The sequence below is a fragment of the Allomuricauda sp. F6463D genome, from assembly GCF_023015965.1.
GTDB lineage: Bacteria > Bacteroidota > Bacteroidia > Flavobacteriales > Flavobacteriaceae > Flagellimonas.
Window position 1 is genome coordinate 57,672 of sequence record NZ_JALKAN010000002.1, and the last position, 57,671, is coordinate 115,342.

Consider the following 57,671-nt stretch of genomic DNA (forward strand, 5'->3'; position numbering starts at 1 on the left):
CGCCCTTGGCTCTAAATCTTCAGGAACATCCTCTACCTCTTCAATGGTCTCCTCTATCTCCGCAGTTACGAATTCAACTTCGTAACCAAATTCATCAGCTACAATCGAAAGTGTCTCAGCATCTAAACGCTGATTGAGCGTAACCATGATACCCAAGGACATACATGCCGATATAATTTGGGTTGTGGAAACGTTCATCATGGTAGCAAGCTCATTGACAGTAACAAACTCTGTTACTTTGAGGATCTTGCTCTCCATTTCCTGTTTTTCAAGATCTTTTTCCGTTTGCTGACGGTGCTGATCTCGTTTTTCCCTACGGTATTTAGCTCCTTTTCCTTTACTGGATTTCCCTTGAAGTTTTTCAAGAGTCTCCCTTACTTGTTTTTGTACTTCTTCTTCGGTAGGCTCAACCTTTGGTGCTGTTGAACGCTGTCCTTTTCTTCCTGCTGCACCTCTATTATTACGCGCACCACCTGATTGTGGGCCACTCTTAACAATCCTTCTTCTACGTTTTTTACGCTCCGCTCCATCGGATGCTCCTCCTTTGGATTTCTGAGCATCTTCCTTCTTCTTCTTAACGGGCTTCTTAAACTGGGAAAGGTCTATTTTATCTCCAGTAATCTTAGGTCCGGAAAGTTTTTGATACTTCGTTTTTATAGTGCCTGTTTCAGGATCTTCTGAAGCCTCCTTTCTTTGTTCTTTCGCCTCAACATCTTTCGCCTCTACCTCCTTAACCTCTTCTGGCTTTTCCTTAACCGCTTCTACTGGTTCCGGAGCCTGGGGCTTTTCTTGCTCTTGCGGCTCCTCTTGGACTTCTTTTGGCTCTCCCTCTTTTTTGGGGCTTTCTATCTTAGGAGTTTCTTTCTTAGGAGATTCTTTTTTTGGTTGATCAGGTTTTTTGTCCAAATCTATTTTACCAACAGTCTTGGGCCCTGTAAGCTCAGCTTTAGCTTTCACTACGTGCTGTTCTGCCTCTTTCTTTTCTTTGGCTAACCTACGTTCTTCCTGTTCTTTCTCCATTCGGATTCGGATAGCTTCCTTTTCTTTCCGCTTTTCCTCACCAACTTCCTTGGAAGCAACCTTTTTGCTCTTATCCGTTTGGAATTCATCCAACAGAACTTGATACACCTCATTGGAAATCTTTGTTGTAGGCCGAGCCTCTACCTCATGCCCTTCCGAGTTAAGGTAGTCGACCGCTCTATCCAGTGAAATATTCAATTCTCTAAGAACTTTGTTCAGTCGTATTGTTGGATTTTCTGCCATAAATAATTTTACTTGCCCTAAATTTTCGCTGCTAATATAAGCCTAATCTTCAAATTCTTCCTTGAGGATGCGAACGACCTCTTGAATTGTTTCTTCTTCCAAATCTGTCCGCTTCACCAAATCTTTAACATCTTGTTCCAAAACGCTGCGTGCAGTATCCAACCCAATCTTCTTGAGTTCTTCGATAACCCAGCTTTCAATTTCATCGGAAAACTCGGTCAACTCAACATCTTCCTCAACACCTTCACGGAACACATCTATCTCATAGCCAGTTAATTGACCAGCTAATCGTATGTTATGCCCACCTCTACCAATTGCCTTGGACACTTCCTCTGGCTTTAGGTAAACTTGAGCTGTTTTTTTCTCGTCGTTCAGTTTTACTGATGACACCCTAGCAGGACTAAGTGCACGGGTTACCATTAATTGCGGGTTATTGGTCCAATTGATAACATCTATGTTCTCATTCCCCAATTCACGAACAATGCCATGGATTCTGGATCCTTTCATACCTACACAGGCACCTACTGGATCAATTCTATCATCATAAGAGTCCACTGCGACCTTAGCTTTTTCGCCAGGTATTCGGACTGCTTTTTTAATGGTGATCAAACCATCGAACACTTCCGGAATCTCTTGGAAGAACAATTGCTCCAAGAAAATAGGCGATGTTCTGGACATGATAATGGCAGGCTTGTTTCCTTTAAGCTCCACACTTTCGATAATTCCACGAACATTGTCTCCTTTGCGAAAAAAATCTGATGGAATTTGTTTTTCCTTTGGAAGAATGATTTCATTCCCTTCATCATCCAATAAAATTACGGCGCGATGTCTTATATGATGTACTTCGGCCGTATAAATTTCACCTTCTAAATCCTTGAACTGTTTGTAAATGGTAGTATTATCATGCTCATGAATCTTAGAAATCAAATTTTGACGTAATGCCAAAATTGCCCTTCTTCCCAGGTCAATTAGTTTAACTTCTTCCGAAACATCTTCCCCTACCTCAAAATCTGGCTCGATTTTTCTAGCCTCAGATAAGGATATTTCCTCATTTGGCTCTTCCACTTCGCCATCTTCCACAACAATTCGGTTTCTCCATATTTCTAAATCTCCTTTGTCGGGATTGATAATAATATCAAAATTGTCGTCAGAACCAAATTTCTTCTTAAGTGCACCTCGGAAAACTTCCTCCAAAATTGCCATAAGGGTCACCCTGTCAATAAACTTATCGTCCTTAAACTCCGAAAAGGATTCGATGAGCGCTAGGTTTTCCATTTTCTACTACAATTAAAATTTTAATTTAACTTTTGCCTCTTGAATGTCAGAAAATGCGATTTCTTGCTTTTTCTGCACTGTAATTTTTCCTTTACCTATAGGCTTCGGCTCACGCGCCTTCCACTCCAAGGTAATACTATTTATCGAACTGTCCACCAGTGTTCCTTCCAATTCCCCGGAACTGGTCTTCACCTTTAATTTTCTTCCGATATTTTTTTTATACTGTCGCGGTAACCTCAATGGAGATGCAGCGCCAGCAGATGTAACCTCTAGGGAAAAATCCTCTTCTTCACGGTCTAGATTATGTTCTATCGCCCTACTAACATTCATACAGTCCTGAAGACTCACACCCTCATCACCATCCAATACAACTTTGATGCTATTGTCGCCGCCAACTGTAAAATCGACCAAGAACAAGGAAGAATTTTCTTCCAAGGCTTTATTGAGCAACAACTGCACTTTATTCTTCAACATATAATTGAGCAATAAGTAATAAAAGAGGGGACTCGAAGTCCCCTCATGAATACTTTTATATCCGTTCAGTGGTGCAAATATACAAATAATAATATCGCATGTGCAACCCCTACCAACACAAAAATAACGCTTCCCATTCTATTGTTCAGCAGATTAACTATAGCCAAAAAGATTTAAAAGTACCATTAATGCTTTTTGTGATCAGTATTTTAAATAAACAAAAACATTGAATAAAAAATAACAATCCATCAATTCCAGAGCCTTAACACCCATTTTATGTGCTTTCACAACAAATATTTTGAACTGAGAACCTACCCCATATTTTTGTAGTTTAATCAATACTGTACATGTATATAACCTCGTTCTACAAGAAGAAAATGAACCATTTTCCAAATAAATGGATGTTTATATTGGCATTTTTTCTGTTGGGAACATTTCTTTCCTTTGCCCAAACAACTATTTGGAGTGAAAATTTCGATAGTTATAACAACAATACCCAAAGTGGAACAGCAACCGGATCTTCATCCACAAGTTGGACAACTAATCAAGGTAACAAATTATCCGTGCGGAACAACGCATTAAGAGGTAGAAATTTGGGCTCGGAAGGCACATGGGAGATTAACTCCATTGATATTACTGGATATGACTTTATCAGCTTCAGTATGGACACAAGGGTCAATAATCAAAACCAAATGGACAATGGTAGTGATTACTTTATTGGTGAATACCGTTTAGATGGAGGATCATGGCAGGAGTTCGTGGATGTTTCAGGATCAAGTTCAGATCCATTGGATTCCTCGTATAAAGTAAATTTACCCACTTCTGGAAGTTCTTCCCTGGAAATTAGGGTTCGAATGGACAATAACAATAATAACGAACAATATTTTATAGATAACGTAGTAGTTGAAGGTGTTTCTGGAATATGTAATGGAGAAGTTGACTTTGAATTTTATGACAGCATCCCAAGTGGCTACACAACCGACAATATACCGACCTCTGGCTTTCAAGGTTCTGGAGTATTTACCAGTTTTGATGTGGACGCCTTGCAAGCACAAGAAGACCCAGGGGACACCAATAGCTTTAGTATAAGATATAGCGGATATATTCAAATAGACACCCCGGGCACTTATACCTTTTACACCACCTCAGATGATGGTTCCAAATTATTCATTGATGGTACAGAAGTAGTAGATAATGATGGAAACCATGGCACCGAAGAAGAGTCTGGCAATATTTCCCTTACATCGGGATTACATACTATTACCGTCTTATATTTTGAAAATAGTGGTGGAGAAATATTGACCGTTCAATATCGGGGCCCTTCCATTTCAAAACAAAATATTCCTTTTTCAAAATTATATTCCACCTGTAGTCAACCCATTGCGGATCTCGATAATGATGGAATAGATGACGAAACCGATATCGATGATGACAATGATGGCATCTTGGATGTTGATGAATGTGGTGATGCTGGCGGAAATTATGTTCAGACTGCAACTAGCATACAATATTTTAATAACGCATCCAATGCGGAAGGAAACCCCGGCACCACCTACGCTGCCAACTCGGTTTCAACCTACGAAGGTCAGTCCATACTATTGTTCCAATTCGCTGAAGACATACCAGTCGGAACTACCGTAAGTGTATTCCTTGGAGCTGACCCATCTGTTTCAAATACTAACATGCAGATTCAAAATACCAGTGGCAACTGGATTGCCAATGCCAACAATATTCCATCTGGATCAATTACGGAAATTACGTTTACTGTTTCATCCAGCAATTTCCAATCCTTCAGGGTTATGGCTTATCAAGTAGGAGCCCGCGTGTACGGAGCAAGTTATGGAGCCACTGTTGATTGCAGCACCTTGGACACGGATGGCGACGGTATACCCAACTATCAAGACTTGGATAGTGATGGAGATGGCATCCCAGATAATGTGGAAGCACAATCATCAACAAGCTACATCTCACCATCCGGAATAGATGCAAACAACAACGGTTTGGACGACGCATATGAAAGCGGTGGAGTTTCATCTATAGATACTGACGGTGATGGAACCCCTGATTTTATGGATACGGACAGTGACAACGATGGCACCAACGACACCAACGAAGCCGCATTGACTCTTTCTGGGTCCGATAGCGATGGCGATGGACTAGATGACACCATTGACACAACTACAGGGTATGGAGACCCCGGAGGCACCATTGACAACCCAACAAATACAAATGGAAGCACGCTAATGCTACCCGATTCAGATGGAGATCTTGGCTCTGGCGGAGATTTAGATTTTAGGGACGATACCGTGGATGCGAACGACCCACCTACCATTTCGGCAACAGGGGACCAACAATTTTGTCCTAGCGATACTATTTCAGTAGTAGAAAGCGTAAGCATTACAGATTCCGATAGCAGTACTTTGGATGCTGTTTACGTACAAATTACTTCCAACTATGATGTTTCTGGCGATCTATTAAGCCTAACGGGCACACACCCAAACATAACCGCAAGTTGGGATACTTCGGAAGGAAGACTGTTATTGAACGGTCCAGCTACGTTGGCCGAATTTGAGGCTGCAGTTGATGCAGTCGTGTTCCAAACCACGGCAACCGTAGCTTCAGGGGATACCAGAACGTTTTCGATAGTATTGAACGAAGCCAATTACCTAGAATCAACAGGGCATTATTACGAATACGTACCCTCGCTGGGAATTACGTGGACAGCTGCAAGGAATGCTGCTGCACTAAGAACATTTTATGGACTTCAGGGATATTTGGCCACCATAACGGTACAAGACGAATCAGACCTATTGGGAGCACAAGCTCCTGGCGCTGGATGGATTGGCGCAAGTGACGCAACCACGGAAGGAGATTGGTACTGGGTCACTGGCCCAGAAGCAGGAACGCTCTTTTGGAGAGGGACTGCTGGAGGCACTGCATTTGCCTATGAATTCTGGAACTCTGGCGAACCTAACCAATCTGGAAATGAGGACTATGCACATATTACTGCCCCAGGGGTAGGGCTCGATGGCTCTTGGAACGACCTTTCCAACACTGGAGCCTCAAGTGGGGTCTATCAGCCTCAAGGGTATTTGGTGGAATATGGAGGTATGCCCGGAGACCCTCCTTACCCTGATTTAGCAGCCACCACGACCATTACTGTTGAAAACACTGCCCCTACAGCCAGTACACCAGAACCTATATCTGTGTACTGCACTAGCGATATACCTGCAGCAGACATCACAATCATAACAGACGAAGCAGATAATTGTGACCCAAATCCAACCGTAAGCTTTGTTAGCGATGTAAGTGATGGTGGGAGCGATCCTGAAATTATTACTCGCACCTATAGGGTAACGGATGCAGCTGGAAACAGCTTGGATGTTGAACAGACAATTACCGTTACACCACTTGCAATATCGACCCAACCCAGCAACCAAACCGTAGTTGTTGGCAACAATGGGAGTTTTTCGGTAGTAACAGCCAACGTAGACACCTATCAATGGGAAGTGAGCACGGATGGAGGTAGTAATTTTACCCCCATTTCCGATGGTTCGGAGTACACGGGAACTCAAACTGCAGATTTAACCTTAAACACACCGGACACCAACTATAACGGATTCATTTATCGAGTACTCGTTTCCAATAGCAATGGATCGTGCAGCCCACTCACTTCCGCTGAAGCAACCTTAACCATGAAAGCCGGTAGAGTTATCACCAACAGAGGTATCACATTTAGAGTGAACAAAAACTAAAGCCCTCCAATTTAAAGGGGAGGTTTACCAATATGTTGGAGATGAAATCGTGATTACATGGGAACAAAAAAATGGACTCATGAACGAAAATTGTATTCGTTGTTTTTACTCCATGAAAAAAAGTTTACAGAAAAAATCGGAGTATTTCGAGAAAACCTACGGAATGATACCGTCTTTTAGGGCCGGTTTGCACATGGGCATAGTGACGACTGGAGAAATTGGAGCTTTAAAAAAAGAAATCTTCTTTACAGGTGACGTCTTAAATGTTACTGCCCGAATTCAAAAACTTTGCAAACAGTTTCATCAAGAATTGATTGTATCCGAGCAACTGGCAAAGCCACTGGGCAAAAAAGGAGTTGACTTCGCTACTTTGGGCACAATGGAACTGGAAGGCAGAAAAAAACCGGTAAAACTTTTTGTTCCTAAATAAAAAAACCTCCCTTTCGAAAGGGAGGTTTTTGTTGACCCACTAGGACTCGAACCTAGAACGACTGGACCAAAACCAGCTGTGTTGCCAATTACACCATGGGTCAGTACCTTATTTGAGCGTGCAAATTTATAACAAACTTTTGTTTCAACAAATATTTTTGATAAGAATACTCGCTATTTTTCTTTATTAAGGGTGTTAAAGGTTTTGCAAAATTGACTAATCTTCTATTCTAGATTTACTAAATTCGCCACAATTCGGTTAATAACCAACTCTATGTTTTCAAAAGACTTTAAAAAATGGGACACCATCTTTGGATGGATTTCCTTCTCCATCGCCTTTATAGTATATGCTCTAACCGTTGAACCCACAGGGAGTTTTTGGGATGCAGGTGAATATATATCAACTTCTGCAAAATTACAGGTCGGACACCCTCCTGGAGCGCCCTTATTGCAGATGATAGGTGCATTCTTTGCCATGTTCGCTTTTGGCGACGAGACCAAAATTGCCCTTATGGTAAATGCCGTTTCAATAGTTTCCAGTGCTTTCGCTGTACTTTTCACTTTTTGGACCATCACCAATTTGGTGGGCAAATTGATATCCACAAAAAGTGACATAAACAATAGCAAAGCTATCGCCATTCTTGGCAGTGGTCTTGTTGGAGCACTCGCTTTTACTTTCTCGGATAGTTTTTGGTTCAATGCCGTTGAAACCGAAGTATATGCCATGGCAAGCTTCATTATGGCATTGCTACTTTGGTTAGGATTAAAATGGACAGACAATTTGGACGACCCAAGGGGTCACCGCTGGCTAATGCTAATCTGTTTTGTGATAGGTCTTACCTTCGGTATACAATTTATGGGCTTTTTGGCCATTCCATCTATAGGTTTGCTCTATTACTTTAAAAAGTATAAAACCACAACCGTAAAAAACTTCTTATTGGCAAATATTGCCGTAGTCACGGCCCTCATTTTGGTATACAAATTTTCTTTGACCTATGTATTAAAATTGTTTGGTTGGAGCGAAGTGTTCTTTATCAACGAAATTGGGCTTCCTTTTAATTCAGGTTCCATTATCATGGGGCTTCTATTTGTTATTGTATTTTATTTTGGATTGAGTTACACCCGCAAGCACAATTACTATAGCGCCAATATTATTGTTCTCTGCCTAATGTTCCTTATTCTAGGGTTTTCATCTTGGTTGATGCTCCCTATTAGAGCAAATGCCAAAACAGTAGTTAACGAAAATAACCCCGCCGATGCCCGGGCATTGTTGGCCTACTACAATAGGGAACAATACCCTGGTGTGGACAGTCCTGTTTATGGCGCCTATTATTCGGATACTTTTGCCCAATCAGGTGAAGATAGGGACGATAGTCCCAAGTATGAAAAAGACTTGGAATTGGGTAAATATGTAATTGTTAATCATTACGAAGGTGCTATCCCGGGACCCAATGAAAACCATGTTGGCATTTTGCCCAGAATGTGGAGCGATCAGCATGCAGAAAATTATATGCGTTACTTTGGAGCCTTGGATTTCCGAATTAAATCGGAATTTATCTCCAATAATGAGCTTAGAGAAGCTGTCAATCAATTTAAAACGGCACATTCCCAAGGAGAGCTGGACACCGAACAATATATTCGATTTTTACGTGAGTTCGGAGAGTACATCGAAGTAGAACCCCCAACCGTGGGACAAAACCTTCAATATCTATTCGATTTCCAATTCAGCTATATGTTCATGCGCTACTTCATGTGGAATTTTGTTGGTAAGCAAAATGATCTACAAGGCAGATACGATGATAACGGAAATTGGCTGAGCGGTATCAACTTTATAGACAGCATACGTCTGGGAAGCCAAGAAAATCTACCCAGCGACTGGGAAAACAACAAAGGACGAAACACCTATTTCTTCCTACCATTATTACTGGGAGTTCTAGGCATTGTGTTCCAGATTTCCAAAAACCCAAAACAATTCTGGGTTCTGCTCGTCTTCTTTTTATTTACAGGGCTGGCCATACAGTTTTATACCAACCCCTACATCTTCCAACCCAGAGAACGGGATTATTCTTTGGTAGGCTCCTTTTATATTTTTTGCATTTGGATCGGCCTTGGGGTCTATGGCCTCTTTGAAGAATTTAAAAAGCTGATCTCTGCAAAAATAGCAGCGCCTGCCATTACAACCCTGTGTCTTTTGGCTGTACCCTTGTTAATGGCCTTTCAAAATTGGGACGACCATGACCGATCTGGTCGATACACCGCCCCAGCCACAGCAAAATCCTATCTGGATTCGTGTCAAGAAGATGCAGGAGCGATATTATTTACCATTGGGGACAACGATACCTTCCCGATTTGGTATGCACAGGAAATCGAAAATTATAGAACCGATGTCCGCGTAGTCAACACCAGTCTTTTTGCTACAGATTGGTATATAGATCAAATGAAACGCAAAGCGTACGAAAGTGACCCGATACCTTCACAATTAACACACGACAAGTACAGTTATGGGACAAGGGATGCCGTATACTATCAAGGTATTACAGAAAATCGTTGGGATATTAAAGATTTTATGAATTGGATTGGCAGTGATAGGCCTCAAACCAAATTCAGGCATATTTTAACCAATCAAGGAGCCGATTTGAGCAATTATTCAGAGAGCACCTTGGATATTGTGTACTACCCTACCAACAAAATCAGGATTCCTGTTAATAAGAAAAATGTATTGGAAAGTGGATTGGTAAAAGAAAAGGATTCCGCTCTTATTGTGGATTATATTGATATAGATTTACCACAAAATGCACTTCCTAAAAACAGGATCCTTATGCTGGATATAATCGCCAACAATGACTGGAAACGCCCAATATACTTTTCTGGAGGAAGTTTTGACAACGCAGAATATATTTGGATGAAAGATTATCTACAACTGGATGGTCTCGTATACAAATTAGTGCCTATTAAAACTCCAAACAGAAACTCTTTTGAAATGGGCCGTATCGATACTGATTTGATGTACGACATTGTTAAAGATTGGGATTGGGGCAACTCAGGCAGTGATGATATTTACCACGATCCACAAACGCGCTCACAAGGGCTTTCGTTCCGAAGTAATTTGGCCCGTTTAACAGAAACACTTATAGCAGAAAATAAAATAGATAAAGCGAAGGATGTAATCAATATTGCCATGGAAAATATGCCCGTGGAACATTATTATTTCTATGCTTTTGTGGAACCGTTCGTTGATGGCTATTACAAAGTAGGTGAAACCGAAAAAGCCCGTGAATTGTTCGGTAAACTCAAAAAGGTGTATCAAGAACATTTGGAGTATTATGCCAACATCCCTTTGGATGAGCAATATGAAAAAATAGATGACATCCTATCCGACATGCAGGCGTATCGTAGAAACATTGACATCCTTATAGAAAATAGCGACAAAGAATTGGCTGAGTCCGAAACAATCATTTTCAATGAGTACATAGATATGTTCTCACAGTTTGTCGATGAAGAAGAAGATGTATTGGATGAGCCTTTGCCGATGGACCCCGACATGGAAGATTCCATTCCATTGGACACTATAGAAAGTGTATCGGACACTGCGGTTCCAAAAGAATAAATGCAAAAAGCGAGGCTGACGCCTCGCTTTTTAAACTAAATATATTCGTTTAAAATTCCAATAAGCGTATTTGCATCTTGCTCCCCACTCTGGCGCCACACCATCTCACCTTTTTTGTAGATCATTAAAGTAGGTAACCCTTTAATACGAAGTGCTTGTGAAAGTTCTTTGTTCTTGTCCACATCAATTTTGATCACTTTGCCCTTATCACCAAGAGCAGCAGCGACATCACTCAATACTGGGTGCATAGAGGTGGACTGCTCGTTCCATTCTGCATAAAAATCTAATAGCACAGGGACTTGTAAATCTATAAGTTCTCCGAATTTGGACATGTATTCTCAGGTTTACAGTCAAAAGTAATAAAAAATGTGAATGTTTTTACAGCATGTCAACACATTGCACAAACTTGAAACCCAATTTAGACCTGGCCTTTCTTTTTCAAAGTAATCACTGAAATCTCCGGCCAAATACCAAAACGACCAGGATAGCCTATAAATCCAAAGCCACGGTTCACATTAATGAATTGCCCAAGTTCCTTGTATATGCCCGCCCAATATTTGTAGCGCCATTTTACAGGACTCCATTTTACCCAACCGGGAATCTCCACTCCAAACTGCATGCCGTGGGTGTGCCCGCTCAAGGTCAAATGAAAGTGGTAATCGTCTTGGAGCACCACATCTTCCCAATGGGATGGATCGTGACTCAATAATATTTTAAAATCTTCCTTGGAAACACCTTCCTTGGCTTTTTGTAGATCACCTGCTTTTTTAAATCCTCCGCGACCCCAATTTTCCACACCAAGCAAGGCAATTTTTTCACCATCCCTTTCCAAAAAACGATTGGAGTTCAGTAAAAGATCAAAGCCCATTTCTTTTTGCATGGTTTTTAGATCCTCCAGGTTCTGTGCCTTTTCTTCTTCGGTATCCCAAACCGCATAATCTCCATAATCGTGGTTTCCCAAAATGGAGAACACACCGTCTTTGGCATCCAAATGGGAGAACACCTCTTTCCAAGGTTCCAGTTCTTTCGAACGGTTGTTTACAATGTCACCGGTAAAGAAGATGGCATCACTTTTTTGCTCATTGATCAAACCTACCCCGTATTCCACCTTTTTATAATCATCAAAACTACCACTGTGCACATCAGAGATCTGGGTAATTTGATAGTTATGAAAAGCATCTGGAAGGTCATCAAACTCTAACTCGTACTTCAACACCTGATAATTATATTTACCACGGTACATTCCATACAACAAAGCACCAAAAGGCAAAGCTGCCAACCCAAGGGCTATAGCGCTGACAAACCTTCTGCGCGAGGGAAAATAACCTGCCTCAACATCCGACACCCCGACAATCTTATTGTATCCAAAACCCAATAAACGTACTATATCCTCCAATAAAAGAAAGAAGCCCAAGACCAAGGCCAACAAAAAGAATGCGGCAAAAATGGTTCCAGCAATGGCAGCAGTACCTTTGAATCCGTCGCTTGGATCGTAGGTCATTACTTTTATGGTCAAAAATATCAAGGCAGCCAAAAACACTACAATATAGGTCCAATGAAGCAACGGACTTTTAAACAAGGTTTTGAATGCTTGAAAACCATAAATGGCCAACACCACATAAAGGATGGCGAAGACAATAAATCGGGACATACAATTTTTTTACAAAATTAGAGCTAATATCCTATTCAGCAGTACTTTTTAATTTTATTTAACGGCCGCAACAATAGTTTCAAGGATATTTAAACCAGAAACTGCGACTTCGCCTTCCACTAAATGTTTTGTGGAATTCATACTAATTTTCCCGTTCAACTCGATTGAATTTCCAAAGGAAGTTCCAGAACAATGAATGGCCTTTAGGCCGATTGTTTTAAATTTTGATGCATTGCTCGGCGAAATACCACCTCCTGCCATAATGGTCATGGAACTATTTTGCTGCCAAAGTTCCAAATGCTGTATTCCCAGTTCCGCTGATGGTTCTCCACCTGAGGATAAAATGGTTTGCACCCCCATATCTTCAAGCTTATTGATGGATTCCAACGGATGAGCAACCCAATCAAAGGCACGGTGAAATGTAAAATGCATCGAATGGGCCAGTTCCACTAATATTTTGGTTCTTTCAATATCAATGGAAAAATCGTCCATCAACACACCCGAAACAATGCCATCCACACCAAGTGCTTTACAAACCAGAACATCTGCTTTCATCACTTCAAACTCCATATCGGAATAGGTAAAATGACCGCTTCTAGGTCGAATCAGCACATGTATTGGAATATCTAACTCTTTTTTAACTAACTCAATAAGTCCCGCAGATGGGGTGATGCCGCCCACTCCAAGTTCCGAGCAAAGTTCAATCCTATCAGCTCCAGCCTTTTGAGCATTTAAGGCCGACTCTAAAGAGTTGGCGCAAACTTCTACCAGCATATTGTATATTTATAATACTTAAAATTAAACATACCAACCCATGGAACGACGCAAATTCCTTAAAAATTCTAGTTTGTCCGCTGCCGGGCTGGTTTCCGCTTCCACTTTGGCCGCCTGTAAAACGGAACCAAAGTCCGAAACAGCCCCTGCGGCAATAATTCCAACTCCAAATCCCGTAAAACCAATCGTAGTCTGCACTTGGAACTTTTTCAATGCTTCGGAAAAGGCATGGGATGTCTTACGATCGGGCGGAAATGCCTTGGATGCCGTCGAGCTAGGGGTAATGGTCGAAGAAGCTGACGAAACCAACGAAACCGTAGGCAAGGGCGGTCGCCCCGACCGTGATGGCAGGGTCACTTTGGATGCCTGTATCATGAACAAGGACGGTAATTGTGGTTCCGTAGTTTGCATGGAAAACATTGTACACCCCGTTTCGGTGGCCAGAAAGGTAATGGAAGAAACCCCACATATTATTTTGGCGGGCAAAGGGGCTGAAAAATTCGCTTATGAACAAGGGTTCAAAAAAGTGGATTTGTATACAGAAAGTACCCGAAAACAATATGAAGAATGGCTGAAAACCTCCAAATACGAGACCACCATAAACATAGAAAACCATGATACCATAGGCATGTTGGCCATTGATGAAAATGGTGATATTGCCGGTGCCTGTACAACTAGTGGCATGGCCTACAAAATAGCGGGTCGCGTTGGGGATTCGCCTATAATCGGAGCCGGACTTTTTGTTGACAATGAAGTGGGCGGAGCAACGGCCACCGGAGTTGGCGAAGAGGTGATCCGTACCGTGGGCAGTTTTTTGATCGTGGAACTCATGCGACAAGGCAAAAGCCCACAAGAAGCCTGCGAAGAGGGGGTAAAGCGCATCATGAAGAAAAACGAGGGCAGAAAGGATTTCCAAATCGGGTTTTTGGCCATCAACAAAAATGGGGAAACAGGCGGCTACTGTGTACATCCCGGTTTTACCTATCGGGAGTATTCCGATAATGGTCACGAGAACCGAGAAGTTATAAGTTTCTACGAATAGATATTAGAACCAAAACCGTTTCGCTCTCAGATTCAAGAAGCAAGACTTTTTTTTGTAAAAAACTATATGTCTCGTCTCTTAGCTCCAGTTTCTTGCAACTGATAACAATAGCTCTAAAATCTAATATCTCACATCTTATATCTTTTTAAACAGCAATTCGTACTTTTAAACCTGCCTTTTATTATTGTTTATTGAACATTGCTAACTGACAATTAAAAAATACATGTCCGAACAAAAACGTCTTTTTTTACTCGATGCCTACGCACTTATATTTCGTGGTTATTACGCCTTGATCAAAAACCCACGAATCAACTCCAAGGGAATGGATACCTCAGCAATTATGGGATTTGTAAACTCCCTTTTTGATGTGATCAAACGTGAAAACCCCGATCATTTGGCCGTTGCTTTTGACAAAGGTGGCAGTGTGGAACGTACCGAAATGTTCGAAGCATACAAAGCCAACCGGGATGAAACCCCTGATGCCATCCGTATTGCCGTACCATATATTCAGCAAATTTTGCAAGCCATGAAAATTCCCGTAGTGGAATTGGCAGGCTATGAGGCCGATGACCTGATAGGCACTTTGGCAAAACAAGCTGAAAAGGAAAACTACAAGGTATTCATGGTTACGCCCGATAAGGATTTTGGACAATTGGTGAGCGAGAACATTTTTATGTACCGCCCTGCCAGAATGGGCAACGGTATCGAAATATGGGGTATTCCCGAAATACAGAAACGCTTTGGCGTAAAACGTCCGGAACAAGTAATCGATTATTTGGGAATGATGGGCGATGCAAGTGATAATATCCCAGGATTGCCCGGTGTGGGAGATAAAACTGCGAAAAAGTTTTTAGAGCAATTCGACTCCATGGAAGGTTTGTTGAGCAATACCGATCAGCTCAAAGGCAAAATGAAGGAAAAAGTAGAGGAGAATGCAGAGTTGGGCCGTTTATCGCGGAAGTTGGCGGAAATCAAAATTGATTGTGATGTGCAATTCCAAGCGGAGGATTATGAAATGTGTCCGCCCGATGCAGAAAAAGTGCAGGAGATTTTTGAAGAACTGGAATTCCGAAGACTCAAGGACCAATTCATCAAAATATTTTCGGGCGAGGCGGAAACCACCACCCAAGTGACCAGTACCAAAACAGCCAAAGCAGAGGCCAAAGTGGCGGGAAGCGGTCAGTTTACCCTATTTGGGGCAGACCCTTCGGACGCTGCTGCCACCATCAAAGATGTAAACAGCCGAAAAACCATTGCCGATGTATCCCATTTTTATCAAACCGTAGAGAGTGGACGAGGCATGGAACTCTTTTTGGAACTATTGATGAAACAACCTTCGGTTTGTTTTGATACCGAGACCACCTCCCTCAATCCTTTGGAAGCGGAACTGGTGGGCATCGCCTTTAGTTGGTCGCCCGGCAAGGGCTTTTACGTGCCCTTTCCAGATAACGAGAACGACGCCAAACCTTTGATTGAAAAATTGCGTCCGTTTTTTGAATCGGAAACCATTGAAAAGGTGGGGCAAAACTTAAAGTACGACATCAAGGTGATGAAAAACTACGGAGTGGAGGTGAAAGGCAAGTTGTTTGACACCATGTTGGCCCACTACCTCATCAACCCTGATATGCGCCACAATATGGACGTACTAGCAGAAACCTACCTCAACTACACACCCGTTTCCATTACGGAACTTATCGGCAAAAAGGGCAAGAATCAACTCAGTATGCGCGATGTTCCTTTGGAAAAACAAACGGAATATGCGGTGGAAGATGCCGATATCACCTTTCAGTTAGGGTTAAAATTTACACCGGAGCTCAAAGAGGCCCAAACCGATAAATTGTTTGATGAAATTGAGATTCCATTGGTTCGCGTATTGGCCGATATGGAGTTGGAGGGCATCAATCTAGACAAAGATTATTTGAATGGCCTTTCAGAACAATTGGACATCGATATAAAAGAATTAGAGCAAAAAATATATAAAGAGGCGGGTGAGGAATTCAATATTGCCTCCCCAAAACAGTTGGGTGAAATCCTTTTTGGCAAATTGAAGCTGGTTGACAAACCCAAAAAGACCAAAACGGGTCAATTTTCCACTTCGGAAGATGTGCTCTCCTATTTAGCAAAAGACCACGATATTATTCGGAGCGTACTGGATTACCGTGGATTGGCGAAACTAAAAAGCACTTATGTAGATGCGTTGCCCAACGAAGTACAGGAAAAAACAGGCCGCGTGCATACCGACTATATGCAAACCGTTGCCGCAACGGGCCGATTGAGCAGCAATAACCCAAACCTTCAGAACATCCCCATCCGAACAGAACGAGGGCGACAAGTCCGAAAAGCCTTTATCCCACGGGATGAAAACTATGTTTTATTGGCAGCGGATTATTCTCAGATAGAACTCCGTATTATTGCGGCATTGAGCGAAGAAGACACTATGATTTCAGCCTTTAAAAATGGTGAGGATATTCATGCTTCCACGGCATCCAAGGTATTTAACGTACCAATCGAGGAAGTGACCCGAGAACAGCGTAGCAATGCCAAAACGGTAAACTTTGGGATTATTTACGGAGTTTCCGCCTTTGGACTGAGCAACCAAACGGATTTGAGCCGTGGCGAGGCCAAAGAACTGATTGATACGTATTACAAAACCTACCCGAAACTACGCAATTACATGAGCGAGCAGGTAGATTTTGCCCGTGATAACGGCTATGTGCAAACGGTATTGGGACGGCGTCGCTATTTAAAGGATATCAACGCGGGCAACCAAGTAGTACGCGGGGCAGCAGAACGAAATGCGGTGAACGCTCCCATTCAGGGGAGTGCGGCGGATATCATTAAAATTGCGATGATCAACATCCACAAAAAGCTTTCCGAAGGAAAGTACAAGACCAAGATGTTATTGCAGGTACATGATGAATTGGTATTTGATTGCTATAAACCCGAACTGGAAGAGATGAAGGAACTCATTAAAAATGAAATGGAACATGCCTACGAACTTTCGGTACCGTTAGATGTGGAAGTTGGGATTGGTGATAATTGGTTGGAGGCGCATTAGGCATATCTTTTTCTCCTCAAATATGGAAAAGAGTATCAAATTGAAATTTATCCTTTTGGGTTTGTAAGTCTACATCACCGTTGTGGACAAACACCTTTCACAAGACTTGCTTTCTGATTTTAACGAAATGAAACCCTCCAAAATCATACTCCCAATCATTGTGTTGTCACAGTTTTGCTGCACATCGCTTTGGTTTGCGGGCAATGGGGTCATGGGCGACTTGGTTAGCACTTTTGGGTTAAGTGAAAGCGCAGTGGGACATTTGACCTCAGCGGTTCAATTTGGGTTTATAGTCGGCACCTTAGTATTTGCCATTTTATCGATTTCCGACCTCTTCTCCCCATCCAAAGTGTTTTTTTGGTGTGCTGTTTTGGGTGCATTGTTCAATTTAGGGATGATTTGGGAAGGTAATGGCTTGGCGAGCATTCTTTCCTTTCGATTTTTTACAGGCTTTTTTCTCGCGGGCATCTATCCCGTAGGGATGAAGATTGCTGCTGATTATTACGAAAAAGGTCTTGGTAAATCCCTAGGATATTTGGTGGGCGCATTGGTGGTCGGAACAGCATTTCCACATTTATTAAAAGAGATGACCCATGCATTGTCGTGGAAAGCGGTGCTAATGGCCACCTCATTCTTAGCCGTTTTGGGTGGCGCTCTAATGGTAAGTTTAGTACCCGATGGCCCATTCCGAAAACCAGGTCAAAAAATACATTTATTGGCATTTTTAAAAGTGTTTCAAAATAAAACTTTCCGCTCCGCAGCCTTCGGCTATTTTGGTCACATGTGGGAATTATATACATTCTGGGCATTTGTTCCCATTATATTACAAACTTATATGCTGGTTCATCCAAATGTAAGCTTCAACATTCCGTTATTGTCCTTTATAATTATTGCCATCGGTGGTTTGGCATGTGTGCTGGGCGGCTATGTAGCAGAAGTATTGGAAACTAAAAGTGTAGCGTTTATGGCTTTGTTGTTTTCCTGTATTTGCTGCTTGATTTCTCCTTTGCTTTTTATACAGGATTCCGAAGTGGTTTTTGTGGCATTTCTCATTTTTTGTGGCCTGGTGGTTATCGCGGACTCCCCCCTGTTTTCTACCTTGGTGGCACAAAATGCATCCCCCGAAATAAAGGGCACGGCATTGACCATAGTAAACAGCATAGGTTTTGCCATCACCATCATCAGCATTCAGTTACTCAATGAAATGCGAATCTGGACGAGTTCCAATATGGTTTATATGATTTTGGCTTTGGGTCCAATTTTGGGTTTGATGGCAATGGCATCAAAAAACAAAGTGCACAATGCCGTCACCAAATAAATCAGTAACATTAAAAATTGATATAAACTCTTATGACAGAACTTCAATTTTTTACCGGTAAAACCTGCGGGGTCTGCAAGGTGCTAAAACCAAAATTACTGGAAGCCGTAGAGGAAAACTTTCCAAATGTGAGCATCCGTGTGGTGGATGTTGAGGAAGAAACGGAGCTTGCCGGACAATCTATGGTATTTACATTACCAGTGGTCATCATTAAAGTTGATAATAGGGAAATGGCTCGTTTTGCTAGGAGTTTTGCCGTATACGAGGTTATGGATAAACTAAAACGCCTTAGTGGGGAATAACATCCACACCCTAAAAAACAAAAACTTCAAAAATTAAAAAAGACACCCAACCGGTGCCTTTTTCATTCCTTTTCATAGCATTACCTCAATTGCCAAAGGAAGGGCCAATTCCAGAGCAGATGCTGAGAAAGTTCTGGGTTATATCAAGGAAATGGGCGGGAACTACGTACGCCTATCCCACTACCCCCACAATGAGCACATTGTTAGGTTAGCTGACGAAATGGGAATTTTGGTCTGGGAGGAAAATCCTGTTTACTGGACCATTCAATGGAGCAATAAAGAAACCTACACAAATGCTGAAAACCAGCTACAAGAAATGATTGTAAGGGATAAAAACCGTGCGGCTGTAATCATCTGGTCCATGGCCAACGAAACCCCAGTAAGTGAAATACGAACCACCTTTTTGGGCAACCTCATCAAAACAGCCAGAAAAATGGACCCTACACGATTGATAAGTGCGGCACTGGAACAGAGCAGTGATATACATAATCCTGATATCAAACATATTGATGATCCATTGGCCGAGTTAGTGGACATACTTTCCTTTAACCAGTATATAGGTTGGTATATCGGCACCCCCGAAATATGCAAAACCACACAATGGAAGATTAGCCAAAACAAACCCGTGGTCATTTCCGAGTTTGGAGCGGGCGCCAAACAAGGGTTCCACAAAGATAAAACCACCCGATGGACAGAGGAGTACCAAGAATATCTGTACGTAGAAACTTTGGCAATGTTGCAAAAAATAGATCAATTGAGCGGAATGTCGCCTTGGATCTTGGTAGATTATAGGTCCCCAAGAAGACCTCTGCCCAATATCCAGGATGATTACAATAGAAAGGGATTGATATCCGAAGACGGCAAAAAGAAAAAAGCCTTCTGGGTGCTAAAAAATTTTTATGACCATTGGGAATAAATCAGTTTATAAACGGCATGAAAACACTAACTTTCCTATTACTTAGGATGGCGTTGTGAAATTAAACTACATTTTTCTATTATTGGCCTTGGTCGCTGAGATAATCGGCACCATTGGCGGCTTTGGCTCTTCGGTGTTTTTTGTGCCGCTGGGCAATTTTTATTTTGATTTTTACTCCGTTTTGGGCATGACGGCCATTTTTCATCTGTCCAGTAACTTGAGTAAAATCTTTCTATTCAAAAAAGGATTGGACAAAAAGCTGCTATTGTACATCGGGGTTCCATCCGTGCTTTTTGTAATTGTAGGCGGGTTTTTGTCCAAGGTTGTAGATAGCGGTGCATTGGAAATAGTGTTGGGTGCATTTTTGGTTGTCTTCAGTCTTTTGTTCCTCATCAAAACTGAGATTATCGTACTTCCCAATAAAAAAAACTCCATAATCGGAGGGGCATTGTCTGGTTTCTCTGCAGGACTTTTGGGTACCGGAGGTGCTATTCGTGGGCTTACCATGGCAGCCTTCAACTTGGAAAAAAATGCCTTTATTGCCACCTCGGCATTTATCGACTTTATGATTGATTTTTCGCGAACCTTTGTCTATTACGGAAACGGGTATATTGGAAAACAAGAACTGACCTATCTTCCTTTTTTGTTTGCCATTGGATTGGTGGGCACTTATTTGGGCAAACGAATATTAAATTATATCCCACAGGACAAGTTCAGGAAAATCAGTTTAATCTTGATTCTACTTATCGGGCTGGCAACGATAACCATGTTGGGGTTTGATTACTGGGGGTGATCTTCTTCGTAGTTCTCGCCTATTTTGTCCAAAACCCTTAAAAAGGTTTCAAACTCGGAAGCCCCAATATCTTTTAAAGCTAATTTTCGCAATTGAAGCGCTCGGGGAAGGGTCAAATTCAAAATTTCCTGACCCTTGGGTGACAATTCCAACTTAAAACGCTTTTGGTCCCCTTCAAAACGAGTTTTGGAAATCCACCCTTTGCGTTCCAATCCTCCAATCACCCTGGAAGTTGTGGCACGGTTACGAAAGTTTTCATTTACAATATCTCGCTGACTTGCCCCCTCCCCTAGTTGGTGGATTTGATGCAAAATCACCCATTGCTCAATAGTAGTATCCACCCCAAGTTCATCAAAGGTGCGCAAATATGCTTTTTGGATCTTACGGAGTACCAAATCCAAATGGAACCCCATTCCCTGTATTTCATCTATACGATTGAGCATTCTTCTAGGAATAGCCACAAAAATAGGGATTCCGATTTTGTTGACTATGACGACATCAAAATATCGCGATAAATTTTAACTCAAATTTCTGTCAACAAAACCACTTTGATGTTTCAAAATCATTATTTTTGTTGTTGATGCAACAATAAAGACTGAACAATAAAAAAATATACTACCATGGAGACATCAACAATTTCAAAAGCACAGGAAACTTCCGCAGATTTTATGCCTATTAATGGAACAGACTACGTAGAGTTATACGTTGGTAATTCCAAACAAGCCGCACACTTCTACAAAACCGCCTTTGGTTTTCAATCCTATGCACAGGCTGGTCTACAAACCGGGCTCCAAGACCGTGAAAGCTACGTTGTGATACAAGACAAAATCCGATTGGTACTGACCTCTCCCCTTAAAAGTGGAACAGTGATCGGAAAGCATATCGACAAACACGGTGATGGGGTAAAAGTTGTGGCCCTTTGGGTGGATGATGCTACCCAAGCGTATAACAACGCTATGGAAAGAGGTGCCAAATCTTACATGGAACCACAAGTGGAAGAGGACAAAGATGGAAAAGTGGTCCGTGCTGGAATTTACACTTACGGTGAGACTGTTCATATTTTTGTAGAGCGAAAAGATTACAATGGAACATTTCTGCCAGGCTTCAAAAAATGGGAGACACCAGACTATAATCCAGCACCAACCGGTTTAAAATTTGTAGATCACATGGTTGGTAATGTTGGGTGGAACAAAATGAACCATTGGGTCAAATTTTATGAGGACGTACTTGGTTTTAAAAACATTCTTTCGTTTGATGACAACGATATCTCTACCGACTATACCGCTTTAATGAGCAAAGTAATGAGCAATGGAAACGGTCGTATCAAATTTCCTATCAACGAACCTGCCGAAGGCAAGAAAAAATCGCAAGTAGAGGAATATCTCGATTTTTATGAAGACGAAGGGGTCCAGCACATTGCCGTGGCCACCGATGATATTATAAAAACCGTACGTGATCTAAGAAGTCGTGGCGTGGAGTTCTTGCAAGTCCCCGACACCTATTATGACGCCGTTACCGATCGTGTTGGTGAAATTGATGAGGATATTGCCCCATTAAAAGAATTGGGTATCTTGGTGGACCGTGACGATGAAGGGTACTTGCTTCAAATCTTTACCAAGCCCGTAGAGCCCAGACCTACTATGTTCTTCGAAATTATCCAAAGAAAAGGAGCTCAGTCATTTGGAAAAGGTAACTTTAAAGCACTGTTCGAAGCCATAGAGCGCGAGCAAGAGCTTCGGGGTACATTACATTAATCATAGTTAAGAGTAATGAGTGTTGTGTTATGAATCTTCTGAACTCTAAACTCTGAACTCCTAACTCAAAACTTAGAAAAGATGCCTATATACCATAAACTTGGGAAGATTCAGCAAAAACGGCATACCCAGTTCAAAAAACCAGATGGCAGCTTGTACTACGAGCAGCTTTTTGGCACTATCGGATTTGATGGAATGTCCTCGCTATCCTACCATGTTCACAGGCCCACGCAAGTAAAAGAAATTGGCGAAGCATTGGATGTAAGCCCAAAAATTGCAGTGGAAAAGAACATTACCAGCCGAAAGTTCATCGGTTTCGACGTAGCCCCCAAAGATGATTTCTTGGAAGCTCGCGAACCACTCTTGGTAAACAACGACGTACATGTTGGTTTGGCCGCCCCCAAAAAATCCATCACCGATTATTTTTACAAGAATGCCGATGCAGATGAAATGCTCTTTATCCATAAAGGGTCGGGTACGCTAAAAACTTTTTTGGGAAACATACCTTTTGAATACGGCGACTACCTCATCATTCCACGTGGGATGATCTATCAGATTGAATTTGACACCGAGGACAACCGTATTTTGTATGCCGAGTCCTTTCATCCAATCTATACCCCAAAACGGTATCGGAACTGGTTTGGACAACTTTTGGAACATTCCCCTTTTTGTGAGCGCGACTATAAATTACCACAAGACCTTCAAACCTTTGATGAAAAAGGCGAGTTTTTGATGCAAATCAAAAAACAAGGCATGTTGCACCAACTAGTGTATGCTTCACACCCTTTTGATGTGATAGGTTGGGACGGTTACAATTTTCCTTACGGATTTTCCATTCATAATTTTGAACCGATTACGGGACGTGTACATCAACCACCACCAGTGCATCAAACTTTTGAAACGGGTGCTTTTGTGGTTTGTTCGTTCTGCCCAAGGCTGTATGATTATCACCCCAAATCCATTCCTGCACCGTACAACCATTCCAATATAGATTCGGATGAAGTACTGTACTACGTGGATGGTGATTTTATGAGCAGAACCGGTATTGGACCCGGTTATATTTCCTTGCACCCAGCAGGTATCCCTCATGGACCGCACCCTGGTACTTACGAGGCGAGTATTGGCAAAAAAGGCACGGAAGAGTTGGCAGTAATGATCGATACTTTCAAACCCTTACAGGTCACGGAAAATGCCATCAAAATTGATGATGGGAAGTATTATACATCGTGGTTGGAGTAGTTTTGAATTAACTGAATGTCATTTCGAGCAGACAAAAAGTATTTTGCATGATCATAGATATACCCGAAAACTCAGATTTTTCGATTCACAATATCCCTTTTGGGATTTTTTCCACTAAAGAGAGAAGTCCACGTATTGGCGTCGCCATCGGAGACCATATTTTGGATATGGCTGCAGTGGCCGAATTGGACGTATTCGATTTTAACACAGCACTGTTAGAAAAAGACACCTTGAACGATTTTATATCCCTCGGAAAAGAAATCACCACACGCGTCCGAAAAAAGATACAGTATTGGTTAAAAGATGATGACTCCGTTTTGGCAGGAAAGCCAGAACTCTTTGTGAAACAATCCGAGGCCCAAATGCACATGCCCGTTACCATTGGCGATTACACGGATTTTTATTCGAGTCTGGAACATGCCACTAACGTAGGCAAAATGTTCCGGGACCCCGAAAATGCCCTTTTACCCAATTGGAAACACATTCCAGTGGGATACCATGGCAGGGCAAGCTCCATTATTGTGAGTGGACAACCCATTTATCGACCTAAAGGTCAAACCATGCCCAATGGTGCTGATACTCCGGTTTTTGGCCCAACAAAACGCTTGGATTTTGAACTGGAAATGGGTTTTATATGTGGTAAAGACACCAACTTGGGTGAATCCGTTTCCACGAAGGATGCCGAGGATTATATTTTCGGGCTGGTGCTGTTCAACGATTGGTCGGCCAGGGACATCCAAAAATGGGAATATGTGCCACTTGGTCCGTTCTTGGCAAAGAATTTTGCATCGTCCATTTCGCCCTGGGTAGTAACTTTGGAGGCCTTGGAACCCTTCAAAATAGAAAGTCCCACACAAGAACCCGAAGTATTGCCATATTTGCAATTCGAAGGCGCAAAGAACTATGATATCCATCTCGAGGTGGGCATTACCCCTGAACAAGGACAAGAAACCATCGTTAGCCATAGCAACTTTAAATATATGTACTGGAACATGTGTCAACAATTGGCGCATCATACCGTAAATGGGTGTAACATAAATATTGGAGATATGATGGCCTCCGGAACCATTTCGGGTAAGGAAGAAGATAGTTTTGGTTCTATGCTGGAACTGTCCTGGGGAGGTACAAAACCCATCAAACTCAAAAATGGAAACGAACGAAAATTTATTGAAGATGGCGACAAAGTAACCCTTAGAGGTTATACTAAAAATGGCGATATTAGAGTTGGATTTGGTGAAGTAACCACTAAAGTCTTACCTGCCAAATAATTTTGGAAGCTAAGCTTACTCGAAGTTACTTGATCAGTGAAATGTGATTTCCAATAAGCTCAATCTCCTGAACTATACAATTAAATGGATTCCTACTTTTGGGAAAATGTTAGAAAATAAAATATGATCAAAACCATAGATCCAACCACAATACCTCAACCTGAACTGTACAGTATTTTATCAACCGCAGTGGCCCCAAGACCGATTTGCTTTGCCAGTACGGTAGATGCCGAAGGCAAGGTAAACCTAAGCCCGTACAGTTTTTTTAATGTGTTTAGCTCCAATCCACCTGTAATGGTGTTTTCCCCAACGAGAAGCGGTAGGGACAATTCCTTAAAACATACCCACCAAAATGTGGTGGAAGTGCCCGAGGTTGTCATCAATGTCGTAAATCATAAAATGGCGGAGCAGATGTCACTTGCTAGTACTGCTTATGATAAGGGGGTCAACGAATTTGTAAAAGCTGGTTTTTCCGAAGTGCCCAGTGTAAAAGTAAAACCACCTCGAGTGGGCGAAGCTCCAGTTTCGTTTGAATGTACCGTTTTGGAAGTAGTAGAGATAGCCCAGACCCCTGGTGCGGGAAACTTGATTATTGCACAAGTGGATATGATTCATGTGAACGATGATTACTTTACCGATGGCGTGCTGGACACCGAAAAATTGGATTTGGTGGGTCGTATGGGAGGCAACTGGTATATCCGCGCTATAAAAGAATCCTTGTTCGAGATTCCCAAGCCCATCCGTACACATGGGATTGGTGTGGATGCATTGCCCAAGGGCATACGTGAGAGCGATATCCTCACTGGAAATAACTTAGGGCGCTTAGGGAATATGGAAAGTGTGCTTTCAACAAAGGAGATTAAGACGGTTATAGCCAACGAAGGCGTAAAAAATGCCTCTAAAACCGAACTGCACTGCTTGGCCAAGCAGCTGTTGGAAGATGGTGATACTGTAAAGGCAATGGCTTATTTATTGTATGCAGAAAATTTATAAAGTTCAACTAACAATGGAAGAGTTTTTGAAGTCATCTTACTTTTTGTCTAGTCTAGGTCTTATTCTAGATATCATTGGAGTTATTATTCTATTCTTTTCACACGGAATACCTCTAGCAAGTGGGGCATTATTGAATACAAAAAGGCAAAAAGCCGGTCTCATATTTTTACTATTTGGTTTTACACTTCAATTGTTAGGAACATTATGTTCTTATTGATTGAAAGATCAGAAAAACGATGAAAAAAGATATCAAATCCATATTCAAACCACATTTAGAACCGAAAGAGGTGTATAAAGGCGGAAAAAACACGCCTCCCTCAAATAAAAAGATTTATAAGCTATCTTCCAATGAAAATCCATTGGGTGCATCGCCCAAAGCCATTGCTGCGATGAAAGCTATTTTGGACAAGATTGATGTTTACCCGGACCAGACCGATATTCGTTTACGTATGACCTTGGCCCAAGATTTTGATGGCCAGTTGAGTGCTGACCAATTTTTGTGCGGGAACAGTGGTTCGGAGGTTATCGACATGCTGCTTCGGGCTTTTATCAATGAAGGAGATGAGGTTATTTTTTCCAACCCTTGCTTTCTGCCCTATTCTGTTTTCTCAAGATGGTACGGTGCCAAACAAGTAGATGTTCCACTGTTGCACCCCAACTACGATTTGGATGTTGAAGGTATTTTAAAGGCCATCAACGAGAAAACCAAAATTATTTTCTTGACCAGTCCCAACAATCCTACGGGGACGTATATTCCAAAATCTGTAATGGACGACTTTATGGCCCGTGTTCCCAAAAACATTGTGGTAGTGTTCGATGAAGTTTACCGCCACTTTGCGGATGCTGACGATTATGTTACCGCATTGCCATATGTTTTGGAGGGCCACAACGTTATCGGTCTCAACAGTTTTTCCAAAACCTATGGTCTCGCAGGGCAACGTATCGGGTATGGGTACACTACGCCCACCATTGCTAATTATGTGCGTTTGATCCATAAACCTTTTTTACTCCCATTGACTTCCATCGAAGCCGCCATTGGTGCATTAAATGACAATGAATTTGTTCAAAAAACGGTAAAAACTGTGCTAGAAGGCAGAAAATATATTGCCAGTGCTTTTGATGATTTGGGCATTACATATTGGCCGAGCCAAGGCAACTTCTTTATCATTGACCCACCGTTACCCGAAATAGCGTTTACGGATAAAATGATAGAAGAAGGCATTATGGTACGACCTGTTTCACAGTTTGGAGCTCCAGGAAAAGTGAGGATAACCATAGGCAATGCAGACGCTAATAACGCATTGGTATCGGCATTGCGGAAGATTATGGCTAAATAATGCTTCGGGCTTTCTGTTGAGAACTTGAAACAATTAAGGGTTAACGAATGATTCAGATGCTTCACGCTATTAAAAATGATAACTATATGTGAACAAGCGTCATGCTGAATTTAATTCAGCATCCCATCCCCTATTCCACCAAATCCAATTAGGTTCAGTATCAAGTACGGAATGACGGTTAAACCTTCAACGGCATCTCGATTTCATTAATCTAAAAACTACAACACAAACCGATAGGTTGCCTTCAATAAAAAGATGTTTTGGGGTTTTTGACCAAAAATATTATCTCCCAAACTAGGCAACAATCCTTCGGCAGGGTTTCCGGATTGGGTCACATCTTGAGACCAAACCAAGAAAATTTCGGAACCTGGGATGTATTCCCAACGAATCACCAAATTGGAGCGGAATTGTACAAAGGAAAAATCGGGATCATCAAAACTAAAATCCCCTACGCCATCCAAATCTTCATCAATGCTATAAAAATCATCAGATAAATTGGTTTGGTCAGTACTGTATTGCACAAATCTATTTTCAAACGTTTTGGCCAAGGGATCGGTGATGTGTTTAAAGTTGGAATACCGCCCTCTGGAAATAAAGGGCTGTCCCCAATATTGAATCGTCAAGTTGGGGTTAATGGTGTAGTTTAAGCGAAATGACATACTCAAGGTTCGCTGGTTGATTTCACCATTGAGGTATCTTGACGAGCCGTTCACATCATCAAAATTATCAATAAACTGCAATTTATCATGATTGATCTGCAAGGATGGAAATGCAGAAATCCGCAATGCATTTATGGGCTGGTACACAAATCCACCTTCCATATAATAGGTTTTAAAGGAGTTATCCAAAGCTTTTCTTCCATTATGATAGAAAGAAAATCGCAACTTTTTTCTAGAATCGGTATTGATACTGTTCCAAAAGCTCATCCAAGGAGATTGCCTTAACCTAGGGCCGCCTCTCAATGCAAAATTGGAATATTGAATGGGTGCATAATTGAATCCTATGTTAGTGTTCCAGTTGCCCTTCCAGTTTTGCCAACTATTGGTGTTGAACTGTAGATAATTATGATTGCCTTGAAAATCCCAAGCCGTCCAGTGATTATAATTGATACCAACCCGTCTAAATGTACTGTCCGGTTTTAGGGTCTGGTAACCTATCCATGTATAATGTCGTATATCGTCCGCCTGACGCTGAAAGCCAATATCGTTCAGTTCCAATTCTGGTGAACGCCAAGTGGCACCCGATTCAAATTTCCAGTGGCCATTCCCTACTTTGCCAATTTGCACATTGCCCCCCGTACCTGTTAATGAAGTTCGCGTAGTATCCACGGCAACGTGCTCCGCACCTATTCTATTGAACAAATGCGTGATGAATTCCTGGGTATTGGTAATGGCCTCCTCACTGCCCCGCACATGACTCATGGTAAGATTACCTCCAAAATACCAATCCCTGTTTGCCCATTGGTGTTTAAAATCCAATCCGCCCGTGTAAGCGGCATCATGTAAAAAATTGAGCTGCTCAGGAATTTGTTCACGATTGGTCGCAGTAAAGATTCCTCCTATATAAGAATTTCTTTGGTTAAAATCTTTTTGTAACCTCCCTACAAAATAATTGGACAAAGGCTCCACCATTTCTTTTCTGCTATCCCCATCGCCATTTAAAATAGTTGCCGTTCGTTGCGCCGTTACACTTTCCAGCACGCCAATGGCCCACCCATCCTTGGTTTTTCCACTAAATTTTGCTGCACCAATAATCGGGGTATTGTTGGGTTGATCCACAAACTCATCATCTACAGTATCAGGATAGCCTTGTGGGCTCCTGCCAATTCTACGGGAATAGAAGATATTATCGGAACCAAATGTGTTACCAGCTTCCGATTGTGAAACGGTAAAGTCAAAAATATTCTTGTTTTCCACAAAAAATGGCCTACGCTCCTCAAAAAAGATTTGAAAGCCATCCAGGGCTATGGCAGATGGGTCTGCATCTACCTGTCCAAAATCGGGATTAACGGTCAAATCCAAAGTAAGGTCATTGGTAATCCCAATTTTGGCATCCAGTCCCACGGTAATATTACTCTCACTACCATCCCTAAAAGGGTTGCCGTCCTCTGCTTCATAGGTTTCGGTCTTTGCAACGGTGTAGGGCTGAAGTTCCAATTGTTTTTGGGGCTGGATATTTGTAAGTCCGTGAAGTTCCCCAAATTCACTAACCCAACCAGGCTGGTCCACGGGTTTACGCTGCCACACAGAGCGTTCCTCATTTCTGAAAAAACGGCGTGTTGATTGTAAGCCCCACACTTGCTCTTCTGCTCTTCCAAATTTTAACTGACTTAACGGGATACGGAGTTCGGCCGTCCATCCTTCATCATCAATATTGGTTTTGGCATACCAGATGGGGTTCCAGCTGGCGTCCCAATTATTACCATTATTGGAAATAAACTCATCACCCTTGACCCCTGCAGCGGTAATGGTGAATGAAAATGCTGTTCGTTTATCAAAATAGCTATCTATATTGAATTCCACCCAGTCACCATCAAAACCATCTCTTCGGGACAGTCTTTTTACGATCTTACCGGGTTCGGAATCATAGCAACGTACTCCTATATATATGTTCTTACTATCATATAGTATTTTAAATTTGGTTTGATGGGCAGGCGGTGTATTCTCATCGGGTTGCCATTCGATATAATCCCCGCCCCATTCCACAATGTTCCAAACCTCATCTTCCAATATTCCATTAATGGTAGGTGCAGCATAGTTGCCCAAGGTCTGGGTAATATATTTTTTTTTGATGATGACCTCGGTAGAGTCTTGAGCTTGAAGATTGTTAACAAAAAGAAGGGTCAGTAATACCAGAACTGTATTTCTCACTTGATTCGTATTTTTGCATTTGATTGATATGACAAAGACAGTTAAAATTGGATAGCGTTACACCTATGTATTTTTTTAAGTTTTTTTTAACACTTTCATCTACCTTATAGTACTCTTTTATTTAACCCTATGATGGAATTGAAAAAAGTAGAAAAATATTCCTAATCAACCGTTTGTATTTCAATCTAATAATTGTACATTTGCAGCCCGTTAATCGGGATTAGGTTATTAAATCAATAATATTCGAGAAGTGGATACATTAAGTTATAAAACTATTTCCGCCAATAAATCAACTGTTGACAAGCAATGGTTACTAGTTGATGCTGAAGGACAAACCTTGGGAAGATTGGCATCTAAAGTGGCCAAGTTACTCAGAGGGAAATACAAGACCAATTTTACTCCCCATGTTGATTGTGGAGACAATGTTATCGTTGTCAATGCTGAAAAAATCAATATGACGGGCAATAAATGGGAAGAGAAGGAATATCGAAGATATACCGGGTACCCAGGTGGACAGCGTTCTGCTTCCGCATTAGAAGTTTTGGAAAAACATCCGGAGCGAATTATTGAAAGCTCTGTAAAAGGAATGCTGCCAAAAAACAAACTTGGAGCTGACTTGTTCAGAAACCTAAAAGTATATGCAGGTTCCGAACACGGACAAGAAGCGCAAAAACCAAAAGCTATAAACTTAAACGACTACAAATAATGGAAGTGGTTCATAAGATAGGTAGAAGAAAAACCGCTGTGGCTAGAGTATATGTTTCCGAAGGATCTGGAAACATCACAGTAAACAAAAGAGATCTTAACGATTACTTTACTACAGGTACGTTACAGTACAAAGTGAGACAACCTTTCACTTTAACTGAAACCGACGGCAATTACGATGTAAAAGTAAATGTTTTTGGTGGTGGTATCACAGGTCAGGCTGAAGCTGTTCGTTTGGCTTTGTCCAGAGCAATGTGTGAAATAGACATAGAAAATAGGGCTGTCCTTAAACCAGAAGGTTTATTGACGAGAGACCCAAGAATGGTGGAAAGGAAGAAATTCGGTCAGAAAAAAGCCCGTAAAAAATTCCAATTCTCCAAACGTTAATATACTTTGGGTGTTTCGGCACTCGATTATAAATAAGTTCATTGAAAACCCTGAAAATATGTACTATACTTTCAGGGTTAAATTTTTAACCAAGTTGTCGTTGTTCTAAAAAGGATAATGTAAATGACTTTTTGGAAACTAGTTTAGCATCTAAATGGGCAGGGCGAACAAAATTTTGTGACCACCTGCACATTGCTACTACAACGGAACGTAAACTAAGTACAAAAAAAATGGCAAGTAAAATTGAAGTAAAAGACTTACTGGAAGCAGGTGTGCATTTTGGACACCTAACAAGAAAGTGGAATCCAAACATGGCTCCTTACATCTACATGGAGCGTAACGGAATCCACGTAATCAATCTCTACAAAACGGTTGCAAAACTTGACGAGGCTAACGAAGCCCTTAAAAAAATTGCATCCTCAGGAAGAAAAATCCTTTTTGTAGCCACAAAAAAACAAGCAAAAGACATAGTAGCGGACAAAGTATCCAAAGTAAACATGCCTTACATCACAGAAAGATGGCCCGGCGGTATGTTGACCAACTTTGTTACTATCCGTAAAGCTGTTAAAAAAATGGCTGCTATCGACCGCATGAAGAAAGACGGAACCTTTAACACGCTTTCTAAAAAAGAAAGACTACAGGTTGACCGTTTACGTGCGAAATTAGATAAAAACTTAGGGTCTATAGCCGACATGACGCGTTTGCCAGGTGCACTTTTTATAGTTGACACCATGCGTGAGCACATTGCAGTAAAAGAAGCTCAAAAATTGAACATTCCAATTTTTGCAATGGTAGATACCAACTCTGATCCTCGCGATGTGGATTATGCTGTTCCCTCTAACGATGACGCAGGCAAATCCATTGAAATCATTATGGAATCCGTAACACAAGCAGTTGCTGAAGGTTTAGAAGAGCGCAAGAGCGAAAAAACTGGTGGAAAAGACAAGGAAGAAGCTCCTAAAAATGAGGAAAAAAAGGCTGAATCTACCCCAAAGAAAGAGGAAAAAGCCGCTGAAGAAAAACCAGCAAAAAAAGCTGAAGCTGCTCCAAAGAAAGAAGAAGAGCCTGTTAAGGAAAAACCTGCAAAACAAGAAGAGGCCAAACCAGAAGACCTTACCAAAATTGAAGGTATAGGACCAAAAGCCGCCGAAGCTTTGGCCGCCAATGGTGTAGGCACTTACGCTGAGCTAGCTGCCTCCGATGCTGATAAGGTAAAGGAAATCTTGAGCGAAGCCAGCTCAACCTTAGCTCATTTAGACCCAACGTCTTGGCCGAAACAGGCTAAAATGGCGGCTGATGGTAAATGGGACGAACTTAAAGAATGGCAAGACAACGTTAAAGGAGGAGTTGAATAAACCCCAACATATTTAACCTTGTCCTAACACAAACACTTGCATAGTGTTTTACTTTACATAAAATTTAAAAAGAAAAGAAAATGGCAAAGATTACCGCCGCAGAGGTAAATAAACTAAGAAAGACCACCGGAGCTGGAATGATGGATTGCAAAAAAGCTTTGGTTGAAGCAGAAGGTGATTTTGAACAAGCAATAGAGATCCTAAGGAAAAAAGGTCAAAAAGTTGCAGCAAAAAGAGCAGACAGAGAATCTTCTGAAGGTGCAGCTATCGCAAAAGTAAATGGAGATAACACCCAAGGTGTAGTGATCTCTTTGAATTGTGAAACAGACTTTGTTGCCAAGAACGATACTTTTGTTAAGCTTGCAAACGATTTAGCTGATTTGGCACTAGGTTTTGATGACAAAGACAGCTTTCTTGCCGCATCCATCGATGGAATCAGCGTTAATGAAAAATTAACTGAACAAACCGGTGTTATAGGTGAGAAAATCGAAATAGGAAGCTTTGAAAAACTGAACGCCCCATTTGTAGGGTCATATATTCATGCTGGAAACAAAATTGCTACTTTGGTTGGATTGTCCGCCAATGTTGATGGTGCCGCTGAAGCAGCAAAAGATGTTGCTATGCAAGCTGCTGCCATGAACCCGGTAGCTTTGAACGAAGATGGCGTTGACCAATCAATTATTGATAAAGAAATCGAGATTGCCAAAGATCAATTGAGAACAGAAGGTAAGCCAGAAGATATGTTGGATAAAATTGCTCAAGGCAAATTGAAACGTTTCTTTAAAGACAACACTTTGGTAAACCAAGCTTTCATAAAAGATAGCAAACAAAGTGTGGCCCAATACGTTAAATCTGTAGATTCTAGCTTAGAAGTTGCTGGATTTGCACGAGTGGCACTTGGTTAATTTACCAAAAACATAAATTCAAAAACCGCTTCCTTAAGGAAGCGGTTTTTTTTGTTCCAATATCTAACCAAGAATTCTTCATTTCCCATAAATAATTTTGATTATTTTTGTCCGGACTTCAATAAACTTTTAATGCACTACAAAAGAATTTTATTAAAATTAAGCGGAGAAGCCCTAATGGGCGAGCAACAGTATGGTATTGATGCCAAACGATTGGAAGGATATGCCGAAGAAATAAAATCCGTTATCGACAAAGGTGTTGAAGTTGCCATCGTAATTGGGGGAGGAAACATTTTTAGAGGACTAGCCGGTGCCAGCCAGGGAATGGACCGGGTTCAAGGCGATCACATGGGAATGTTGGCCACCGTAATCAATGGTCTTGCACTACAAAGTGCACTTGAATTGAAAGAAGTGCAAACTAGATTGCAATCCGCTATAAAAATCAATGAGGTAGCCGAACCTTTTATTCGAAGAAGAGCTATTCGCCATTTGGAAAAAGGAAGGGTAGTAATCTTTGGAGGTGGAACAGGGAACCCTTATTTCACCACGGATTCTGCGGCGGTTTTACGGGCAATTGAAATAAAGGCAGATGTAATTTTAAAGGGAACACGTGTAGACGGCATTTACACTTCGGACCCCGAAAAAGACAAAAATGCAACAAAATTCGACACTATTTCCTTTAACGATGTGCTTTCCAAAGGACTTAAGGTAATGGATACAACAGCATTTACGTTGAGTCAGGAAAACGAATTGCCCATTGTAGTTTTTGATATGAATACACGTGGCAACTTAATGAAAATAGTTTCTGGAGAAAATATTGGAACTGTGGTCAATGTTTAAATTGACAGATATTTGATTTTACTTTAAAAAAATTTCTAAGTTATGAACGAAGACGTAAAATTTATTCTTGATAGCACAAAAGAAAACATGGATGCCAGTATTGATCACTTGCAAAAGGCATTAACAAAAATAAGGGCCGGTAAGGCCAGTCCCATGATGCTATCCACGGTAATGGTAGATTACTACGGGTCACAGACGCCACTATCCCAAGTATCCAATATCAACACTCCCGATGCTCGAACCCTCTCTGTTCAGCCGTGGGAAAAAAATCTTCTTGGCGAAATAGAAACTGCTATCATGAATTCCAATTTAGGCTTTAACCCCATGAACAATGGGGAAATGGTTATCATCAATGTTCCTCCATTAACCGAAGAAAGAAGAATACAATTGACAAAACAGGCTAAATCCGAAGCCGAAGATGCCAAAGTAAGTATCCGAAGTGCCAGACAGGATGCCAACAAAGAACTAAAAGCATTGGATATTTCTGAAGATTTATTAAAAAATGCCGAAGTGGATGTCCAAGAGCTAACCAATACTTTTAGCGATAAGGTGGATACTATCTTGACTTCCAAAGAGGCCGAGATCATGAAGGTTTAAAACTTGAATTTTGGCAAGATTCTTTCCTAGGAACACAACATTTCATTTTCTACCTTTGCGCCCAACAAAACCCATATGGTAGCAAAGCTCACTAAAGGATTTTGGCCTAAGGTCGCAAGAATCATCCTTCGTAATAGAATCCTTATTCTTTTAGGAGTAGTTGCTTTTACTGTATTCTTGGCAATGCAGTGGAAAAATATGCGGTTTTCCAATACGGAGGCCAACATTCTGCCCGATGACCACCCAGCAACGGTTGAATATAGCCTGTTCACTAAAATATTTGGAGAAGAAGGCAATGCCATTGTTTTGGCCATTAAAGATTCCTCCCTCTTCACCCCAAAAAACTTCAATAGATGGAACACGCTAAGTAAACAGCTCGACGCATTTCCAGAAGTTGATTATGTGATTTCGTTGGAGAACTTAAAAGAGCTTAAAAAGGATAGCGAGACCCAGACGTTCGTCATGGAACTTTTAATTCCATCCCCCCCACAAACCAAACAGGAAATAGATTCTATAAAAAACCATTTGTTCAATGAACTTCCATTCTACGACAATTTGGTTTACAACCCAAATACCGGAACCATTCAAACCGTTGTTTATTTGGACAAGGATATTATGAACACCGAGGTCAGGAATGAGTTTATTTTAAATGACCTTGGAGAACTAGTTAACAATTTTGAAGAAGAGACCCAAATGGATGTGAGGGTTTCCGGTATGCCATACATCAGAACCTGGAACACAAAGTCCATTGTGGATGAAATTGGTCTTTTTATTTTAGGCGCACTATTGGTCACCTCTATTATATTTTTCTTTTTCTTTAGAAGTTTCAGGGCCACATTCATCTCCATGTGTGTTGTGATCATTGGCGTAATGTGGGCATTTGGGATTTTAGGATTATTACAGTACGAAATCACCATCCTGACTGCCTTAATACCCCCACTGATCATTGTTATCGGTATTCCTAATTGTATTTTTCTTATTAACAAATATCAGCAAGAGGTTAAAAAACACGGCAACCAAGCATTATCGTTACAAAGGGTAATATCTAAAATTGGCAATGCAACGTTAATGACAAACATTACCACGGCATCAGGCTTTGCAACCTTTATCATATTGGACAGCCAATTACTTCGTGAATTTGGTATCGTGGCTTCCATGAACATTATTGGAATTTTTATTCTATCCTTATTGATCATACCCATTATTTACAGCTTTATGCCGCTTCCCAAAACCAAGCATCTAAAGCATCTCAATAAAAAATGGATGGATATTTTTGTCAACTGGATGGAAAATATGGTAAGAAACCATAGGATTGCCGTTTATATTACAACCGTTGCCGTTTTGGTGCTGAGCATTATTGGAATTTACCAGATGAGGATTACGGGAAGTAGGATTGAAGACCTCCCAAAGAAAAGTCACTTTTATAAGGATATCCAGTTTTTTGAGGCAGAGTTTGATGGAATTATGCCCATGGAAATTGTTGTTGACACCAAACGAAAGAACGGGGTAGTTAAACCGGCAACGTTAAAACGAATGGACCAGCTAGGTACGGTAATCGACGAAATTCCAGAGCTTTCCAGACCTATTTCCATTGTGGACTTGGTCAAATACTCCAAACAGGCATTTTATAACGGAATTCCAAAGTACTATCAACTACCGACCAGTCAGGAGAACACATTTATAATGAATGCTGTTCAAAAATCATCTACCGATGGGACAGATCTTTTACAAAGTTTTGTGGACAGTACCGGTCAGATTACACGTTTAACGACCTACATGCGCGATGTTAAAATTGACCGTATGGAGGAAATAGAGAAAGATGTACAGGAAGCCATCATCAAACAGTTCCCTGCTGAGAGATACACCGTTTATATGACCGGTAAGGCACTCTTGTTCCTAAAGGGAACAAAGTATCTAGTGAAGAACCTCCTGTTGTCCCTAGCTTTGGCCATTGGATTAATATCCTTATTTATGGCCTATCTCTTTCGGTCCTATAAAATGGTCATCATATCCCTGGTTCCCAATTTATTGCCATTGGTAATCACGGCAGGAGTAATGGGCTTTTTGGGCGTTCCTATAAAACCTTCTACCATTCTTGTTTTCAGCATTGCTTTTGGCATATCGGTAGACGACACTATTCACTTTTTGGCCAAATACCGGCAGGAGCTTACCGCAAACCGCTGGCATATTAAAAAATCGGTGTATGCTGCATTAAGGGAAACCGGGGTAAGTATGTTCTACACCTCTATTGTTTTATTCTTCGGGTTTTCTGTCTTTATCATTTCAAGTTTTGGCGGTACAAAAGCTCTGGGAGGTCTTGTATCAGCAACATTGTTGTTCGCCATGCTGTCCAACCTGATTTTATTGCCTTCACTACTTCTTTCTTTGGAAAGAAGTATTGCCAACAAACAAGTGCTCAAAAAACCTCAAATTGACATTTTACCCAAAGAAGAGGATAACTTAAAAGATAAATAGTGTTTGCAACGACCATAAAATAGGTCGTTCCATTGCCATCTTTTTTTTATCAAAAACCTATCTTTACCAATTAAATTACCATAGTCTTATAATGATGTCTTATTCCATAAAAGAATTGCTAGAAAAGCAACCCGTAGGAGATTCCGTTGAAGTGAATGGATGGGTAAAAACATTTAGAAGCAACAGGTTTATAGCCTTGAACGATGGTTCAACCATTCATAATCTACAATGTGTCGTAGATTTTGAAAATTTGGACGAAGGTTTGCTTAAACAAATTTCAACAGGAGCTGCCCTTAAGATCACCGGAACTTTGGAGGAAAGCCAAGGTCGTGGGCAAAGTGTGGAAATACAGGTCACTGATATATTTGTACATGGCACGGCGGATCCCGAGACCTATCCCATTCAACCAAAAAAGCACTCATTGGAGTTTTTAAGGGAAAAAGCACATTTAAGGGTTAGAACCAATACGTTTTCTGCGGTAATGCGGGTAAGGTCCATGCTTTCCTTTGCCGTACACAGCTATTTTCAAGAAAACGGTTTTTATTACATGCACGCCCCCATCATCACAGGATCCGATGCGGAGGGCGCAGGGGAAATGTTCCGTGTTTCCACACTGGATACCAAGAACCCTCCTTTGAAAGAAAACGGTGAGGTGGATTATTCCGAAGACTTTTTTGGAAAAGAGACTAATCTTACTGTATCCGGTCAGTTAGAAGCTGAGACTTACGCTATGGGACTCGGCAAGGTTTACACTTTTGGACCCACGTTTAGGGCCGAAAACTCCAATACATCGCGCCACTTGGCAGAATTTTGGATGATTGAACCAGAAATGGCCTTTTTTGATCTGGACGCCAATATGGATCTTGCAGAAGATTTTATAAAATATATTATCCAGTATGTTTTGGACCATTGCCAGGATGATTTGCAATTCTTGGAAAAACGTCTTTTGGACGAAGAGAAGACCAAGCCACAGCAGGAGCGTTCGGAAATGGCATTGATAGAAAAGTTGCAATTTGTAGTTCAAAACAATTTCAAAAGGGTATCTTATACCGAAGCTGTTGAGATATTAAGAAACAGCAAGCCAAATAAAAAGAAGAAATTTCAATTCGTAATTGACGAGTGGGGAGCTGATCTTCAAAGTGAACACGAACGGTATTTGGTGGAAAAACACTTTAAGTGTCCTGTTATTCTTTTTGATTACCCAGCCAATATCAAGGCATTTTATATGCGTTTAAACGAAGACGGCAAAACAGTACGCGCCATGGACGTACTCTTCCCTGGAATTGGTGAAATAGTTGGTGGTTCACAACGTGAGGAACGCTTGGACGTGCTACAACAAAAAATTAAAGAACTGGATATCGACGAAAAAGAGCTTTGGTGGTACTTAGATTTGAGAAAATTTGGTACAGCAGTACACAGTGGTTTTGGACTTGGATTCGAACGCATGGTCCAATTCGCAACCGGAATGGGTAACATCAGAGACGTAATTCCTTACCCAAGAACACCTCAAAATGCAGAGTTTTAATTTGAATTTATTAATTTAAAGGAAGTAAGGTTGTAAAAATCAATCCGTATGCTGAAACAACATCTACAGTTTAAGCTTTCCCAAAAACTGTCTCCACAGCAGATTCAGCTCATGAAACTTATTCAATTGCCCACACAGGCCTTTGAACAAAAGTTAAAACAAGAGTTGGAAGAAAACCCTGCTTTGGAAAGTGGAAAAGAAGAAACCGATGTTTTGGATGATGTTTATGAGGACACCTACGATGATTCCGGTGACAATGAAAACATAGATACCGAGGAAATCAACATTGATGATTACCTCAGTGACGATGAAATTCCGGATTACCGTACACAAGCAAACAACTATAGTGCCGATGATGACGATAAAAGGGTGCCCTATGCCGCAGGAACATCTTTCAACCAATATTTACTCAATCAGCTCAATACAGTATACCTAAACGACCAAGAATGGGCAATTGCGGAATTTTTGGTTGGCAGTGTGGATGAAAGCGGTTATATACGCAGACCACTTGCGGACATTATGGATGACCTCGCCTTTACACAAAACATTTATATTGAAGAGGAAAAAATCGAAGAGGTGCTTAAGATCGTTCAAGATTTAGACCCTCCCGGGGTGGCTGCACGTTCTTTGGATGAGTGCTTGATTATTCAACTTGAACGAAAAGAGCAAAAACCATCCGTAGAACTGGCCATTAGCATTTTAAAAAGGTCTTTTGATCATTTTACTAAGAAACACTATACCAAGCTTCAACAAAAGCACCATATTTCCGAAGATGAACTTAAAGAGGCTATTTCAGAAATAGAAAAACTCAATCCAAAACCAGGTGGAGCGTACTCTGGAAACACCCGCATGATTGAGCATATTGTACCGGATTTCTCCATTAAAATTGTTGATGGCGAACTGGAACTTACCCTTAACGGAAGAAACGCCCCAGAACTTCATGTTTCCAAAGATTACAGTAATATGCTGGAAGGGTACAAAAATGCCAAAGAAAAATCGAAGTCGCAAAAGGACACGGTAATGTTCATCAAACAAAAGTTAGATGCGGCAAAATGGTTCATTGACGCCATAAAACAGCGTCAACAGACACTCTTTATCACTATGAGCACCATAATGGAATATCAGAAAGAATATTTTATGACCGGTGATGAGAGAAAATTGCGCCCCATGATCTTAAAAGATATTGCGGACAAAATTAACATGGATGTTTCCACGGTTTCCCGGGTAGCGAACAGTAAATATGTAGATACACCCTATGGAACCAAATTGATTAAGGATTTCTTTTCTGAATCCATGAAGAATGAACAAGGAGAAGATGTTTCAACCAAGGAAATAAAAAAGATTCTGGAGACCGTTATCAACGACGAAGAAAAGAAAAAACCGCTTACAGATGCAAAATTGGCAAAAATTCTGAAAGAAAGAGGCTATCCCATAGCCCGACGAACTGTTGCCAAATATCGGGAACAGCTGGGCATACCCGTGGCAAGGTTAAGAAAGGAGATTTAATGCGCCATATATTCCAAATTATATCTTACCTGTTCCACCCATTGTTTATACCAATAGGAGGTACAGTACTCTATTTTATGGTTGCCCCGTATAGCACCCTGGATACCCAGAGTGGTAATATACTACCCATTTTTATCCTTACCGTGATTATCCCTATCATCTTTTTTTTGATATTAAAAAACGTGGGGGTCATCAGCTCTATATTTTTACCTACCCTCCAAGAGCGCAAATATCCTCTATATATAAGCTGTATTATCTTTTTGATGATATTATATAAGGTAATCCCCAATAACTACGTACAAGAACTCTTTTACTACTTTACAGGCTTGTTAACGGCAACCAGCGCCGCGCTAATACTACTGTTCTTTAAATTTAAGACAAGCATGCACCTATTGGGTATGGGAAGCATTCTTACCTATATGATTGCATTGAGTATACATTTTGAGACCAATATTACTCTTGCAATTAGCATGTTCACGCTTTTCACTGGTATGGTAGCCACTTCTAGATTGTACCTTAAAGCACATACAATAAACGAACTATTGATAGGATTTATTCTTGGCTGTTGTTCGCAATTGATTATTTTGAAATATTGGCTATAGGATATAAAATATCAATCCAATTCTCAAAACCTTAACATCGATAGGGGTACCCGATTCCATTACAACACTATCTTTAAACAATGTGGATAACCCATAATAGGCATGAACATTCCATGTATTGTAGCCAAAATTTAATGTGACTCCGTATTGAAAACTTTCAATATCAGGGTTTGAAAAGCTAGTTGTTCCTTCTTCCATTACCAATTTAGATCTAGCAGAAAAAACATAACCGAACCTTGCACCAGCATAAATTCGCCAAAACTTATACTCATTCGCGGTAGAGGTCCTCCATCGTAATTCAAAGGGAAGCTCAACTGTATGCATGCCCAATTTACTCCTGTTGAAATCTGATACATCCACGACTTCATATACAAGATCGTTTGATGATTCCGTGACAATCATATTGGAAAAATAGCTGTTCATAGCATATCCTAAGCCCAAACCGATACCAAAATTTCTTCTTTTGTTTAATGGAATGTCCTTAATAATACCAGCTTGAAGATTATAGGAAAAACTACGTTGTACAACATCATCCGGTTTATCTAGAAGCATATTATATCCAACGCAAACATAAAATTGATCTTCCAGGTATCTGTCATCAGATTGATTGTCATCCCCAATATTGGCTTGGCCAAATACGGATACCGACAGAATCAAAAAACAAATGCATGGTACAAATTTAAGTATGATACGAAACATGATGTGATCAATATATTAAACAAAAAACGCCCCAAATTAACATTTGGAGCGTTTCCCACTAAATCTAAGCTATTGCCTACTGTAGATTGTTAAAAGCATCCCCTTCATAAGTGGTATAATTCACTTTAAGGGCATTAACCTCTCTCAATTGTCGCTTAATGTCAGTGATAAGACCCATATTTGCATCTTTATCAACTTTCAAAGCAGTAGTCAATACGTTTTGAAGTTCTTGTGGTTTTTTTGCACGTTCTGCCAAAATAAATGAACCTACTTCGTCCACATTGGCAAATTTATCATTCAACTGGATTTTTGGTTCTGTACCAAAAACCTTTTGATATTCCCGAGTAGGAGTTCCTACGTAAATGTAAATAACGCGATCCTTCTTTTCCAGCTTCTTGATTTCAGAAGCATTGGGAAGGGTATTGGCAACCATTAACGAACTATCTTTCATTGTGGTTACGGTCATAAAGAAGAACAGTAGCATGAAAACGATATCTGGCAACGAAGCCGTTGACACCGCTGGCAATTCGCCATCCTTCTTTTTGGTAAACTTAGCCATATTAAATAGTTTTAATTGGTTGTTGTTTCTGCCTCTGAAAGCTTTTGTGGAAACATATCTTGGATACGTTTTACTTTGTCCTTCAGATCATCTCTTACACTTGACGGGGTTTCCGGGTTAAGATACTCCGCCTCCATATCGGTAAAATCTCTACCGAACAGACGTTGTGCTTCTCGGTTACGCAAGTCGTTATACGCACCTACCAATTCATTTTGAACTGTAATGTAAGTACTATACTTGGTTTCCCTGTCATTCTTTAATGAAATAATGGCTTTTGTTGGATTGTCTGATGATGATGGATCCTTAGTACCTTTACAGAAACTACAAGAACCATCAGCGTTGTTCTCTAGAAAAGCTATCGCAGTTTCTCTCAAATTCTTAATATCCATCAAATTATCTTCAACCAAAAGTTGTCCATTCTTGTTAATATTAACAGTAAAAATGTTTTTCTGTCTAATAATAACATCCGTCTCTGGCGGCTCTATTGGCGGCAACATACGATCCAATCCTGCATCCGTTTCAATGGTGGTGGTCACCAAGAAAAAGATCAGCAAGAGGAACGCGATATCCGCCATGGAGCCGGCATTTACTTCCGGCGCTCCGTTTCTTCTAGGCATAATTAACTTTTTACTTTACAAACATTCTTTTCAATCCTGGGAAAATCATTAGTGCCACTGCTACTACAGTTAGGATAAAAAATACATTCAATCCCATACCAATGTTTTTCACAGTCCCTTCCGTGGTTTCAATACCCCTATTGGACATTGTTTCTACCACAGCCATATTGTCTGAAGAAATCCCGTAAGATATAGCTACAACTATAGCCAATCCGCCTATTGCGAACAAGGCCTTCTTTAAACTTCCTTTAGTGGTAAACAATTTAGCAAATCCAAAAACTAATGATGTAATAACAGCAATAGCCAATAAGATATACATAATTATGAACATAAAGTTCATTGCGCCACTATTAATGGCATTTGGATCATCGGCAGACGGAAGAGAGAACCAAAGCACGGCTGCAAGCAATCCGATGACGATGAGTAATATTTTCACTATTTTATTCATGATTCTCGATAGTTTTTAATTCGTAATTATTTCTTGTGGGCAGCCAACATATCAATCAATGCAATTGAGCTGTCTTCCATGTCATTTACGATACTATCGATTTTAGCAATAATATAGTTGTAGAAAATTTGAAGGATAATCGCTGTGATCAAACCGAATACAGTTGTTAATAATGCAACCTGAATATCGCCTGCAATCAAGGAAGCACTCAAGTTACCTACAGCTGCAATCTTCTGGAAGGCTGCAATCATACCTATTACCGTACCCATAAATCCAAGCATGGGAGCAATAGCGATAAACAAGGACAACCAAGAAACGTTTTTCTCCAATTGACCCATTTGTACACCTCCGTAAGCAACAACTGCTTTTTCAGCGGATTCAAGACCTTCATCAACTCTATCCAAACCTTGGTAATAGATAGAAGCAACAGGTCCTTTTGTATTTCTACAAACTTCTTTGGCAGCTTCAACACCACCAGAAGCCAAAGCATCTTCAACTTGTTGCTTCAACTTAGTGGAATTTGTGGTTGCCAAATTCAAATAAATAATTCTTTCGATGGCAACGGCCAATCCCAAAATCAAACAAAGAAGTACAATACCCATGAAGGCAGGACCCCCTTGAATAAATTGTTCTTTCAACACTTGGGTGAAACTCGAACTTGCTTCTTCTTGCAACATTGCTGCAGATGCACTTGTAGTTCCCATCACAAACATTCCAGCAGCGGCCAGAGTAAAGGATATTTTTTTCATTTTACTTAAACTTAAATTTAGTTAGTTAATAATATAAAGATATAAAAATTTTACAATTGAAAAATAAAAATACCTAGCAGAGAGGAAGGGATTCGAACCCTCGATACACTTTTGGTGTATACACACTTTCCAGGCGTGCGCCTTCGACCACTCGGCCACCTCTCTATTATTCCATTTAGGCCGACCAATAAACGAAAAAATAATTAGTTATAGAAATTTGAAGCGTTAATTTTAAACCATTTCACCGCGAAGTGATGTCTCAAAAATTGTCTTGAACAATTTGTCGGCAACCCTTGTCCCCAACAGGTACATCGCTTTGGTTACGGCCGCTTCCGTTGTAATATCCTTGCCATTAACCAGTTGCATCTCCTTCAGCTTTTCACTGGTCTCATAATGCCCCATAAAAACACTTCCTCCCGAGCATTGTGTCACATTAATAATGTGTAATCCTTTTTCTTTTGCAATTTTTAATTCATTCAGAAACCAATCGTCCATCGGCGCGTTTCCCGCTCCGTAGGTTTCCAAAATTAGTGCCTTTAAATCTGGAATATTTAAGGTAGATCGGAGCACATTTTTATTTAGTCCGGGAAATAATGTAAGAATTGCCACACGATCATCAAGCGTTTTATGAACTTGGAGCCCCTTAGTTTTTGACTTTTTTTTCAATAAATAATTATAATGAACCTTTAAATGCACCCCAGATTCAATCAAAGGAGGATAATTTAAGGAAGCAAAAGCCTCAAAATGCTCCGCATTAATCTTGGTGGTTCTATTGGCACGATACAGTTTGTACTCAAAATAAAGACCGACCTCTTTAACAACGGGCTCTCCATTTTCTCGAAGTGCAGCAATCTCAATAGAAGTAATCAGGTTTTCCTTGGCATCGGTGCGCAAGTCCCCAATCGGCAATTGGGACCCGGTAAAAATGACCGGTTTTTCTAAGTTTTCCAACATAAAACTGAGTGCCGATGCAGAATAACTCATGGTATCGCTACCGTGCAGCACCACAAAACCATCATAATTCTGGTAATTTTCTTCGATCATGGATGCAATTTTGATCCAATAAGAAGGATTCATATTCGAGGAATCTATCGGGTCTTCAAACGAAACCCCTTTAAGATTGCAGTCCAATTGTTTTAGTTCAGGAATATTTTTGACGAGTTCATCAAAATCAAACGCTTTGAGCGCTCCAGTCTTATAATCCTTTACCATCCCTATGGTTCCTCCGGTATAGATAAGCAGTATATTGGTTTTATTCTTCATATATCAGATGCCAAATATTTCCCTTGAATTTTCCGTAGTAATGGACGCAATTTCCTCTTCGGACATACTATATATAGACGAGAGTTTTTCCAACACCTTTATTATATACGAGCTTTCATTCCGTTTTCCACGATAAGGTGTCGGAGACAAATAGGGTGCATCGGTTTCTAACACTATGTGTTTCAAATCAATTTCATTCAAAAATTTATCAATTTTCCCATTCTTAAAAGTAGCTACTCCCCCAATGCCCAGCTTCATGTTATATGACAAAGCTCGATGGGCTTGTTCCAAATTTCCCGTAAAACAATGAAAAATTCCAAAAAGACCCTCGCCCTTTTCCTGCTCCAAAACCTCGAACACCTCATCAAAGGCATCACGACAATGAATCACTATGGGCAATTGGTATTTTTTAGCCAGTTGAATTTGATAAGCAAAGGCTTCTTGTTGTTCCTTCAAAAAGGTTTTGTCCCAATAAAGGTCGACACCAATTTCACCAACGGCGTAAAATTTTTTCTTTGACAACCATTCTTCCACATGGGCCAACTCATCTTTATAGTTTTCCTTAACATGGGTAGGATGCAGACCCATCATTAAAAAAACATTCTCAGGATAGTCCGACTCCAAATCCAACATGGATTGGGTATAGGTGGAATCAATAGCAGGGATAAAAAAGCGCTCTACTCCCGCATCAAGGGCACGCTGCACCATTTCAGCTCTGTCCTCATCAAAAGCTTCACTATATAAATGGGTGTGCGTATCGGTTATGATCATATTTTTTTCTTGATTTTTAAATCTATATTCATTGAATCGTCTCTTCCCTCGTACAACTCTATCGCTTTTTGGAATTTTAACGCTCCTGTTTTGGTTTGGTCATATATAAACCCGTTTAATTCGGGTTGATTTTCTTCTATCCATGACACTAATTTTTCTCTATTCCTGACCCATATTGAATCATTAAAACCAATATATTCAACAATATCAATACTATAAATGGCTCCATCCTTAAATTTCATGATCTCTTTGGTGATGAATGGCCTATTCTGTAAAAATCGAATTCGTTCACATTCCTTGGAGACCTTTAAATGTAAATCTCCACTCACTTCTTTTATTTCCAAAATTTCATAGTGGGGGGCAAATATGGAATCCCATTGAAATAATGAATGATACTCTTCCTTTGTAAAGGTTCTTATATAATTCACTTCGTTGAACCGAATACTATCCAAAAACAGCCCGGTCACTTGATTGTAATCTGATACATTCAATGCGCCGATATAATTTTCAGCAATTTTCACTTTGTCAATTTCCATGTTTTTTTGACCACAGGATATTGCTATAATTACACAAAAAATGAAGACAGCAACCTTTTTAAAATCTAAATAAGTCATAACACAAAAATAGGTTTATCTTAGATGTCCCAAAACTTTGTTTTTGTTTAACACCTCAAAATCCCAATAAGGGTCTTTCCCAAATGGCATCACTTAAAAAATTTCTAAAATCCAAAGACTATATTAAAATACCTTTGGTATTTACTGAAACCAACCATTTTGAAATAGTGGCCCAGATCAATGGGGTATCGGGTAAATTTATTTTGGATACAGGTGCTTCGAATACTTGTGTTGGGTTTGATAAAATAGCTTTTTTTGAAATGGTGTCCGAAGCAACTGAGATTAAAGCTGCAGGTGCAGGTGCTACCGAAATGGAAACATTGATTTCCAATAAAAACAAGATTCAGATCGGGGATTGGAAAAAAAAGAAACTTAAAATAGTGCTTTTTGACCTTACCCATGTAAACCAAGCATTGATCAATCATAACGCTACACCCGTGGACGGAATAATAGGTGCAGATGTGCTCGAAAAAGGAAAGGCAATCATTGATTACAATAAAAAATGCCTTTACTTAAAAAAGTAAAGGCACTTATTTTCTGATCTCCAATCCAAAATGGAGGCTGCATTATTTTATAGTTCCAACGCTTTTTTCACGTTGCCATCCATCAACAATTCTTCAGGACTTTCCAATGCTTCTTTTATTGCAACCAAGAACCCAACGGATTCCTTTCCGTCAATAATTCTGTGATCATAAGATAGCGCTACGTACATTACCGGTGCAATGGCAATAGCTCCATCCCTAACAATGGCACGTTCCACAATATTGTGCATACCTAAAATTGCACTTTGTGGTGGATTGATAATTGGGGTTGACAACATAGAACCAAACACACCCCCGTTTGTTATGGTAAAGGTACCTCCAGTCATTTCATCTACGGTTATCTCTCCCTCTCTTGCTCGTATAGCCAAACGTTTTACCTCTGATTCGACGCCTCTGAAAGTCAGGTTTTCGGCATTTCTGATTACAGGAACCATCAATCCTTTTGGACCGGAAACCGCAATACTGATATCACAAAATTCATAGGTGATCATTTCCTTACCATCAATCATGGAGTTTACGGATGGATACATTTCCAATGCCCTGATGACTGCCTTGGTAAAGAAGGACATAAAGCCTAGACTTACGCCATGTTTACTCTTGAATTCTTCTTTATATTGTTTCCGAAGTTCAAAAATTGCTGACATATCCACTTCATTGAAAGTGGTCAACATCGCTGTTTCGTTCTTTGCAGAAACCAATCTTTCGGCAACTTTTCTACGCAACATGGACAGTTTGGAACGACTCTCACCACGGTTACCCCCTGTAGGAGTCCCCATAGATGGAACTGCTTTCACAGCATCATCTTTGGTGATGCGCCCATCTCTCCCTGATCCTGAAACGGATGATGCAGAAATTCCTTTCTCATCCAATATTTTTTTGGCGGCTGGAGATGGTGCTCCAGAGGCATAGGTTTCCTTTTTAGGCGCCTCTTTCTTTGGCGCTTCTTTTTTAGGTTCTTCCTTCTTGCTTTCTTCCTTTTTATCCGAACTACCGGATGAGCCTTCAGGCTTTTCCGCACTGGTATCGATGAGGCAAACTACCTCTCCTACAGCCACAGCATCCCCTACTTCAGCTTTTAAGGTAATAATTCCGCTTTCCTCTGCTGGAAGCTCCAATGTTGCTTTGTCCGAATCCACCTCAGCTATGGCCTGGTCCTTCTCCACATAGTCACCATCCTCGACCAACCACTCGGCGATTTCTACCTCTGTAATGGATTCCCCTGGTGAGGGGACTTTCATTTCTAAAACCATCTTGTTATAGTTTATGCTTGAATTATCTTATTAACATATTGTCCTTACTCTTGTCAAAAACGTAGTCCAACACTTGAGTATGTCGTCTTTTTGAACGCACGGAACTACCCGCTGCCGGTGCACCGTAAAATCTACGGGATGCCACCCTAAACTCCTTGGCCTCATCCAAATGCATCAACATGTGGCTCCATGCCCCCATATTCCTAGGTTCCTCCTGAGCCCACACAATATCGTCGGCGTTTTTGTATTTTTTGATAATGTTTCGCATCTCTTTTGCTGGCACTGGGAACAATTGCTCCACTCGCACCAATGCTACATCATCTCTTTTTAAATCTTCTTTTTTCTCCAAAAGGTCATAATAGAACTTCCCGGTACAGAATACCAATGTTTTTACTTTGGAGGCTTTTGCTTCGGCATCATCTATTACCATTTGGAAGCCGCCGTTGGCCATTTCCTCTTTCGTGGAATGCACTTTCGGATGCCTCAACAAGCTCTTAGGGGTAAATACAACTAACGGCTTACGGAAATTGGCCTTCATTTGTCTACGAAACAAATGAAACAAGTTTGCTGGAGTAGTCACATCTGCAACGAACATATTGTCCTTGGCACAAAGTTGTAAATATCTTTCCATACGAGCCGATGAGTGTTCAGCACCCTGTCCTTCATAACCATGAGGCAACAATAACACCAATCCATTCTGCATCTTCCATTTATCCTCTGCAGAAGACAGGTATTGATCTATAATTATCTGGGCTCCATTACTAAAGTCTCCAAATTGCGCTTCCCAAATGGTAAGCGTTTTAGGACTCGCCATGGCATACCCATAATCAAATCCCATTACGGCATATTCAGAAAGAAGCGAGTTATAGATATGGAATTTACCATTTTGGTTATCTCCCATTTCATTTAATAACACTACCTCTTCTTCATGCATTTCCGTTTTGATGACAGCATGCCTGTGCGAAAAAGTTCCCCTTTCCACATCTTGTCCTGTCATACGGACATCATACCCCTCTTCAATTAAAGATCCATAGGCTAAGAGTTCTCCCATGGCCCAATCTAGCTTGTTGTCCTCAAAATACATTTTATGGCGACCATCCACCAATCTTACAAGCTTTCTCAGGAATTTTTTATTCTCAGAAAGCACCGTAATACTCTTGGCAACTTGATCTAACTTAGTAAGATCATAAGTGGTATCCATAGGTTTTAACATCACCTCTTCGGTAACTTGTTCAAAACCTTCCCATTCATCTTTCATGAAAGGGGTTATCCTAGTTTTTTCTATTTTTCGGGAATCCAGAAGATCTTCCTCTAGTTCCTTTTTATAATTTTCCTCGAGTTCTTTTACATAGTTCTCATCGATTATTCCCTCGGCAATCAATTTTTCGGCATAAATATCCCTTGGGTTCTTATGTTTTGAAATCGATTTATATAAAAGCGGTTGTGTAAACTTAGGTTCATCCCCTTCGTTATGACCGTACTTTCTATAACCTAATAAATCCAAGAAAATATCGCGCTTGTACCGCATTCTATATTCAAGTGCGAAGGTGGTTGCATGCACCACGGCCTCGGCATCATCCGCATTTATATGAAGTACCGGAGACAAGGTCACTTTGCCTACATCAGTACAATAAGTAGACGATCTTGCATCCAAATAATTTGTGGTAAAACCAATTTGGTTGTTCACCACAATATGAATGGTACCTCCTGTTGAATAGCCATCTAAACGGGCCATTTGAATTGTTTCGTATACAATTCCTTGAGCAGCAAAAGCGGCATCCCCATGAATCAAAATCGGTAATACTTCGGATATTTCATCACTGTGGTCACGATCTTGTTTAGCTCTTGAAATCCCCTCCACTATGGAGTTTACGGTTTCCAAGTGTGATGGGTTCGGAGCAATGTTCATATTGACCATTTTCCCAGAATCCGTTTCACGTTTTGAGGTCCAACCCAAGTGATATTTTACATCACCATCAAAAATGGTTTCTTCGTAATCTTTTCCATCAAATTCACTGAAAATATCCTTAGGTGATTTGCCAAAGATATTGGTCAATACATTTAAACGCCCTCTATGGGCCATACCCACAACAAATTGCTTAACTCCTTTGTCCGCTGCTTTTTCAATGATTACATCCAAAGCAGGAATAAGTGACTCCCCTCCTTCCAAAGAGAATCGTTTTTGTCCAACATATTTGGTATGCAGAAAACTTTCAAAAGAAACCGCTTCGTTCAATTTTCGGAGGATATTCTTTTTCTCTTCAGCGGTAAAATTCGGGCGGTTGTCATTTACACTGAGCCAATCTTGAATCCATTTAATACGTTCAGGTGTACGGATATACATGTATTCCACACCTATTGAATCGCAATAAATACTCTCCAGATAACGAATAATCTCCTTTAATGGTGCCGGACCGATACCAAGTATTTTACCTGCATCGAAAACTGTATCCAAGTCTTTTTCCGACATGCCAAAATTGGCAAGCTCCAAAGTGGGTTCGTATCTTCGTCTTTCCCTCACCGGGTTTGTTTCGGTAAACAAGTGACCTCTGGAACGATACCCATCAATTAGACGGATAACCTGAAATTCCTTTTGAAGCGTTTCAGGCATTTCCACTTTCTTCCCATTGGAAAGCACCACCGTTCCACCCTTGTCCGATTCGATTCCCATATCTTCTAGGGAACCTTCCAAACCAAAATCAAATCCTTGAAAAAAAGCCCTCCAACTGGGCTCTACATTATCGGGATTCGTTAAATACTTTTCGTACTGCTCCGCAAAAAACGAAGTATGCGCAGCATTTAAAAATGAATATTTGTCCATTCTTTCTGTTTCTCCAAAACTTTATGGAAAATTTTGTCAAAAATACGAGTTTTACCTTTTATATGCTTACGTTTTCCTCAATTTCTTATCCGAAATAAAAACTATGCTGTAGAATGAAGAGTAAAGCGATAAAAATGAAATTTTTAACTCAAATTAACAGCGGAAACTAAAAATAATTTAAACTTGAGACAATATCATACCAATTAAATAATACCCTAGAAAAAAAGATTAATACCTTTTCTTGGATGATTTTAAGTGCTCCTTATTATCTTAGAAGTTCGATATCGATTTCCATAGCAATGGGCTTGCCACCTTTTTACCTTTACTGCCTGCAAAATGTAATGGTTATTACACTTAAGCAATAAGTGCGTCCATTTTTCCTAGTATTGACAAACTATATAAGCTAAATATAAAAATTATGAAGTTCGGACAATCCAGTCCTGATAGATAATGGTCAGCTACTATATTTAGCCTTGAACCATACTTTTTGCCATTCTCGTTTTAACAATAAGAAAGATACCTCCGCCGAAATTTCAAGGACATCGGACGGAGGTATCTTTTTAACTTCTTTTTCTGAAATATCCACAACATATAAAAGATTGAGATAGTCTTGGAACTTTTCCATTATCAAGTAATAAATCTTCTCGTGGATGGTACTCTTCAATTCTTCTGGGTATATGTCCTCAGAAATAGAGATAGGCACATTGGCCAAATCAAAATCCTTTTTAATCTGTTTCAATAATTTTGGATAGAGTTGCTTTTGCCTAACGATTTCCAACAATTCCAAACTGGTATCAAAGTTGGATTGCATATCCTATTACTTAAGAAGAAATAAATTAAAAATTATTGGTTTTTAAAGATTGCACCTTCTTTCATAACAAAAGAAACATTCTTCAAGGATTCAACATCCTTCTCAGGATTCCCTTCTACCGCAATAATGTCCGCCAAATAATCTTTTTTTAATTGACCTAAATCATCCATTCCCAATAGAGCCGCATTGGTAATCGTGGCTGCCTTTATAGCTTCAAGCACCGGCATACCTGCTTCTACCATATACACGAATTCCCGTGCATTTTCTCCATGAGGGTATACACCGGCATCCGTACCAAATGCAATTGGCACTCCTTTTTTATATGCACGTGCAAACATTGACTGAATCTGTGGACCGATCTCTCTGGCCTTTTGAGCGACAACCTCTGGATAGTAACCAGGCTTGGCACCATTTTCAGCAGCTTGCTTTCCAGCCGTAATGGTAGGAACCAAATACGTATTGTGCTCAATCATCAAATCCATCGTTTCATCACTCATAAGCGTACCGTGTTCTATGGTTTTTATTCCACCCAAAATAGCTCTTCGCATACCTTCATCACCATGGGCATGGGCTGCAGTCAAAAAATTATAGTCCTTTGCTGTCGAAGTGATACTTTTTATCTCTTCCAACGTAAATTGTGGATTCTGCCCACTTTTGGCCACACTCAACACACCTCCGGTAGCGGTAATTTTAATAACATCCGCACCATCTTTGTAACGCTGTCTTACTGCTTTTCTGGCATCTTCTATAGAGTTTACCACCCCTTCTTTTGGCCCCGGATTACCCATTAACGCCTTCTTCATACCATTTGTTGGGTCGGCATGACCGCCCGTAGTACCAATTGCCTTTCCGGCCGTAAAAATCCTTGGCCCTTCAACAAGCCCTTTGTTTATGGCGTTCCTTAAGGAAATGTTCACACCGCTTCCTCCAAGGTCACGCACTGTAGTGATTCCGGCCATTAATGTTTTCTTTGCATTAACAGTAGAGTTAAAGGCCACATCCGCCTCATTTAAGGTGAATTTTTGAATATAGGCTGCTGGATTTGACTCAGACTCGATATGAACATGCAGATCGATAAAGCCAGGCATGACCGTCTTGTTCTTTAAATCGACAACCACATCTTTGGAGCCGCCTTTCTTATATCCGTCCAAAACTGATTTAATATGTGATCCGGAGACAACAATGGTTTTTTCAGTCAAAACTGTTCCATTATCAACATCAATAATACGACCACATTGTAAATAAGTATCCTGGGCAAATACATTTACTGCAAACAGAATAACTGTTAGGGTAAGCAATTTTTTCATTAGTATGGGATATTAGTTAGTATTCTACAAAAATAACGATATCTACCTTATTCATTGTAGTGCTATGGTCAACAAAAAAAAAGCCTGGCTAAGACCAGGCTCTATGACTAATATCTAAATATATTCTTTTTATCCTTTTTAACTTCTTACTTTTTTCTCCCATTCCCAAGCAGATTTCATAGCATCATCCAAAGTACATTTGGCATTCCAGCCCAGAACTTCGTTGGCCTTTGTTGTATCGGCATACGCTTGGACAACATCACCATGTCTTCTATCCACAATTTTATAATTCAATTTTTCTCCAGAAACACGCTCAAAACTTTGGATGACTTCCAGTACGGAACTTCCTTTTCCTGTTCCTAAATTAAATACCTCATAGTTGCTTTCATTCTTCCCTTCCAAAAGACGTTGCAGTGCAGCAACGTGCGCTTTGGCCAGATCCACCACATGGATATAGTCCCGGATACAGGTACCATCCTCGGTTGGATAATCATCCCCAAAAACAGAAAGTTGTTCGCGCAGACCAATGCCTGTTTGGGTTATAAATGGCACAAGGTTTTGCGGAACACCAATGGGAAGCTCCCCAATTTTCCCTGATGGGTGGGCCCCAATAGGGTTAAAGTATCGCAAGGAAATCGCATTTAAATTCTGATTGACCTTACAAGTGTCCTTTATAATCTCCTCACCCACCTGTTTAGTGTTTCCGTAAGGGGATTCGGCAGGTTTTATCGGTGCGCTCTCGGTAATCGGCATTTTATCGGCTTGGCCATAAACTGTGCACGAACTACTGAAAATAAAGTTGGAACCACCTTTCTTTTTTAACTCTTGAAGTATATAAACCAATACCCCAAGATTGTTCTCGTAATACAAAAGTGGCTCTTTCACACTTTCCCCAACAGCTTTGGATGCCGCAAAATGGATTACCCCGGCAATATCCTGATGTTTTCTGAAAAATGCTTCAACCTTTGGTTTCTCCCTAAGGTCGAATTCCTCAAAAATTGGTAGTTTATCCGTTATAGCCTTAATCCCATCCAAAACATCAATGGAAGAATTGGAAAGATTATCCACAACCACTACTTCAAAACCTTCGTTCTGCAATTCAACAACCGTATGGGAACCTATAAATCCCAGACCTCCTGTTACTAAAATCTTCATTTTACTTATTTACAAAGTCAATAACCAAATGTGTGATAAATTCAATTTGCTCATCATCCAGTTCAGTGTGCATGGGAAGTGATATTACTTCTTTCACCAATAAATTGGTGACTGGAAAATCATCTTCGTTGTAACGTTCATCCGCATAGGCTTTCTGCCTATGCAACGGAACTGGATAATACACCCCAGATGGAACGCCGTTATTGTTTAAATGTTGTACAAGACCATCTCGTTTACCGTTTAATATTCTCAATGTATACTGATGGAACACATGACAGTCGAAGGCATTTTCATGCGTATCAAAATCACAGGATATTTTCGGGACTAGGATATGTTCTTGGTCTTTAAACGCTTGTGAATATTTAGAAGCAGCTTCCCAACGCTTTTGATTATAAAAATCCAATTTGGGTAATTTCGCCCTTAAAACAGCAGCCTGGATGGAATCCAAACGTGAATTGACTCCGACCACATCATGATAATATCTTTTGTACATACCATGGTTTACAATTCCTCGAATGGTGTGGGCCAAATCATCATCATTGGTAAAAATAGCTCCTCCATCTCCATAACAACCTAAGTTTTTGGATGGGAAAAACGATGTTGCACCAACATGACCAATCGTACCTGCTTTCTGTTTTTTACCATCCTTGGAATAATAGGACCCCCCAATGGCTTGTGCATTATCCTCAATCACATACAGATTATGTTTATCGGCCAAAGACATGATCTCATCCATATTGGCACATTGACCAAATAAATGGACGGGCACTATCGCTTTTGTTTTAGGTGTTATTGCCTTTTCTATCGCTGTAACATCAATGTTGAAAGTGTCAGGTTCCACATCCACCAAAACTGGGGTCAAGTTTAATAGCCCGATTACTTCCACTGTTGCGGCAAAAGTGAAGTCGGCCGTAATTACCTCATCACCAGGCTGAAGCCCAAAGCCCATCATACATATTTGTAGCGCATCGGTTCCGTTAGCACATGGGATGACGTGTTTTACATCCAAATATTCTTCCAGTTCATTTTGAAAAGCATGTACATGTGGGCCATTTATAAATGCTGAAGTGTCCAAGATTTCCGAAATGGCTTCGTTTACCTCGGTTTTTATACCTTCATATTGACCTTTTAGGTCAACCATCTGTATTTTTTTCATCCGAATAAATTAATAGTTCAAAATTAAGAAATTAAGATGCCATAATGCGCTCTGACCGAAAGAATGTATTTTAGCGAAAAATGATACCCTTGCGTTTTCTTTACAACATTTTGATAAACACTGCTTGGTTTGTGTTAAAAGTGATTGCTCTTTTCAATGGCAAGATCAAGTTGTTCGTCCAAGGTCGAAAGCGAGCTTTTTCCATTTTGGAAGAACAACTTACTCCGACGGACAAAACCATTTGGATGCACGTTGCTTCTTTGGGGGAGTTTGAACAGGGCCTCCCAATTCTTGAACTATTGCGAACGAAGTATCCTGAACACAAACTGGTCCTTACATTTTTTTCCCCTTCTGGCTATGAAGTGAAAAAAAATACATCTGCCGCTGACGTTGTGGTTTACCTACCTATGGACAGCAACTCCAAAGTAAAACGATTTTTAAATCTCGTAGACCCTGAACTGGCCATTTTTATAAAGTATGAGGTGTGGCCCAACTACCTTCACCATCTCAAAAAAAGAAAGGTGCCGACTATTTTGGTATCTGCTATTTTTTCCAAAAGACAGATTTATTTTAAATCCTACGGTGGATTTATGCGCAATAACTTACGCAAATTTGATTATTTCTTTGTTCAGGATAAAAAATCCAAAAAACTATTGGAATCTATCGGTATTACAAATACTAGTATTAGTGGAGACACTCGATTAGATCGTGTTTCCGAGATTTTGAACAGAAACAACCAGTTAGCTTTTATGGATCGTTTTAAAAACGACCAGCTGTGTTTGGTTGCAGGCAGCACTTGGCCAGAGGACGAAGAAATTCTGATAGATTACATCAACTCCACCAGCGAGAAGCTCAAGTTTGTTATTGCTCCCCACGAAATAAAGCCCGGTCATGTGGAAAAAATAACTTCGGGCCTAAAAAAACCAACCGTATGTTATTCGGAGTTAAAAGATCAAGTGTTAGAAGAATTTGACGTACTAGTAATCGACACCATTGGTTTATTGACCAAAATATACAGTTATGCCGATATCGCTTATGTGGGCGGCGGCTTTGCAACAGGGCTACACAACACTATGGAACCAGCTGTTTTTGGAATACCCATTATCATTGGGCCACAATATGATGGGTTCAAAGAAGCAGAAGATCTGGTATCAATTGGAGGAATTATCCCTATATCTAATAAAAAGAGCTTTGGTAAGCTAATGAAAGGTTTTATAAACAACCCTGCTTCCACCAGAAGTATTGGCGATATAAATTCAAATTATATCAATTCCAATAAAGGTGCTGCAGGTTTGATTATGAAGCGTATTTCACAAGATTATTTATAATATAGTTAACTATAGCAAAATTTACCTTGTATGGATAAGCGGATTTTAAGAATCTCATTAACTGCGGCCTTGGCAGGCTTTTTATTTGGGTTTGATACTGTTGTGATCTCTGGCGCCAACCAGCCCATCAAAGAAATATGGGGCACCAATTGGTTTTTGGGCGACTCTATTTTTACATTCCATGGTATTTTTATAATGTCCATGGCCCTATGGGGAACCGTATTGGGTTCGCTTTTTGGAGGTATTCCCACCGATAGATTAGGCAGAAAGAAAACCTTGTTCTGGATAGGTATTCTTTATTTTATTTCTGCTGTTGGAGCTGCCTTGGCACCGGAAGCCTATAGTTTTTCATTTTTTAGATTTATAGGAGGTATTGGTGTAGGAGCTTCTTCGGTAGCTGCTCCAGTTTATATTTCCGAAATTTCTACCGCCCAGACAAGGGGTAGGTTAACGGCTATGTACCAATTCAATATTGTTTTCGGTATTTTGATCGCTTTTGTATCCAATTATCTTATCGGGATATTTTTTGATGATGGCATCGCATGGCGTTGGATGTTGGGAATCGA

Annotated in this window: 49 protein-coding genes and 2 tRNA genes (2 of these 51 cut by a window edge); 27 read left to right on the forward strand and 24 right to left on the reverse strand. The window is 40.5% G+C overall.

The features are described 5' to 3' along the window. The 3 genes in view from infB to rimP are tightly spaced (at most 42 nt apart) and all read right to left on the reverse strand, a layout consistent with a single transcriptional unit that may run on beyond the window. Positions 1-1,263, reverse strand: partial view of a translation initiation factor IF-2 gene (gene infB, locus MWU56_RS08810; protein WP_247043804.1) — the beginning only. Its footprint begins 1,500 nt before the window's first position; the window shows 1,263 of its 2,763 coding nt (coding positions 1-1,263); it begins with the start codon at positions 1,261-1,263; its stop codon lies off the left edge, out of view. A gap of 42 nt (positions 1,264-1,305) precedes the next feature. Further along, positions 1,306-2,538, reverse strand: coding sequence for a transcription termination factor NusA (nusA, locus tag MWU56_RS08815; RefSeq protein ID WP_247043806.1), 1,233 nt, complete (start codon positions 2,536-2,538; stop codon positions 1,306-1,308). 12 nt (positions 2,539-2,550) lie between these two features. Beyond that, on the reverse strand, positions 2,551-3,012 hold the full coding sequence (rimP, locus tag MWU56_RS08820) for a ribosome assembly cofactor RimP (RefSeq protein ID WP_247043807.1): 462 nt from the start codon (positions 3,010-3,012) through the stop codon (positions 2,551-2,553). 347 nt (positions 3,013-3,359) lie between these two features. On the opposite strand from rimP, the gene MWU56_RS08825 reads away from it, so the two are divergent. Both MWU56_RS08825 and MWU56_RS08830 read left to right on the forward strand, forming a co-directional pair. Continuing rightward, entirely contained in the window at positions 3,360-6,767 is a 3,408-nt protein-coding gene (locus MWU56_RS08825; protein WP_247043808.1) for a PA14 domain-containing protein, read from the forward strand. 79 nt (positions 6,768-6,846) lie between these two features. Next, complete coding sequence (locus MWU56_RS08830) at positions 6,847-7,197, forward strand: adenylate/guanylate cyclase domain-containing protein (protein WP_247043809.1); 351 nt, start codon at positions 6,847-6,849, stop codon at positions 7,195-7,197. Between the two features lie 31 nt (positions 7,198-7,228). Here MWU56_RS08830 and MWU56_RS08835 read toward each other — a convergent pair. After that, positions 7,229-7,300: transfer RNA gene (locus MWU56_RS08835), tRNA-Gln, on the reverse strand. 170 nt (positions 7,301-7,470) lie between these two features. On the opposite strand from MWU56_RS08835, the gene MWU56_RS08840 reads away from it, so the two are divergent. Next, positions 7,471-10,803, forward strand: a complete 3,333-nt coding sequence (locus MWU56_RS08840; RefSeq protein WP_247043810.1) for a DUF2723 domain-containing protein — start codon at positions 7,471-7,473, stop codon at positions 10,801-10,803. A 35-nt stretch (positions 10,804-10,838) separates the two neighbouring features. Here MWU56_RS08840 and MWU56_RS08845 read toward each other — a convergent pair whose 3' ends face one another. The 3 genes from MWU56_RS08845 to MWU56_RS08855 all read right to left on the reverse strand — a co-directional run bounded on the left by MWU56_RS08845 (position 10,839) and on the right by MWU56_RS08855 (position 13,228). Then, the gene (locus MWU56_RS08845) at positions 10,839-11,135 is read right to left on the reverse strand and encodes a thioredoxin family protein (protein WP_224835494.1); all 297 of its coding nucleotides are present in this window, start codon (positions 11,133-11,135) and stop codon (positions 10,839-10,841) included. 86 nt (positions 11,136-11,221) lie between these two features. Further along, positions 11,222-12,454 (reverse strand): metallophosphoesterase, encoded by a 1,233-nt coding sequence (locus MWU56_RS08850; RefSeq protein ID WP_247043812.1) that lies wholly within the window; start codon positions 12,452-12,454, stop codon positions 11,222-11,224. A gap of 54 nt (positions 12,455-12,508) precedes the next feature. Continuing rightward, positions 12,509-13,228 carry a copper homeostasis protein CutC gene (locus MWU56_RS08855; RefSeq protein WP_247043814.1) on the reverse strand — a complete coding sequence of 240 codons (720 nt, stop codon included), beginning with the start codon at positions 13,226-13,228 and terminating at the stop codon, positions 12,509-12,511. A 40-nt stretch (positions 13,229-13,268) separates the two neighbouring features. Here MWU56_RS08855 and MWU56_RS08860 point away from each other — a divergent pair, with 40 nt between their 5' ends. The 6 genes from MWU56_RS08860 (at position 13,269) to MWU56_RS08885 (ending at position 20,657) form a co-directional block, all read left to right on the forward strand. Continuing rightward, a complete protein-coding gene (locus MWU56_RS08860) occupies positions 13,269-14,270 on the forward strand; it encodes an isoaspartyl peptidase/L-asparaginase family protein (protein ID WP_247043816.1) in 1,002 nt (333 codons plus the stop codon). Positions 14,271-14,493: 223 nt separating this feature from the next. Next, positions 14,494-17,328: a DNA polymerase I gene (gene polA / locus MWU56_RS08865; protein WP_247043818.1), complete on the forward strand. Its 2,835-nt coding sequence runs from the start codon at positions 14,494-14,496 to the stop codon at positions 17,326-17,328. A gap of 127 nt (positions 17,329-17,455) precedes the next feature. Further along, positions 17,456-18,646 (forward strand): MFS transporter, encoded by a 1,191-nt coding sequence (locus tag MWU56_RS08870; protein ID WP_247045221.1) that lies wholly within the window; start codon positions 17,456-17,458, stop codon positions 18,644-18,646. A gap of 32 nt (positions 18,647-18,678) precedes the next feature. Continuing rightward, positions 18,679-18,948 (forward strand): thioredoxin family protein, encoded by a 270-nt coding sequence (locus tag MWU56_RS08875; RefSeq protein WP_247043820.1) that lies wholly within the window; start codon positions 18,679-18,681, stop codon positions 18,946-18,948. A gap of 88 nt (positions 18,949-19,036) precedes the next feature. Continuing rightward, on the forward strand, positions 19,037-19,864 hold the full coding sequence (locus MWU56_RS08880) for a glycoside hydrolase family 2 TIM barrel-domain containing protein (protein ID WP_317236550.1): 828 nt from the start codon (positions 19,037-19,039) through the stop codon (positions 19,862-19,864). 55 nt (positions 19,865-19,919) lie between these two features. Then, positions 19,920-20,657, forward strand: a complete 738-nt coding sequence (locus tag MWU56_RS08885) for a sulfite exporter TauE/SafE family protein (RefSeq protein ID WP_247043823.1) — start codon at positions 19,920-19,922, stop codon at positions 20,655-20,657. Here MWU56_RS08885 and MWU56_RS08890 read toward each other — a convergent pair. Beyond that, entirely contained in the window at positions 20,645-21,100 is a 456-nt protein-coding gene (locus MWU56_RS08890) for a MarR family winged helix-turn-helix transcriptional regulator (protein WP_247043824.1), read from the reverse strand. The genes MWU56_RS08885 and MWU56_RS08890 overlap by 13 nt on opposite strands. A gap of 177 nt (positions 21,101-21,277) precedes the next feature. Here MWU56_RS08890 and hppD point away from each other — a divergent pair, with 177 nt between their 5' ends. The 5 genes from hppD (at position 21,278) to MWU56_RS08915 (ending at position 27,248) form a co-directional block, all read left to right on the forward strand. After that, complete coding sequence (gene hppD, locus MWU56_RS08895; protein WP_247043825.1) at positions 21,278-22,411, forward strand: 4-hydroxyphenylpyruvate dioxygenase; 1,134 nt, start codon at positions 21,278-21,280, stop codon at positions 22,409-22,411. A gap of 81 nt (positions 22,412-22,492) precedes the next feature. Beyond that, positions 22,493-23,650: a homogentisate 1,2-dioxygenase gene (locus MWU56_RS08900; RefSeq protein ID WP_247043826.1), complete on the forward strand. Its 1,158-nt coding sequence runs from the start codon at positions 22,493-22,495 to the stop codon at positions 23,648-23,650. A 47-nt stretch (positions 23,651-23,697) separates the two neighbouring features. Next, on the forward strand, positions 23,698-24,918 hold the full coding sequence (fahA, locus tag MWU56_RS08905; RefSeq protein ID WP_247043827.1) for a fumarylacetoacetase: 1,221 nt from the start codon (positions 23,698-23,700) through the stop codon (positions 24,916-24,918). Positions 24,919-25,041: 123 nt separating this feature from the next. Continuing rightward, a complete protein-coding gene (locus tag MWU56_RS08910; protein WP_247043828.1) occupies positions 25,042-25,911 on the forward strand; it encodes a flavin reductase family protein in 870 nt (289 codons plus the stop codon). A 236-nt stretch (positions 25,912-26,147) separates the two neighbouring features. Beyond that, a complete protein-coding gene (locus MWU56_RS08915) occupies positions 26,148-27,248 on the forward strand; it encodes a pyridoxal phosphate-dependent aminotransferase (protein ID WP_247043829.1) in 1,101 nt (366 codons plus the stop codon). Between the two features lie 218 nt (positions 27,249-27,466). Here the strand turns inward: MWU56_RS08915 and MWU56_RS08920 are convergent, their stop codons facing one another. Further along, the gene (locus MWU56_RS08920; RefSeq protein ID WP_247043830.1) at positions 27,467-30,118 is read right to left on the reverse strand and encodes a DUF5916 domain-containing protein; all 2,652 of its coding nucleotides are present in this window, start codon (positions 30,116-30,118) and stop codon (positions 27,467-27,469) included. A gap of 250 nt (positions 30,119-30,368) precedes the next feature. Here MWU56_RS08920 and rplM point away from each other — a divergent pair, with 250 nt between their 5' ends. The 10 genes from rplM to MWU56_RS08970 all read left to right on the forward strand — a co-directional run bounded on the left by rplM (position 30,369) and on the right by MWU56_RS08970 (position 41,015). Beyond that, positions 30,369-30,824 carry a 50S ribosomal protein L13 gene (gene rplM, locus MWU56_RS08925; protein WP_247043831.1) on the forward strand — a complete coding sequence of 152 codons (456 nt, stop codon included), beginning with the start codon at positions 30,369-30,371 and terminating at the stop codon, positions 30,822-30,824. Beyond that, positions 30,824-31,210 (forward strand): 30S ribosomal protein S9, encoded by a 387-nt coding sequence (gene rpsI / locus MWU56_RS08930; protein ID WP_247043832.1) that lies wholly within the window; start codon positions 30,824-30,826, stop codon positions 31,208-31,210. The genes rplM and rpsI overlap by 1 nt, the downstream gene beginning before the upstream one ends. Before the next feature lie 230 nt (positions 31,211-31,440). Further along, positions 31,441-32,565, forward strand: a complete 1,125-nt coding sequence (gene rpsB, locus MWU56_RS08935) for a 30S ribosomal protein S2 (RefSeq protein WP_247043833.1) — start codon at positions 31,441-31,443, stop codon at positions 32,563-32,565. 80 nt (positions 32,566-32,645) lie between these two features. After that, complete coding sequence (gene tsf, locus MWU56_RS08940) at positions 32,646-33,470, forward strand: translation elongation factor Ts (RefSeq protein ID WP_247043834.1); 825 nt, start codon at positions 32,646-32,648, stop codon at positions 33,468-33,470. A gap of 132 nt (positions 33,471-33,602) precedes the next feature. Further along, positions 33,603-34,310: a UMP kinase gene (gene pyrH, locus MWU56_RS08945; protein WP_247043835.1), complete on the forward strand. Its 708-nt coding sequence runs from the start codon at positions 33,603-33,605 to the stop codon at positions 34,308-34,310. A gap of 42 nt (positions 34,311-34,352) precedes the next feature. After that, positions 34,353-34,907: a ribosome recycling factor gene (gene frr / locus MWU56_RS08950; protein ID WP_247043836.1), complete on the forward strand. Its 555-nt coding sequence runs from the start codon at positions 34,353-34,355 to the stop codon at positions 34,905-34,907. Between the two features lie 75 nt (positions 34,908-34,982). After that, the gene (locus MWU56_RS08955; protein WP_247043838.1) at positions 34,983-37,382 is read left to right on the forward strand and encodes an efflux RND transporter permease subunit; all 2,400 of its coding nucleotides are present in this window, start codon (positions 34,983-34,985) and stop codon (positions 37,380-37,382) included. A gap of 91 nt (positions 37,383-37,473) precedes the next feature. Beyond that, positions 37,474-38,907 carry an asparagine--tRNA ligase gene (asnS, locus tag MWU56_RS08960; protein WP_247043839.1) on the forward strand — a complete coding sequence of 478 codons (1,434 nt, stop codon included), beginning with the start codon at positions 37,474-37,476 and terminating at the stop codon, positions 38,905-38,907. 48 nt (positions 38,908-38,955) lie between these two features. After that, complete coding sequence (rpoN, locus tag MWU56_RS08965) at positions 38,956-40,413, forward strand: RNA polymerase factor sigma-54 (protein WP_247043840.1); 1,458 nt, start codon at positions 38,956-38,958, stop codon at positions 40,411-40,413. Further along, positions 40,413-41,015 (forward strand): hypothetical protein, encoded by a 603-nt coding sequence (locus tag MWU56_RS08970; RefSeq protein ID WP_247043841.1) that lies wholly within the window; start codon positions 40,413-40,415, stop codon positions 41,013-41,015. Before rpoN ends, MWU56_RS08970 begins: the two co-directional genes overlap by 1 nt. On the opposite strand, the gene MWU56_RS08975 is transcribed toward MWU56_RS08970, so the two are convergent. From MWU56_RS08975 to MWU56_RS09015, 9 genes are all read right to left on the reverse strand, one after another. Continuing rightward, on the reverse strand, positions 41,010-41,714 hold the full coding sequence (locus MWU56_RS08975; protein ID WP_247043842.1) for a porin family protein: 705 nt from the start codon (positions 41,712-41,714) through the stop codon (positions 41,010-41,012). The two genes, MWU56_RS08970 and MWU56_RS08975, sit on opposite strands and share 6 nt — an antisense overlap. 76 nt (positions 41,715-41,790) lie before the next feature. Beyond that, complete coding sequence (locus MWU56_RS08980) at positions 41,791-42,273, reverse strand: ExbD/TolR family protein (protein WP_247043843.1); 483 nt, start codon at positions 42,271-42,273, stop codon at positions 41,791-41,793. 11 nt (positions 42,274-42,284) lie between these two features. Next, positions 42,285-42,890: an ExbD/TolR family protein gene (locus MWU56_RS08985; protein WP_247043844.1), complete on the reverse strand. Its 606-nt coding sequence runs from the start codon at positions 42,888-42,890 to the stop codon at positions 42,285-42,287. Positions 42,891-42,900: 10 nt separating this feature from the next. After that, on the reverse strand, positions 42,901-43,338 hold the full coding sequence (locus MWU56_RS08990; RefSeq protein ID WP_247043845.1) for a hypothetical protein: 438 nt from the start codon (positions 43,336-43,338) through the stop codon (positions 42,901-42,903). A 26-nt stretch (positions 43,339-43,364) separates the two neighbouring features. Then, positions 43,365-44,087: a MotA/TolQ/ExbB proton channel family protein gene (locus tag MWU56_RS08995; protein WP_247043846.1), complete on the reverse strand. Its 723-nt coding sequence runs from the start codon at positions 44,085-44,087 to the stop codon at positions 43,365-43,367. 77 nt (positions 44,088-44,164) lie between these two features. After that, positions 44,165-44,252: transfer RNA gene (locus MWU56_RS09000), tRNA-Ser, on the reverse strand. 66 nt (positions 44,253-44,318) lie between these two features. Further along, the gene (locus MWU56_RS09005) at positions 44,319-45,350 is read right to left on the reverse strand and encodes an asparaginase (protein WP_247043847.1); all 1,032 of its coding nucleotides are present in this window, start codon (positions 45,348-45,350) and stop codon (positions 44,319-44,321) included. Between the two features lie 3 nt (positions 45,351-45,353). Then, on the reverse strand, positions 45,354-46,121 hold the full coding sequence (locus MWU56_RS09010) for a TatD family hydrolase (protein ID WP_247043850.1): 768 nt from the start codon (positions 46,119-46,121) through the stop codon (positions 45,354-45,356). Continuing rightward, the gene (locus MWU56_RS09015; RefSeq protein WP_247043852.1) at positions 46,118-46,657 is read right to left on the reverse strand and encodes a hypothetical protein; all 540 of its coding nucleotides are present in this window, start codon (positions 46,655-46,657) and stop codon (positions 46,118-46,120) included. Before MWU56_RS09015 ends, MWU56_RS09010 begins: the two co-directional genes overlap by 4 nt. A 161-nt stretch (positions 46,658-46,818) precedes the next feature. Here MWU56_RS09015 and MWU56_RS09020 point away from each other — a divergent pair, with 161 nt between their 5' ends. Beyond that, positions 46,819-47,259, forward strand: a complete 441-nt coding sequence (locus MWU56_RS09020) for a TIGR02281 family clan AA aspartic protease (RefSeq protein WP_247043854.1) — start codon at positions 46,819-46,821, stop codon at positions 47,257-47,259. A gap of 47 nt (positions 47,260-47,306) precedes the next feature. Here MWU56_RS09020 and odhB read toward each other — a convergent pair whose 3' ends face one another. The 6 genes from odhB to MWU56_RS09050 all read right to left on the reverse strand — a co-directional run bounded on the left by odhB (position 47,307) and on the right by MWU56_RS09050 (position 55,777). After that, entirely contained in the window at positions 47,307-48,527 is a 1,221-nt protein-coding gene (gene odhB, locus MWU56_RS09025) for a 2-oxoglutarate dehydrogenase complex dihydrolipoyllysine-residue succinyltransferase (RefSeq protein ID WP_247043856.1), read from the reverse strand. A 22-nt stretch (positions 48,528-48,549) separates the two neighbouring features. Then, complete coding sequence (locus MWU56_RS09030) at positions 48,550-51,348, reverse strand: 2-oxoglutarate dehydrogenase E1 component (RefSeq protein ID WP_247043857.1); 2,799 nt, start codon at positions 51,346-51,348, stop codon at positions 48,550-48,552. A gap of 454 nt (positions 51,349-51,802) precedes the next feature. After that, the gene (locus MWU56_RS09035) at positions 51,803-52,159 is read right to left on the reverse strand and encodes a hypothetical protein (RefSeq protein WP_247043858.1); all 357 of its coding nucleotides are present in this window, start codon (positions 52,157-52,159) and stop codon (positions 51,803-51,805) included. 32 nt (positions 52,160-52,191) lie between these two features. Continuing rightward, positions 52,192-53,466 carry a metal-dependent hydrolase family protein gene (locus tag MWU56_RS09040; protein ID WP_247043859.1) on the reverse strand — a complete coding sequence of 425 codons (1,275 nt, stop codon included), beginning with the start codon at positions 53,464-53,466 and terminating at the stop codon, positions 52,192-52,194. 138 nt (positions 53,467-53,604) lie between these two features. Next, complete coding sequence (gene galE, locus MWU56_RS09045; RefSeq protein ID WP_247043860.1) at positions 53,605-54,621, reverse strand: UDP-glucose 4-epimerase GalE; 1,017 nt, start codon at positions 54,619-54,621, stop codon at positions 53,605-53,607. A 1-nt stretch (position 54,622) separates the two neighbouring features. Then, the gene (locus MWU56_RS09050; protein WP_247043862.1) at positions 54,623-55,777 is read right to left on the reverse strand and encodes a DegT/DnrJ/EryC1/StrS family aminotransferase; all 1,155 of its coding nucleotides are present in this window, start codon (positions 55,775-55,777) and stop codon (positions 54,623-54,625) included. Between the two features lie 131 nt (positions 55,778-55,908). On the opposite strand from MWU56_RS09050, the gene MWU56_RS09055 reads away from it, so the two are divergent. Next, entirely contained in the window at positions 55,909-57,105 is a 1,197-nt protein-coding gene (locus tag MWU56_RS09055) for a 3-deoxy-D-manno-octulosonic acid transferase (RefSeq protein WP_317236529.1), read from the forward strand. Between the two features lie 30 nt (positions 57,106-57,135). After that, positions 57,136-57,671, forward strand: the start of a protein-coding gene (locus MWU56_RS09060) for a sugar porter family MFS transporter (protein WP_247043865.1). The gene runs 856 nt beyond the window's last position; the window shows 536 of its 1,392 coding nt (coding positions 1-536); the start codon lies at positions 57,136-57,138; the stop codon falls past the right edge of the window.

What these genes read in the sequence shown, in the direction of transcription:
- nusA (WP_247043806.1), bottom strand. Translation starts at nt 2,538, where the DNA reads ATGGAAAACCTAGCGCTCATCGAATCCTTTTCGGAGTTTAAGGACGAT.
- rimP (WP_247043807.1), bottom strand. Translation starts at nt 3,012, where the DNA reads ATGTTGAAGAATAAAGTGCAGTTGTTGCTCAATAAAGCCTTGGAAGAA.
- MWU56_RS08825 (WP_247043808.1), top strand. Translation starts at nt 3,360, where the DNA reads ATGTATATAACCTCGTTCTACAAGAAGAAAATGAACCATTTTCCAAAT.
- MWU56_RS08830 (WP_247043809.1), top strand. Translation starts at nt 6,847, where the DNA reads ATGAACGAAAATTGTATTCGTTGTTTTTACTCCATGAAAAAAAGTTTA.
- MWU56_RS08840 (WP_247043810.1), top strand. Translation starts at nt 7,471, where the DNA reads ATGTTTTCAAAAGACTTTAAAAAATGGGACACCATCTTTGGATGGATT.
- MWU56_RS08845 (WP_224835494.1), bottom strand. Translation starts at nt 11,135, where the DNA reads ATGTCCAAATTCGGAGAACTTATAGATTTACAAGTCCCTGTGCTATTA.
- MWU56_RS08850 (WP_247043812.1), bottom strand. Translation starts at nt 12,454, where the DNA reads ATGTCCCGATTTATTGTCTTCGCCATCCTTTATGTGGTGTTGGCCATT.
- MWU56_RS08855 (WP_247043814.1), bottom strand. Translation starts at nt 13,228, where the DNA reads ATGCTGGTAGAAGTTTGCGCCAACTCTTTAGAGTCGGCCTTAAATGCT.
- MWU56_RS08860 (WP_247043816.1), top strand. Translation starts at nt 13,269, where the DNA reads ATGGAACGACGCAAATTCCTTAAAAATTCTAGTTTGTCCGCTGCCGGG.
- polA (WP_247043818.1), top strand. Translation starts at nt 14,494, where the DNA reads ATGTCCGAACAAAAACGTCTTTTTTTACTCGATGCCTACGCACTTATA.
- MWU56_RS08870 (WP_247045221.1), top strand. Translation starts at nt 17,456, where the DNA reads ATGAAACCCTCCAAAATCATACTCCCAATCATTGTGTTGTCACAGTTT.
- MWU56_RS08875 (WP_247043820.1), top strand. Translation starts at nt 18,679, where the DNA reads ATGACAGAACTTCAATTTTTTACCGGTAAAACCTGCGGGGTCTGCAAG.
- MWU56_RS08890 (WP_247043824.1), bottom strand. Translation starts at nt 21,100, where the DNA reads ATGCTCAATCGTATAGATGAAATACAGGGAATGGGGTTCCATTTGGAT.
- hppD (WP_247043825.1), top strand. Translation starts at nt 21,278, where the DNA reads ATGGAGACATCAACAATTTCAAAAGCACAGGAAACTTCCGCAGATTTT.
- MWU56_RS08900 (WP_247043826.1), top strand. Translation starts at nt 22,493, where the DNA reads ATGCCTATATACCATAAACTTGGGAAGATTCAGCAAAAACGGCATACC.
- fahA (WP_247043827.1), top strand. Translation starts at nt 23,698, where the DNA reads ATGATCATAGATATACCCGAAAACTCAGATTTTTCGATTCACAATATC.
- MWU56_RS08910 (WP_247043828.1), top strand. Translation starts at nt 25,042, where the DNA reads ATGATCAAAACCATAGATCCAACCACAATACCTCAACCTGAACTGTAC.
- MWU56_RS08915 (WP_247043829.1), top strand. Translation starts at nt 26,148, where the DNA reads ATGAAAAAAGATATCAAATCCATATTCAAACCACATTTAGAACCGAAA.
- rpsI (WP_247043832.1), top strand. Translation starts at nt 30,824, where the DNA reads ATGGAAGTGGTTCATAAGATAGGTAGAAGAAAAACCGCTGTGGCTAGA.
- rpsB (WP_247043833.1), top strand. Translation starts at nt 31,441, where the DNA reads ATGGCAAGTAAAATTGAAGTAAAAGACTTACTGGAAGCAGGTGTGCAT.
- tsf (WP_247043834.1), top strand. Translation starts at nt 32,646, where the DNA reads ATGGCAAAGATTACCGCCGCAGAGGTAAATAAACTAAGAAAGACCACC.
- pyrH (WP_247043835.1), top strand. Translation starts at nt 33,603, where the DNA reads ATGCACTACAAAAGAATTTTATTAAAATTAAGCGGAGAAGCCCTAATG.
- frr (WP_247043836.1), top strand. Translation starts at nt 34,353, where the DNA reads ATGAACGAAGACGTAAAATTTATTCTTGATAGCACAAAAGAAAACATG.
- MWU56_RS08955 (WP_247043838.1), top strand. Translation starts at nt 34,983, where the DNA reads ATGGTAGCAAAGCTCACTAAAGGATTTTGGCCTAAGGTCGCAAGAATC.
- asnS (WP_247043839.1), top strand. Translation starts at nt 37,474, where the DNA reads ATGATGTCTTATTCCATAAAAGAATTGCTAGAAAAGCAACCCGTAGGA.
- rpoN (WP_247043840.1), top strand. Translation starts at nt 38,956, where the DNA reads ATGCTGAAACAACATCTACAGTTTAAGCTTTCCCAAAAACTGTCTCCA.
- MWU56_RS08970 (WP_247043841.1), top strand. Translation starts at nt 40,413, where the DNA reads ATGCGCCATATATTCCAAATTATATCTTACCTGTTCCACCCATTGTTT.
- MWU56_RS08975 (WP_247043842.1), bottom strand. Translation starts at nt 41,714, where the DNA reads ATGTTTCGTATCATACTTAAATTTGTACCATGCATTTGTTTTTTGATT.
- MWU56_RS08980 (WP_247043843.1), bottom strand. Translation starts at nt 42,273, where the DNA reads ATGGCTAAGTTTACCAAAAAGAAGGATGGCGAATTGCCAGCGGTGTCA.
- MWU56_RS08985 (WP_247043844.1), bottom strand. Translation starts at nt 42,890, where the DNA reads ATGCCTAGAAGAAACGGAGCGCCGGAAGTAAATGCCGGCTCCATGGCG.
- MWU56_RS08990 (WP_247043845.1), bottom strand. Translation starts at nt 43,338, where the DNA reads ATGAATAAAATAGTGAAAATATTACTCATCGTCATCGGATTGCTTGCA.
- MWU56_RS08995 (WP_247043846.1), bottom strand. Translation starts at nt 44,087, where the DNA reads ATGAAAAAAATATCCTTTACTCTGGCCGCTGCTGGAATGTTTGTGATG.
- MWU56_RS09005 (WP_247043847.1), bottom strand. Translation starts at nt 45,350, where the DNA reads ATGAAGAATAAAACCAATATACTGCTTATCTATACCGGAGGAACCATA.
- MWU56_RS09010 (WP_247043850.1), bottom strand. Translation starts at nt 46,121, where the DNA reads ATGATCATAACCGATACGCACACCCATTTATATAGTGAAGCTTTTGAT.
- MWU56_RS09015 (WP_247043852.1), bottom strand. Translation starts at nt 46,657, where the DNA reads ATGGAAATTGACAAAGTGAAAATTGCTGAAAATTATATCGGCGCATTG.
- MWU56_RS09020 (WP_247043854.1), top strand. Translation starts at nt 46,819, where the DNA reads ATGGCATCACTTAAAAAATTTCTAAAATCCAAAGACTATATTAAAATA.
- odhB (WP_247043856.1), bottom strand. Translation starts at nt 48,527, where the DNA reads ATGGTTTTAGAAATGAAAGTCCCCTCACCAGGGGAATCCATTACAGAG.
- MWU56_RS09030 (WP_247043857.1), bottom strand. Translation starts at nt 51,348, where the DNA reads ATGGACAAATATTCATTTTTAAATGCTGCGCATACTTCGTTTTTTGCG.
- MWU56_RS09035 (WP_247043858.1), bottom strand. Translation starts at nt 52,159, where the DNA reads ATGCAATCCAACTTTGATACCAGTTTGGAATTGTTGGAAATCGTTAGG.
- MWU56_RS09040 (WP_247043859.1), bottom strand. Translation starts at nt 53,466, where the DNA reads ATGAAAAAATTGCTTACCCTAACAGTTATTCTGTTTGCAGTAAATGTA.
- galE (WP_247043860.1), bottom strand. Translation starts at nt 54,621, where the DNA reads ATGAAGATTTTAGTAACAGGAGGTCTGGGATTTATAGGTTCCCATACG.
- MWU56_RS09050 (WP_247043862.1), bottom strand. Translation starts at nt 55,777, where the DNA reads ATGAAAAAAATACAGATGGTTGACCTAAAAGGTCAATATGAAGGTATA.